Source organism: Sphingomonas sp. ACRSK (assembly GCF_022346685.1).
GTDB classification, from domain to species: Bacteria; Pseudomonadota; Alphaproteobacteria; order Sphingomonadales; family Sphingomonadaceae; genus Sphingomonas; species Sphingomonas molluscorum.
Window position 1 is genome coordinate 112,802 of record NZ_JAKRNR010000003.1, and the last position, 57,671, is coordinate 170,472.

Sequence of the window (57,671 nt, forward strand, 5' to 3'; positions counted from 1 at the left end):
AAGCGATCGACATCAAGCGCAACACGATCGGCTTTTCGGACTCGATCGTCGCGACCGACATCGCCGATTTCCCGGAGCAGAACCTGTCCGAAGCGCTGCAGCGCGTTCCTGGTGTCACGATCGAACGCGAACGAGGCCTGGGCACTCGCGTGAACGTCCGCGGCCTGCCGACCGAGTTCACCTTCGTGTCGATCAACAAGCTGGCGACCGCGTCGGGCTCCGGCGGGCGCGACGTCGAATTCGACATTTTCGCCTCCGAACTGATCCAGTCGGTGACGGTGCAGAAGTCGCCGACCGCGGCCGATGAGGAAGGCGGCATCGCCGGATCCGTCTACATCCGCACCGCGCGGCCGTTCGACAATCCCGGCCTTCGCCTCGTCGGCAGCGCCGAGGGCGCATACAACTCGATCTCCGAGAAGATCGATCCGAACTTCTCGTTCCTGGCGAGCAACACCTTTGGTGACTTCGGCGTGCTGGTGTCGGTCGCCAAGCAGCAGCGCAGCAACCGCACCGACTCGAACTCAGGCATCAACTTCCGCCCGATCTCGCGCTGGACCGACAAGGCCGGCGCCAATCGCGATCAGGCGATCGCCGTGCTCGCGCGCGACGCCGGCGTGACCTTCACCGACGACATGAAGAACCGGATCGTGTTCCTCGATAAGGTCGGGGACCGCGTCTATCAGAACGATCAGGACCGGCTGGGGCTATCGGGTTCGATCCAGTATCAGCCCAGCGACCAGTTCAACCTCGTCTTCGACGCCTTTGCGGGCTCGTACGACACCGTCGAAGACGAATATGACGCTGCCGGCTATTCGGCATCCAGCAACTCGACGCTGGACACGATCCACAAGTTCGACGCGACCACGCTGGCCGACGATGGCATCATCGTGCTGCGCGACGTGTCCTACACCAACACCCAGCATGAGTTCCTGAGCAAGGAATACCGAAACAGCACCGACTATCGCCAGTTCGGCGGCGAGATGAACTGGCAGACCGGCGACTGGAAGATCAATGCGCTGGGCGGCTATTCGGGCGCCAAGAAGACGCTCGATTATGCCAACCTCAAGCATGTCGCCTATGCGCCGTCGCGCACCCGCTATACCGAGACCGGCGGCGAGACGATCCCGAGCGCCGATCCCGACACGATCGACATGTACAACGCACCGGAGAGCTATCTGTTCGAGGCGTATGAGACGACGCGCGAGCGGATCAAGGACGACAAATATGCGGCCCAGCTCGACATCAGCCGCGAGTTCCAGACCCCGTTCCTGAAGCGCTTCAACGTCGGTGCCCGCTACACCAACAAGACCAACGAGCGCGACTATGGCGAGGAGAAGATCCAGGGCCCGACGCGCGGCAGCACGGCCTATGTGAACAAGCGCACGCTGGCCGACAGCCCGCTGGAGTCGGTGACGGAGATCGTCGGGGGCAAGGGATATCAGGCGCGCGACCTGGACTGGGCGCAGGTCTCCAACGAATATGCCCGCGCGTTCTTCCGGCCGGACGGCTTCGTCACGCCGTTCGACGACGGCCAGTATTACAAGGTCCGCGAAGAGACGATCGCCGGCTATGCGATGGCCGATTTCGAGTTCGAGCTGGCGGTGCCGGTGTTCGTCAACTTGGGCGGCCGCTACCTGAAGACCACGGTGAAGTCGGAAGGCTTCCACCAGGTGCAGAACGCGGACGGTTCGACCGGCTACACCGACGCGCCCGTGTCGAGCGAGGGCAGCTACGAGAAGTTCCTGCCCGCGATCAACGCGCATGCCGAGCTGACCGACAGCCTGATCCTGCGCGCGGCCGCGTCGCAGACGCTGATCCGCCCCGCGCTGACCGATCTCGCGTACAAGCGGACCGCAAGCTGGAACAGCTTCCGTTTCACCGACGGCAACCCGGATCTGCAGCCGACCTATGCCGACCAGTGGGAAGTCGGCATCGAGAAATATCTCGGCAGCGGCGGCATCCTGGCGGCGTCCTATTTCTGGAAGAAGATCAAGGGCGTCGTCCAGAGCGAGCTGACCGGCGTGGTCGAGGGCGTCACCAAGTACAACGCCAACGGCACGATCGACGGCGTGTACGACTTCGACGTCTATCAGCCGGTCAACGCCGAGGGTTCGTACAAGGTGAGCGGCGTCGAGCTGAACGCGGTGATTCCGTTCGGCATGTTCGTCGGTTGGGCAGAGGGGTTCGGCGTCAACGCCAACGTCACCTTCCTGGACAGCTCGCTGACCGGCCAGTCGGATCTCGACATCGCGACCTCGCCGATCGGACTTGCCGACAACACGTACAATGCCACCGTGTTCTACGAGCGCGGGCCGGTGTCGCTGCGCGTCTCGTACAATCACAAGGGCGCCTATGTGGAGCGCATCGAGCGCAACATGTATCCGGTGTACCGTGACGCCTATGGCCAGTTCGATGCTTCGGCCAGCTACCAGCTGACCCCGAACTTCCGCCTGGAGTTGCAGGGCATCAACATCGGCAACGCCAAGACCACCGGCTACACCATGGATCCGTCCTTCCCGACCACCTACGAGTTCTCGGGAAGCCGCATCAGCCTGGGCGTGCGCGCGCAGTTCTGATCGCTACGCTCCCTCGTCGCGGTGGCGGCGGGGGAGCGGCCATGCCTGCTCAGTTTCTTCCCCGGAGTACCCCCATCATGAAAACGCGCATCGTCGCCGCAGGGCTCGCTGCCCTCGCCAGCCAATCCGCCGTCGCACAGGACGCAGCACCCGATCTGTCGCGCGCGGCGCGCGGGGACGTGCGTGAGCCCGGGGGTGCGCGGCGGCTGCAGGGCGACATGCGCGAGACCTATGCGAAGCTCGGCGCCGACGGCGTGGTGCGCAACGTCATCCTGCTGATCGGCGACGGCATGGGCGATTCCGAGATCACGGTCGCGCGCAACTATGCCGAGGGTGCAGGCGGCTATTTCAAGGGCATCGATGCGCTGCCCTTCACCGGCCAATACACGCATTATTCGCTCGACCGGCAGACGGGAAAACCGAACTACGTCACCGATAGCGCCGCGTCCGCCACCGCCTGGGCATCGGGGGTAAAGAGCTACAATGGCGCGATCGGGGTCGACATCCACGGCAAGCCCCACCAGACGCTGATCGAGCGCGCCAAGGCGGCAGGCTATGCCACCGGCGACGTTTCCACCGCAGCGATCCAGGATGCCACGCCGGGCGCACAGATCGCGCACGTCCTCCAGCGCAACTGCTTCGCCCCGGCGGAAACCAGCAAGAGCTGCCCGCAGAACGCACTGGAGAAGGGCGGCGCGGGCTCGATTACCGAGCAGCTGCTCGACACGCGCGCCGACCTGGTGCTGGGCGGCGGCGCCGAAAGCTTCGAGGAGGCGGCAAAAGCCGGCAAGTGGAAGGGCAAGACGCTCTTCCAGCAGGCGCAGGCCCGCGGATTCCGCGTGGTGCGCACCGCGGCCGAGCTGGACGCGGTCACCCGCGCCGACGACAAGCAGCCGCTGATCGGCCTGTTCGCGCCGGGCAACATGCCGGTGCGCTGGACCGGACCCAAGGCCAGCTTCCACGGCAACCTCGACAAGCCGGCGGTCACCTGCCAGCCGAATGCCGCGCGCACCGCAACCACCCCGACGCTGGCGGCGATGACGCAAAAGGCGATCGCGCTGCTCAAGGACAAGCCGAAGGGCTTCTTCCTGCAGGTCGAGGGTGCCTCGATCGACAAGGAAGACCATGCCGCCAACCCCTGCGGTCAGATCGGCGAGACCGTCGACTTGGACGAGGCGGTGCAGGTCGCGCTGGAGTTCGCCAAGGCCGACGGCCACACGCTGGTGATCGTTACCGCCGACCATGCCCACACCAGCCAGATCGTCGGCAACGGCACGCGTGCACCCGGCCTCACCGCCGCGCTCAACACGCGTGAAGGCGGCGTGATGACGGTCAATTACGGCACTGCCGAGCAAGGCTCCCAAGGGCATACCGGCACCCAGCTGCGCATCGCCGCCTATGGTCCGCGCGCGGTGAACGTGAGCGGCCTGCTGGACCAGACCGACCTCCACTACATCATCCGCGACGCGCTAGGCTTGCGGTAAGTCTTCTCTGCCGGCCGGCGTGTCGCCGGTCGGCAGCGGACGACGCTGCCCTCCGGGCGGCGACACGCGGGTTCACCCAGACCGAACGGTCCTTTGCCCCCCTGCCCTCCTGTGCTGGGCACATTTCCGCACGCGCGTCGTTGTCGCTTCGGCAGCAGACCGGGCCGCAGTCGCACGCGCCTGGCTACGTCGCAGGACCGACTTCAACGAAAAGGGCAGTTCCGGGTGCGTGAAGTTGAATTGAAGCTCGACCTGACCGGGGCCGCCGCAGATGCTTTGGAAGCAGCCGGTATCCTGCCCCAGACCCCCAAGATCCGCCAGATGCGCGCCGTCTACCACGACACGCCCGAGCAGGACCTTGCGCAAGCCGGAGTCTCCTTGCGGATCCGCGCGGCAGGGGGCGAGCGCATCCAGACCATCAAAGCGGACGGTGCGGGAAACACGGGTCTGTTCGCACGATCCGAATGGGAGACGCCGGTCGGCGGGGACGCGCCAATCCTGGACGACACCTCGCCGGTGAAGGCGTTGCTCGGAGACCGCATCCAGGCGATCACGCCGCAGTTCGAGGTCCATGTCGAACGCCGCGCCTGGGTCGTCACCCAAGACGACGCCGAGATCGAGGTCGTGCTCGATCGCGGCGAGGTTCTCGGGGAGGATCGCCGGGATACGATCTGCGAACTGGAACTGGAGCTGAAGGAGGGCGCGCCCGCCGCGCTGTTCGCCCTCGCCAGGAAGATCGACGACATCGTTCCCGTAAGGCTGGGCGTCCTCACCAAGGCGGAGCGCGGCTACCGTCTGGCGGAGCCCGCGCGCTCGGTCTTCAAGGCCGAGCCGGTCGCGCTGGATACCGATATGACAGCCGCGCAGGCTTTTCAGCACATCGCCCAGGCATGCCTGCGGCAGTTCCGGCTGAACGAGGCCGTCCTCCTTGCCGATCCCACTCCGGAAGCGCTGCACCAGGCGCGTGTCGCGCTACGCCGCCTTCGGTCTGCCTTCTCGATCTTCAAGCCGCTGTTTTCCGCCGACCCAGGCGCCGACCCATTCCGTGAGGACCTGCGTTGGCTGGCGGGTGAACTGGGACATGCACGGGACCTGGACGTGCTCCTCGGCCGCGCCCCTGCGGGAGCGTTGCACGAGCGGATTCGAACGGCGCGCGAAGACGCCTATGCGCATGTGGATGCTGCGCTCTGCTCAGGGCGCGTGCGCCGGCTCATGCTGGATCTGACGCAATGGCTCACCGATGGACCCTGGCTGCTTGCCGCCAGCACGCAGGACCGTCGCAACGAACCGGTACGGGATTTCGCGGCCACGGCGCTGGAGCGCTTCCGGAAAGCGGTGAAGAAGCAGGGCCGTCATCTCGCGAAGATGGACGATGAAACCCGGCATGAACTCCGCAAGAGTGCCAAGAAGCTGCGGTATGCGAGCGAGTTCTTCTCGGCCCTGTTCGAAGCGAGGCGCCGCCGCTATCAGAACTTCGTGGGGGCGCTGGAGGAGCTGCAGGACCAGCTCGGGGCCCTGAACGACCTCGCTACCGCCCCGGAGGTGATCTCAAGGCTGGGGATCGGGGACGATCCCGAAGCCGACGCCCTCCTGGGAAAGGGGAAGAGAAAGGCGCTGATCGGGGCCGCCGCAGAGGCATATGAGGCGCTCGTGGATGCGAAACGCTTCTGGCTATAGGCAGGGAAAGCCGAGCGTTGCTTGCGTGACCTGAAAAGGTCCTCGGCATTGCACGGCCGCCGGCACATCGCAGCCGGAGGCCTTTTTCGGGCGTCACAGCGACTTTGCGCGTTCAGGTGCCTCTTCAACGCCTCCAGAACGTAACTTTGGCGTAACAACCAAGCCTTCTTCGCGCAACAATTCGCTCCCACATGCACCTCGCCGACGCTGCCGCGCAGGATGGGTACTTCAGTAGAAATGGCTCGCTCACCGGTGCAGTTCTACAAGGCGATGGACGATCATCACCGCCTAGAACATCAACGTCGAGAATCCGAGACGCGGCACGGCGCTGCTGAGCATCCATGTTAACGGCGGCGATATTTATGTTTACGGACTGGAAGACTAGGGTTCGTTTTCGGCCCGTCTCTTTATAGGGGCAGGGCAGGATTTCGAGTATCAATGACGATGAACTTCGTTATGGTGAGATCAACTATTGGGGTCGCACCATCTTGTTCGGCGTGCGGACGGAGTTCTGAGGGTGAAGGCACTCCTTCTTACAGCCGCGGCACTGGTTGTCGGCGGCAGCGCGGGACCCCGCGCGATGAATGACGTTCAGACCGTGGGGTCGCACAACAGCTTCAAGGCGCGCATCCCTGCCGCAGTGATGGCGAAGATCCGGGCAATCGAGCCAAAGCTGGCGGACGGGCTCGATTATTATCACCTGCCGCTCGCGCAGCAGCTCGACGCAGGGATCCGCCAGCTCGAGCTCGACATCTTCGCTGACCCTCAGGGCGGGCGGTACGCGGACCCGAAGGGGGAAGCCTGGGCGCGTGCGGCGGGTGAGCGCACCGGCTTCGACCGCGGGACAATGCTGAAGCCGGGCTTCAAGGTCTTCCATATCCCGGACGTGGATTATCTGAGCACCTGCCCGACACTGGTGCGCTGCCTGGGTGAGGTCGATCGCTGGTCGCGCACCCATCCCGATCACCTGCCGATCATGATCACGATCAACGCTGCGGACACACCTTCGGACAGGCCGGGGATCACCCCCCCCCTGCCCCTCGACAGTGCGGAGCTGCTCGACGCGCTCGACGCCGAGATCCGGTCGGTGCTGCCGGGCAGGCGGCTGATCACACCGGACGAGGTGCGCGGGGGTAGCGCGACCCTGCGCCAGGCAGTGCGCAGCCGCGGCTGGCCAGCGCTGTCGGCGGCGCGGGGCAGGATCTACGTGCTGCTCGATGTCCGTGCCGCCGTGTCCGAGCTGTACCGCTCCGGTCACCCCTCGCTCGCCGGCCGGGCGATGTTCGGCTGGTATCCGGATGACCAGCCCGAGTCCGCGATCCAGATCGTCCAGGACCCGCTGGTCGACGGCGACCGGATCCGGAACTGGGTCGCCGAGGGCGTCGTCGTCCGTACCCGCACCGATGCCAACACCGTCGAAGCGCGCAGGCGGGACTACAGCAAGGCCGACGCGGCCATGGCAAGCGGCGCGCAAGCCGTGAGCACCGATTATTATCCTGGAGCGCCGAACCCGCTGCGCACGAACTTCACGGTTACCTTGCCGCAAGGTGCGATGGCGCGGTGCAGCCCGGTGCGCGTGCCGGGGGGATGCCCACTAGCGCCGTAGCGGCAAGCAGGAAGGCGCAACCTTCATACCTGCCAGAAGTGTGCACCGTGGCGCGGCTGAGCCGCTCCGGTCACAGAGGTGGCGCCAGGGCAGCGAGGGACGAGTCCCGGCCCTGGCAGCCAATCCTGCGCGCGGGGCCGTCTAGGAACCGGCGCCTACCTCCCCGCTGCCGATCAGAGCGGCAGCAGGTCCTCGATCGCCTTCAGCAGCTCTGCCCTGCTTGCCGCAGGCTTGGCGGGAATCTTGATCGTCACTCCCCCGCCCCGGCCCTTGGCGTAGCGCAGGATCGCCTTTCCGCTCGGCCCGCAAACCTCCTTCTCGCCTGCCGCCTTCGGCGTCGGCTTCACAGTCGCACGAACGAGCCGTTTTGCCACTTCCGGGCCGCTGAGCCGCAAGCCGCGGGCACGTTCTTCCGCAACCCGTCTCGCCTCCTCGCGCATCAGCGTGAGGGCCCTCGGATCGTTCGACAGCGGCTTGATGTCGCGCGCGATCCTGACCGTGATGTCGTGGGTGTCGGCGAAGGCGGCGACGATCTCGTCCGGAAGGCGCGCCACGTCTAGAAGGCGGCTAAGCCACGACCGCGAGAGCTTCAGATGCTCCGCCATTTGCGCCTGGGAGCCATCGTAGAACTCGGCGAGCGCGAGCGTATATTCCTTCGCCCGCTCCCAGTCCGAGATGTCCTTGCGCGAACGGTTCTCGACGTCCGAGATCCGGAACGCCTCTTCATCGCTGACGCTCTGGATCGTGACGAGATAGTCGAATTCGGGGTGGTGATGCGCCCGGAGCCATTGCACCGTCCACCAGCGCCGAACGCCCGCGATGATCTCGAAGTCGTGATCCGGATCATCCTTCAAGCGGCGGACGATTGCAGGAATGCGCTGTTTCTTGGCGGCAAGGAACGAGTCGATCAGATCGCGACACGTCTCTTCGCTCAGATGATCCAGATCGCGGTTGTGCAGCCTCCAGGGCCGGCACCGCGCCGGGTCGACCCACTCCGTGCGATCGGCGACGGTCTTCCCCGTCGCGATGCGCGCGAGCGTCTGGCTGCGGCTGGCGATGATGCCTTCCGACGGGCTCGACTTGTCCAGCTGGCTTTCGTCGTCGAGGTTCTCGGTGAACATCGAGCCGAAGCCTCTATTTCCCTTAGCCATTCGGCTCGTTCCTTCCACCTTCCGCGGCCGGCACGCCGCGTGCTCCAGACCTCGGTTGCCACGTGGCAACATCCTCACCATGAGCCTTTCGACGACCGAACGCCGCACGCGCAGTCGAGCGACTGACAACCCGTAAGTTATTGTTTGTTGGCATAATTCGCTGCTGGTTGCCACGTGGCAATCGCTCTTCCGGCTGTTGCGAAAGTCCGAGATGCGCGACCGCTATTGGCCACCGTTGCCACGTGGCAACGCGCCTCAAAGCTGATCCCCCGCCCTGCTCGCCCATGTCCGCAAAACATCCTGCTCGATGTCCCGGCACACCTCGTTCAGGTGCTTCATGCAGCGGTTATACACCTCATGCGAGGTGACCGGCTTCTCCAATTCGAACACGGTCTTCATCCGGGAGCTGGCATTATCGATCTCGGCACTCGTCACCATGACTGACGATGACATCGATCCGCCGAACACCTGACGCATCATCGACAGCACCTCCCGATGCATCGACTTGCTGTCGTCCACGCGGCTGCCGACGAGACGGATGAAGTTATAGGCCGGCCGCCCCCTGCCCGCGAGCTCTTCGAGCTGCTTCATGGTGGTTTTGGCCATGTCGATGAACGACACGGTCGATGCGAAGTCGACCAGGCTCGGCGGCACGGGAATGACCATGGCGTTCGCAGCCTGGAGCACTGCCATCGAGACCATGCCCAGGGCAGGCGGCGGGTCCATGATGACCACGTCATAGTCGTCCACGACCGTGTCGATCGCCTCGGCGATCAGATCGATGATCGCCAGGTTCTGATTTCGCGCCAGATACCCCGCAATCTCATACTCGAGGTTGTAGAGGCGCAGGTTGGCAGGGATGAGATCAAGGCCGTGGAAGTGGGTCTTGCGGATGATTTTTCGGATCCCCAGCAACTCCGGATTGTGGAAATGGCCATAGAGCGTGTCGTCCTCACCCAGATCCACGTCCGGGCGGTATCCGAACATCATGGTGGAGGACGCCTGGCTGTCGCAGTCGATGAAGAGAACCCGGTAGCCCCCGATCGCGAAATGCTGGGCGAGATGCAGCGCGATCGTCGACTTGCCTACGCCGCCCTTGAAGTTGCAGACCGAGATGATCGCCGGCACGTCGCCAGGATCCCGCCAGGGGCGGGTGCCGAACACCTCGCGCATATGGTCCAGCTCTTCGAGCGTATACTGCACGCGGTGCCCGGAGGCGGTCCGGCCACGCTCCGGAAGACGCCCGTCCCGTTCGGCTTCGCGGATCGCGGATGCGGTTCTTCCCACCAGCTTGGCGGCCTTGGAGATGGGGAAGGTCGGGCCACGCTTCTGCCCGGTTTCGGGGTCTATGGCGCTGTCGCGGATCCGCTTCAGGATCGTGAGCGCCTTACGATGGAGGACCTCCAGTCCGCCCTCGATCAAGTCCTCGTCCCGGACGTGTGCAGGTTCAGTGGCCATTTCAATCCGCTTTTGAAGAGTGCGACCCCGTCCGTAGCTTTCCTGGCAGTTTCGAGCAACGATCGGCCACCAAAGTTACAATTTGACCGATGATCTTCGAGCACATTCAACAGGGGCGGTCGCAATACCGGGCGGGAGGCGGGCTCCACGGGGGCTAACAACCTCGGCAAGATGGCCGCTGCCGGAGGCGGGCCAAGCCAAACTGCGGGCGGAGACCACTAGCTCAGGATCGTACCGATGATCTCGGTGCGGGGCGATGATCTCGGTGCGACGGGGCGATGATCTCGGTGCGTTTCCACCGATGATCTCGGAGCGCTAACCTATAATAAGAAACCCTGTATCAAAACCGATACGCGAATCGGCTTTGATGATTTTCCGGAGTAAGGCGCAGGGGAGGGCGGTCCACCCGTTTAGCACCGAGATCATCGGTGGAATTGCAGGTTTTGCCGCGAGATCGGCTCGCAAACTGCCAACCATCTTGATTTCGGCGTCCAAAGCTGTTGAACACGACTCATCCGAGGCCCGCGAGATTCGGGGAAGGGCAGAGACGATGAGCGGGGAAGAGCACAGGCCGATCGGGCATCAGTACGCCCTAGCGATGCTCGACGGGGGAGCGGCGCGCGTTCGGGAGGTGGCTACTGCATCCGGGACGCAGGGTACGTTGGACGCGTTCCTTCGGGTCCATGACGAAGAGCCAGTGCCCGCCTTCCTGCACTCGGCGCTGTGCGCGATGTCGCTGCCGACCAAAAGGCCGAAGGACGATACCCAGCCGATCGTTCGGGAAGACGGCAAGTACGCGCTTGCGATCAACCCACGGCCCGTGCTGCAGAACGTCGACGGCAAGTCCGTGCTGCGAAGCCTGGGTGTGCCATATGGCGCCTATCCGCGGGTCGCGTTGATCTACCTGCTTTCCCAGGCCGTGATGAAGCGGTCGCGCGATGTCTATCTGGGGCGCAACTTCACCGAATGGATGCGTCGCCTTGGATACCAGACCGTCTCCTATGGGCCACGGGGTACGGCGAACCTCATGCGGGAGCAGGTTGATCGGCTGCTCGCCTGCGAGTGGCAGATCCGCTGGGACGGCACGGGCGCGGAAGACAATGCGTTCGCGGTTCGCGATGTGAAGATTTCCAATGAATATGCAGGTTCGCTGGACAAGAACGGTGCTTTCGCACGCGAAATCCGGATGTCGGAGGTATTTTACAGCCACCTCATCGAGCACGCGGTTCCTCTCAACGAAGTGGCGATCCGGGAGCTGAAGGGGACACCCACCGCACTCGATCTCTATACCTATCTTGCCTATCGCCTGCCTCGAATCAGCTCCGACAAGGGGCAGGTGATCTCATGGGATCAGCTGGCGAAGCACCTCGGCAACGACGCCGATAGCAAGCGCTTCCGGCAAACCGTGCGGGAGACCATGCAGCTCGTCTCGGCGGTCTATCCGAACGCGAACGTGGACCTCTCCGGTCGCAAGGTCATCCTCCATCCGTCTCCCGCTCCGATGGAGCGCAAGCTGGTCGGCCCCCATCTTCGCCTCGTGAGCCCAGCGGCTCCGGAAAAGGCTCCGAGATCATCGGTTCGGGCAAGGGCAGGGGAAGGCGATGCACGCGGCAAGGACGGTGAGCCACGCGTCGCCTTTCCCGAAGGGACTCTCTCCTATGGTGACCGTGAAAAGGCGTTCCGCGCCATCGGGCTCAGCAAGGGGCATCCTTGGTCGGTCGATGACATGGCGGCGGCCTTCCGGAAGGGGTTTCCCGACATCAAGAAGCTGAGGACGGAAGCCGAATGGCTTCGCGTCTGGGAAGCGTTCGTGATCCGGTACGCCGAACGTCGAGCGCTGCGACCCGACGAGTGACCGATGATGTACGAGCCGTTTCCCCCGAACGGCTCGTAGTTTTTGCGCGCCATGAACCTGTCTCGCCCGCCTTCGGTGCCTCGCCAGGGGGGCATCGAAGGCGGAGCGACGGGAAGTCACGATCCTTCATCTTCCCCGCAGCCCCTGATGAACGCCTACGCTCATCGAGCTTCAGCGCTCACCATACGGCGATCGTTTACCCGGGTGAGAGAGCAGGGAAGGGGCCGCGACTGGAGCAATCAGTTCTTCAGCCGCCAGCCGCTCTTGAAGATCCAGGCGACGATGGCGAGGCAGGTCACGAGGAACCCCAGCGTCACGGCCAGACTGACCGCAATGTCCACGTCGCCCTTGCCGAAGAAGCTCCAGCGGAAGCCGCTCACCAGGTACACGACCGGGTTGAACAGGCTGATCGTCCGCCACGGCTGCGGCAGCATGTCAATCGAATAAAAGCTGCCGCCCAGGAAGGTGAGCGGGGTGATCAGCAGCATGGGCACGAAGTTCAGCTGCTCGAAGCTCTTGGCCCAGATGCCCAGGATGAAGCCGAACAGGCTGAACGCGACAGAAGTGAGCAACAGGAAGGCGATCATCGCCGCGGGATGCATCACGGTAAGCGGCACGAAGAAGGCCGAGGTGGCAAGGATGATGGCGCCGATCACGATCGACTTGGTCGCGGCCGCGCCGACATAGCCCAGCACCATCTCCATGGCCGAAATGGGGGCGGACAACAGTTCGAAGATCGTGCCGGTGAACTTCGGGAAGTAGATGCCGATCGACGCATTCCCCACGCTCTGCGTCAGCAGCGAGAGCATGATGAGGCCCGGCACGATGAAGCTGCCATAGCCGACGCCCTCCACGCTCTGCATCCGGCTGCCGATCGCGCCGCCGAAGACGATGAAGTAGAGGCTGGTGGTCAGCACCGGGCCGACGAGGCTCTGCCAAAGGGTGCGGAGCGACCGGGCCATTTCGAAGCGATAGATCGCCCAGATACCATGCAGGTTCATGCCCGTTCCCCCACCAGATCGACGAAGATGTCCTCAAGGCTCGACTTGGAGGTCTCCAGGTCCTTGAACGCGATGTGCCGGTCCGCGAGCGCGCGCAGTAGCGAGGGGATGCCGGTATCCTCCCGGGTCGAATCGAATACGTAGCGCAACGTGGTGCCGTCGTTCACCAGGCTAAGCTGCCACGCTTCCAGGCCGGCGGGCACCGCGTCGAGCGGCTCGACCAGCGTCAGGTCGAACTCGCGCTTGCCGAGTTTCTGCATCAGCGCGGTCTTGTCGTCGACCAGCAGCAGCCGGCCCTTGTTGATGACGCCCACGCGGTCGGCCATCTCTTCGGCTTCCTCAATGTAATGGGTCGTCAGGATGATGGTCGTGCCGCGCTCGCGCAGGCGGTGGACGAGCTTCCACATGTCACGGCGAAGGGCCACGTCGACGCCCGCGGTGGGTTCGTCGAGGAACAGCACCTCCGGCTCATGGGCAAGCGCCTTGGCGATCAGGACGCGGCGCTTCATGCCGCCCGACAGCTCCATGATCCGGGCGTTGCGCTTGTCCCACAAGGACAGGTCGCGCAGCACCTGCTCGATGTAGGCGCTGTGGCCCGAACGCCCGAACAGCCGCCGCGAGAAGGTGACGGTGGCGAGCACGGTCTCGAACATGTCGACCGAAAGCTCCTGGGGAACGAGGCCGATCAGGCGCCGGGCGGCCTTGTAGTCGCTAATCGCGTCGTGACCGGCAACCCGGATCGCCCCGGTCGACGGCGTCACGATGCCGCAGATGATGCTGATCAACGTGGTCTTGCCGGCGCCGTTCGGGCCCAGCAGCGCAAAAATCTCGCCCTTGTTGATGGCGAGGTCGACGTCGTGGAGCGCGGTGAAGCCGCCCTTGTAGGTCTTGGACACGCCGCTCACGGCGAGGATCGGTTCTGGCATGAGGCCCCCTTTGCCGCGCGTAGATAGGAGCGGGCGGGGGGGCATTAAAGCCGTGCCTGCTCCTGGGGGCGCTGTCCCTCTCGCCGGTCGGGGGGGAGCGCGTCCTGTCCAGCCTCACTGGCCGAACAGGACGCACCCGATCAGAGGCCGACGACGCCGCCGTCGTCCCGCGTGATCACGATCGTGGACGAGCGCGGACGCTGGCCGGGCGCCGCGGCCGCCTGGTTCGCCGGCCAGTTGCTGGTGATGTTGGCAGGATTTCCGTTCTCGCCAGGATGCTGGATGTTGACGAACAGCGAGCGGCCATCCGGCGTGGAGTGGATGCCGGTGATCTCGCACTCCTTAGGGCCCACCAGGAACCGGCGCAGGGTCGCGCCGGGCGCCCGACCCGCCCGCGTCGTGACGGTGGCCGTCTGGCCGTCCAGCGTGCTGGTCACCGTCTGCGCCTTGCCGTCGCCGACGATGCCGGGGATCGCCGCCAGCATCATGCAGTTGGTTTGGTCCGTGAATGCGCCGTCGTCGGTCTGCATCCACATCAGCGGCGTGACCTGTCCCGACGGATTGCTCGGCAGGCCGAACCAAAGGCCGTCGGGCGACGAGAAGTCGTTGGTCGCGTCGAGCCCCGACAGGTTGATGCCGGCCGGGTCGAGATCCGACCCTGCACCAAAGGCATAGATGTCCCAGGTGAAGCTGGTTGCCTCCGACGTGTCACCCGCTTCGCGCAACCGAACGACATGCCCGTTCGCATTGCCGCGGGTGGGCGAGCGGCCGTCGCTGCGGGGGTCCAGATACGCGCGCGGATTGGGTGCATCGACCCGGCGCTGGCTCCCGCTCGCCGGCGCGACGGCGCGGTTGCTGTTGTTGGTGAGCGTGCAGTACATCTCGCCCGTGACCGGGTTCACCGCCGTCCACTCCGGCCGGTCCATCGGCGTCGCACCCAGCGCATCGGCCGCGAGGCGGGTTTGGATGAGCACATCGGCCTGACTGGTGAAGCCATTGGCGGGGGTGAGGGGGCCCTGGCCGAAGACGAGCGGCAGCCACTGGCCTTCACCGCTAGCGTCGAAGCGGGCGACGTACAGGGTGCCGGTGTCGAGATACTTGTCGCCTACCGCGAGGCGGTCGGGGCGGTTTGCGTCTGCGGCTGCCCAGGGCTGCTGCGACACGAACTTGTAGATATACTCGTTCTGAGCATCGTCGCCCATGTAGAAGGCCGGACGGACGCCAGCGACCGTGCGGCCGATCTGGCAGCCCTCGTGGTTCATGCGACCGAGCGCCGTGCGCTTGCGCGGCGTGGAGGCGGGGTCGAAGGGATCGATCTCGACGACCCAACCGAACTGGAACGGCTCGTTGCGGAAGTCGCCGGTACCGTCCGCCGGCAGGCCTGCGGATGCGGTCGCATTCCAGCGCCGGAAGATCGTGCTGTCCGCCGCAGCGGGCGTGACCGTGGTCCAACCGTAATTGCCCGTGCGGCCCTCGGCGATACCGTAGCGGGCGAGCGATGCATTTTGCGCCGCTCGACCGGCTGCCGCCCGGGTCGCTGCATCGCCCGCGTTGCGCCGGAAATAGCCGGCCCAGTTCTCTTCATTGGTGAGATAGCTGTGCCAGGGCGTGGAGCCGTTGGCGCAGTTGTTGATCGTGCCGCGTCCGGCGGTGCCGTCCGCCGAATAGGCGGTGCGCAGGCTGGCGTCGCCGCGTGCGGGGCCGTGGAACGCCATCGGCGTATTGGGGGTGATGCGGCGGTTGAAGGCCGACCCCTGTGCATAGCTCCACCCGCCGTTGCTGCCGCGGGTCACCTCGATCACCGAAACGCCATGCGCCTCGATCTCCTTCAGCGCCTCGGCTTCGGGGCGCACACCGGCGACCGAAGTGGGCCCGTTGGCGTGGAGATACGCCTGGGTGATGTTTTCGTGGTTCAGCACCAGCAACCCGCGAGTGCTGTTCGCAGCATCGGGGGCGCTGCCGCTCGCCTGAAGCCCGAAGTAGCTCATGCCGTCATGGTGGTCGCCGGCGCGCCGGGCGAAGTCACCGTCGGTGCCGTTGTTGCCATAGGGCGCAAGCGAGGATGCGATCGGATCGCCCAGGCGGTACAGCACCGACACGGTGTAGCCGGCAGGTACCGCCACGACGTCGGCGAGGCTCTTGGGTACTGCCGCGAAGCCCAGTTCGGGCGCCCCTACCAGAACGGTCACCGTCGCCGATGCGGTCGCGAGATTAGCGCCCGCGCCGGTGAAGCGGAAGGTGAGGTTGGTCGGTGTCGCCACCGCAGGCGCGATGAAGGTCGCAACGTTGGAGGTGGCATTGACCAGCGTGACCGACGTGCCACTCGTCTGCGCCCAGGCGACGCTGCTGGCACTGCCGCCCGAGACCGTGCCGGTCAGCGTCACCACGCGGCCGGCCTTGGCCTCACCCGACGACGTAGCGGACACGGTGAAGCCGGGCGTGGAGCCGGTGTCGTCATCGTCGTCGTTGCATCCGGCCAGCACCGCGCTGCCGAACACGGCCGTCGCCATGGCCGAAATCCCGCCCATCAGGGTCTGCCGCCGCGAATAGCGCTCGGAGACCAGATCGTTCAGATGCCGCGAAGCGGTACGATTGGTGTCGATATCGCCATCGTCATAGCCGATGTCCGTCGTGTTCGAAGTCATGCAGAGCCCCCGAAGTTCTATCACCCTGGGGTGCCTGTGCCCGCGCCGTGCGTCAGGGCGGTGTAAGCTCGGCGAAATCCGCGTTGCATCCCGAAGTCAGGCTGATGACAGCCCTCCCGTGCCGGGTGCTGCCGGCCTGCGCTCCCGTCTCACTCCTCGCTCCTAGAGCGGCCGGCGTGCTTCCCGGTGAATGTTTTCAGGCGACGGTACGTGCCGCCTGCGCAATGCCGCGCTCCAGGCCGCGCAACTCGGCCAGCCCGCGCATCCGCCCCAGCAGCGAATATCCCGGATTGGTGTGCTTGTTGAGGTCGTCCAGCATCTGGTGCCCATGATCCGGACGCATCGGGATCGATCGGCTCTCGCGCTGCTGAAGCGCGTAGACCGCGGCGACGACGGCGGGCATGTTGGCATCGCCTTCCAGGTGCTCCGCCTCGTGGAAGGCGCCATTCGGCTCGCGCTCGACGGACCGCAGATGCAGGAAGCCGATGCGACTGCCCAGCCGTTCGACCATGCCCGGAAGGTCGTTGTCGGCGCGCACCCCGAACGAGCCGGTGCAGAAGCAGAGCCCGTTGGACGGGTTGGGGACCCGGGCGAACAGGTCTGAAACGTCCGCCTCGGTGCTCACCACGCGCGGCAGGCCGAAGATGGGGAAGGGGGGGTCGTCCGGGTGAACGACGAGCCTGATCCCGAGTGCGTCCGCTTCCGGACAGACCGCCTCCAGAAAGGCGATGTGGTTGGCGCGCAGCCGGCCGGCGTGCACATCGGCGTAGGTGTCGATGCACCGGAGGAATTCGGCAGAGGTGAAATGCTCTTCGCTTCCCGGCAGGCCGGCGATGATGGTCCGCTCCAGGCGGAGCCGTGCCGCCTCCTCCATGGCGTGATGGGCGCGGTCGGCGGCATCGCGTATCGCGGGATCATAGTCCGCGGCGGCATCGGGGCGGCGCAGGATATGCAGGTCATAGGCCGCGACCATGACCGGATCGAAGCGCAGCGCGCGGGCGCCGGTCGGTAGCGGCCACGCAAGGTCCGTCCGCGTCCAATCGAGCAGGGGCATGAAGTTATAGGTGACGACGGTGATGCCGCACGCGGCGAGGTTGCGCAGGCTCTGGAGATACGCGTCGATCAACTGGTCCCAGTTGGCCGAGCGGGTCTTGATCCCCTCATGCACCGGCAGGCTCTCGACCACCGTCCAGCCAAGTCCCGCCTCCTCGATCTCCGCCTTGCGAGCGGCGATCGCCTCTCGCGACCAGACGGCGCCGTTCGGCACCTCATGCAATGCGGTGACGACTTCGCTGGCCCCGGCCTGGCGGATATCGGCCAGCGCGACCGGATCCGCGGGGCCGAACCACCGCATGGTCTGCGTCATCATCATGGGCGTCGAACCTCTGGAGAAACGGCACCGCCGGAACGGCGGATGGGGAGGATTCGACGCTAGTACGCAGCCCGCGGTCAGACAAGTAGATGGGCACGATGGCACGCCTTGCAGACGAGGTCCGCTAAAGTTATCTGAGTAATGTCTCCAACAGGCGAACCTCCCGATGCACCTGATCCGTTCCGCGCTCCAGGTCGATCCCCGCGACGATGTGGCCACTGCCCTACGCGATCTGCCGGCAGGGGAGACGGTGACGGTTGGCGATACGACCGTGACGCTCTGCGACCCGGTGGCGAAGGGCCACAAGCTGTCGGTGCGTCCGATTGCGACCGGCGATGAAGTCGTGAAGTTCGGTTGGCCGATCGGACGCGCGACGATCGACATCCCGGCCGGGGCGCATGTCCATACCCATAATGTGCGCACGCTGCTGGAGGAGGCGCAGGAGTATGCCTATGCCGCGGCTCCGCCGGTGTCGGCCGTGCCCGCCGAACCGCGCACTTTCGATGGCTACCGCCGTGCGAACGGGGCGGTCGGTACGCGCAACGAGATCTGGATCCTGTGCACGGTCGGCTGCGTGGGCGCGACGGCGCGGCGGCTGGCCGAGCTCGCCGAGCGGCGCTTTGCGGGTCGCGTGGACGGCATTCACGCGTTTCCGCACCCCTACGGCTGTTCGCAGCTGGGCGACGACCTCGATCATACCCGGACGATGCTGGCGAGTCTGGCGCAGCATCCCAATGCCGGCGGCGTGCTGCTGATCGGCCTTGGGTGCGAGAACAACCAGATGGACGCGCTGCTCGCCTCCGCGCCCGGCATCGACCGCAATCGCCTGCGCTCCTTCACCACCCAGATGGTTAGCGACGAATATGAGACCGGCCTCGCGATGATCGAGGAACTGGTCGCGTTGGCCGAGCAGGACCGCCGCGAGCCGGTGCCGCTGTCGGAACTGGTGCTGGGGCTGAAGTGCGGCGGCTCCGACGGGTTCTCGGGTGTTTCGGCCAACCCGCTGGTCGGGCGCGTCGCAGACGCGGTGGCGAACGCAGGAGGAACCCCGGTGCTGACCGAGATCCCCGAGATCTTCGGGGCCGAGCGCATCCTGATGGCGCGCGCCAAGGACGAGGCGGTGTTCGGCGAGATCTGTACGCTGGTCGAGGACTTCAAGGGCTATTTCGTTGCCCACGGCCAGCCCGTCTATGAGAACCCGTCGCCGGGGAACAAGGCGGGCGGCATCACGACGCTGGACGAGAAGTCCCTAGGTGCGGTGCAGAAGGCGGGTCGAGCGCCCGTGGTCGACGTGCTGCGCTATGGCGAACGTGTGCGGCAAAAGGGGTTGGTGCTGCTGGAAGCGCCGGGCAACGACGCGGTATCCTCAACGGCGCTGACGGCCGCGGGCGCCACCGTGATCCTGTTCACTACCGGGCGGGGGACGCCGATGGGGTTCCCGGCACCCACGCTCAAGATAGCGTCGAACACCGGGCTTGCCGAGCGTAAGCCGGGATGGATCGACTTCGACGCGGGGCCGCTGCTGGAAGGGGAGGCGCCGGAGGCGGTGACCGAACGGCTGCTCGACCTGGTGATCGCCACGGCTTCGGGTGCAGAGACACGCGCCGAGCGCAACGGCGAGCGCGAAATCGCGCTGTGGAAGCAGGGTGTGACCGTCTAAGTCGATGGATGACAGGGCCAGTCGTGCCGCCTAGGCTGACGGGGTGCAGGAACCCAGCATGACCCGACCCGCCGGACGCAAGCTCTACCAGGCGATCATCGACGCCCTTCAGGCCGACATCGTCAGCGGGCGCTTCGCACCGGGCGACCGGCTCCCCACCGAACGCGAACTCGTCGATCGTTTCTGCGTCAGCCGCCTGACGGTGCGGGAGGCGGTGATCGGCATGGAGATCCTCGGACTGGTCGAGGCACGGCGTGGATCGGGCGTCTATGTGACCGCCCACGCGCCGGGGCTGCTGCAGCCGTCCGATCTGGACATCGGGGCGTTCGAATTGATCGAGGCGCGCCGGCTGGTGGAGGGGGAGTGCGCTGCGCTGGCTGCGCTCACCCGAAGCGAGGCGGACGTGGCAGCGTTGCGCGACATTCTGGAGCGGATGATCGCCGAGAACGCGATCGAAAGCCCGGACGAGTATGCCGATCGCGAGTTCCATCGTCAGATCGCCCGGGCGACCGCCAATGACGCGATGGTGCTGACGATCGAGACGCTGTGGGACGTGCGGCATCGCTCGCCCCTCTGCATGGCCGTGCTCGACCGCGCGCGAAGGGCAGGGGAGAAACCGCGCATCGAGGACCATCGGGCCATCCTCGATGCGATCGCCGCGGGCGATCCGGATGAGGCGCGCCACGCCATGCGCCGCCACCTTGGCCGCGTGATCGAGCACTTGCTCGAGGCGACGCAGAACGATGCCCTCGAACGAGCCCGCGCCGAGGCGGCCCAGTTGCGGGATCGCGCAAACCGTTTTTCCGCGATCCGCTGATCCTACAGCCGGGCGAGGGTCGCGCGGGCGCCCTCCGTCTCCAGGCGGTGCAGCCAAGCCGCGAGAAGCTGTGCTAGCGCGGCGTCCTCGGCCAGAGCAGGGGGGAAGATCGCATCGAGCGCGAGCAGCGCCGTCACCTTCTCCTCGGCCGTGACGGTGCCCTCCAGCGCTGCGGCGGTGCGCGCAGCGAGTGGATCGTCGACGGTAAAGGCTCTGCCCTGATCGTCGATGCCCTCTTGCCAGCGCATCCACGCGGCAACGGCGAGCTTCAGGGCGGGGCAGCGGGTATCCGCCGCGCGACACGCAGCGATGCTTGCGAGCAGCCGCTGCGGCAGCTTTTGCGACCCGTCCGTCGCGATCTGCCGGGTACGGTGCTGGAGCGCGGCGTTGGCGAAGCGCGCCATCAGCTGTGCCCGATAGGCTGCGACGTCGAGGCCGGGCGGCGGCGACAGCGTCGACTCCGCCTCCTCCCACAACCGCTCGACGAAGCGACGGCCTTCGGGCAGCGCCACTACCTCGTGCACGAAGTCGATGCCCGCGAGACCGCCGAGATAGGCGATGCCCGAATGTGCCCCGTTGAGCAGCCGGAGCTTGGCCTCTTCCCAGGGCGCGACATCGTCGGTGAGTTGGACGCCAAGCGCCGCGAAGTCCGGTCGCGGACCCGCGAAGCGATCTTCGATCACCCACTGGGAGAAGGGCTCGGTCTTGACCATCGCTTGGTCCTCCACGCCCAAGGTCCGCGCGAGTTCGGCGACATCGGCATCGGTGGTCGCGGGAACGATCCTGTCGACCATGGTCTGCGGGAAGGCGCCCTCCGCCTCGATCCAGGCGGCGAGCTCCGCGTCGTGCGCGGCGGCCATGCGCAGCACCGCCTGGCGCAGCCGCGCACCATTGTGCGGCAGGTTGTCGCAGCTGATCGCGGTGAAGGGGGGAAGGCCCGCAGCGCGGCGGCGGGCCAAGGCCGCGACCAGGAACCCCGGGGCGGTGCGAGGCGCCTTGAGGCTGGCGAGGTCGGCAGCGACATCCGCATCCGCCTCGATCAACGCGCCTGTCGCGGGATCGAGCTTATAGCCTTTTTCGGTGATCGTCAGCGTGACGAGATGCGTGTCGGGGCTGGCGAGTGCGGCGACGACAGCCGCCGGATCTTCGGGCGCCACCAGCACGGTCTGCACCGCCCCAATCAGCTGCAGGCGCCGGACGTCGCCCTCGCGCTCCACCAGCGTGTAGAGTCCGTCCTGCGGTACCAGCTGGTCGCGCACGCCCGGAGAACGCAGCGATACGCCGATGATGCCCCAGCGCAGGTCTCCCGCGGTGAGCGCGGCGTCGAATACCGCGGCCTGATGTGCGCGATGAAAGGCGCCGATGCCCAGGTGGACGACGCCCGCCTTCACGGCGGCGCGGTCATAGGACGGGCGGGCGACTTCGGCGGGCAGCGTTGCCAAGGTCGCGTTCCAAAGGCGTGCGCTCACAGCTTGTAGGCCTGCTTGACGAGGTCATAGGTCAGCGCCTGCGCGACCTCGTGCGCCTCGTCTTCCGGCAGCCGATGCTCGGCGACGAGGCGCGCAAGGAAGGCGCAGTCCATCCGGCGGGCGACGTCATGGCGCGCGGGGATCGACAGGAAGGCGCGGGTGTCGTCGTTGAAGCCGACCGTGTTGTAGAAGCCGGCCGTCTCGGTCACCCGCTCGCGGAAGCGGCGCATGCCTTCGGGGCTGTCGTTGAACCACCAGGGCGGGCCGAGGCGCAGCGAGGGATAGTGGCCGGCGAGCGGCGCGAGCTCCCGCGCATAACTGTCTTCGTCCAGGGTGAAGAGGATGATGTTGAGGCGCGGGTCGGAGCCATAGCGGCTGAGCAGCGGATGGAGCGCGCCGACGAAGTCCGTCGCCATCGGGATATCGGCGCCCTTGTCGCGGCCGAACTGCGCCATGACGGTCGCATTGTGGTTGCGGTGGACGCCGGGGTGGATCTGGAGCGTCATGCCGTCGTCAATGCTCATCCGGGCCATCTCGGTGAGCATCTGGGCGCGGAACAGCTCGGCCTCGGCGGCCGTGCAGCTACCGGAGCGGACGCGGGCGTAGAGGCGCTCGGCTTCCGCTTCCGAGAGATCGGCAGTCGCGGCGCTGGGGTGGCCGTGGTCGGTCGCAGTCGCGCCGCCGACCTCGCGGAAATAGGCGCGACGGTTCTCGTGGGCGCGCAGATAGCCCTTCCAGCTCGACACGTCCTCACGGGCCAGCTCGCCCAAGCGCTCGACGTTCTGCTGGAAGCCCTCGAAATCGGGGTCGAGCGCGGGGTCGGGGCGATAGGTTGTGATGACCTTGCCCTGCCATCCGCTCGCGCGGATCGCGCGATGGTGGTCGAGCGCGTCCAGCGGACCCTCGGTGGTGGCGATCGCCTCGATGTTGAACCGCTCGAACAGCGCGCGCGGGCGAAACGCCTCCTGCTTCAGCGCGGCGTCGATGGTGTCGTAGTAGGTGTCGGCGTTGGCGGCCGACAGCACCTCGTCGAGCCCGAAGATTTCGGCGAACACCCAGTCGAGCCACATGCGCGATGGGGTGCCGCGGAACAGGGGATAGTGGCCGGCAAAGCGGCGCCAGATCGCGCGCGGATCGGCCTCGGTGGGACCCCCGTCGACGCGCGGCACGCCCAATTCCTCCAGCGGCACGCCCTGGCTGTAGAGCATGCGGAAGACATAATGGTCCGGGATGATCAGGAGGCTGGCCGGATTGCCGAACAGCTCGTTGCGGTCGAACCAGGCCGGATCGGTGTGCCCATGGGGCGAGAGGATCGGAAGGTCGGCGATGCGCTCATACAGTCGCCGCGCGATCGTCCGGGTGGTCGGATCGGCCGGCAGCAGCCGATCAGGGTGGAGCGAAAGCTTGGTCATCGAACGGCCTCGGGCAGAAAGGGAGGCGGGCAGCCCGCCGGCAATGGGCGGGAGGATGCAAAAGCGGCTGGAGACTGTCCAGCCAATTTGTCAGATATCTTTAGAGCGGCGGTGCCGCGACCGAGGCGCGCCGGATCAGCGTCGACAGGAACAGCGCATGCTCGCCGTCCTCATCGCCGACACCGTTGCCGATGAGCTTGAGCGCGGCCGCCCGTGCCATGGTCTCGATCGGCCAGCGTACCGTGGTGAGAGGCGGCCAGAGGTGCGACGCGATGGTGGTGTCGTCAAAGCCGATGATCGACAGGTCGGCCGGAATCTCCAGCCCGCGCTGGCGGGCAACATGGATGGCGCCCGCCGCCATCTCGTCGTTGGAGGAAAAGATCGCGGTAGGGCGGGGCGAGAGGTCGAGCAGTCGCTCGGTCGCGCGCATGCCGGAATCGAAGGTATAGTCGCCGGGTGCGATCCAGGTGCGATCGAACGGCAATCCGGCAGCCTTCATCGCTTCCTCGTAGCCAGATTGGCGTTCGAGCGCGGAGCGGAAGCCGCGGGGACCCGCGATGACGCAGATGTGGCGGTGACCTGCTTCGATCAGATGGCCGATCGCGTGGCGGACCGTTTCGCGGTCGTTGGAGGCGACCATGTGCTCCGGCACGTCGAACGGGGCCGATCCCATGCGGACATAGCGGCAGCCGATGGACGCGCAGAGACCGGCGAGCTGGTCGTTCTCGGAAATCGGCGGCAACAGCATCACGCCATAGGGGCGCTGGCGTTCAAGGAAGCGGCGGATCTCGCCCAGCATCTCCGGGTCACCGCGGTCGACCGGATGAACCAGCAGCTCGAATTCGGTGTCGCGCAGCACCTCCAGAAGTCCGTGCTGCACGCCCAGCACCATCTGCGCATTGGGATTGTCGTGGATCAGCGCAATCACGAAGTTCCGACGCAGCGCCAGCGCACGCGCCTGCGGATTGGGCGTATAACCCAGCTCGGCGATCACCTGCTCGACGCGCTTGCGCGTGTCCTCGTTCAGGAGGTCGCTGTTGTTGATAACGCGGCTGACCGTCTTCTTCGAGACGCCAGCGAGACGCGCGACGTCGTTGATGGTGGGCTGGGAGGCCTTGGTCATGGCGCATCCATAGCGACCGAGCGAAGTTGTTTGCCAGCGGCATTTGGACGCACCCCTGCGGCAGGGGCGCGTCCGATGATCCGAACCGGCAGCGACGGGATCCGAGCCACTGGCAGTGTTTTCAGCGCGGCAGCAGCTTCTCGCCAGAGATTGCGAATGAAGCGGCTGCTCCGGCCGCTTGGGTGTGCCCCGGCCTCGACACCGGCTGGCCGCCACCAACCCAGAGGTCGACCTGGCCGGTGGAAATGCGACGGCGGCCCTGCGGGTCCACGTAGCTGAGCTGTCGGTCCTTCAGCGCGAAGCGAACGGTGCGCGTCTCGCCCTTCTTCAGGTGTACCCGTTCGAAGCTCTGCAGCGTGCGAATGGCAGCGCCGTCCTTCCCGGGATGCGCGACGTACAGTTGGACGACCTCGTCGCCGTCCATGCCGCCCACGTTGGTGACATCCACCGACACCGTCACCGAGCCATCCGCCTGGATCGTCTTGTCGCTGACGCGTGCATTCCGATAGGCGAAGTCGGTGTAGGAAAGGCCATGGCCGAAGGGGTAGAGAACCTCCCCGTTGAAATAGCGGTAGGTCCGCCCCTTCATCGCGTAATCGTCGAACGCGGGCAAATCGTCGGCGGACTTGTAGAAGGTGACCGGGAGGCGTCCGGCCGGGCTATAGTCTCCGGCGAGAAGGCCGGCGACGGCATGGCCGCCCTCGCCACCTGGATACCAGGCTTCCACGATCGTCGGGATGTTCTTGTCGGCCCAGTTCACGCTCAGCGCCGATCCGTTCATCAGCACCAGGACGACGGGCTTGCCGGTGGCATGGACCCGTTCGAGCAGCTTCTGCTGCGGTTCTGGCAGTTCGAGGCTGGTGCGATCACCGCCGGCGAAGCCCTTCGCCTGGACCTTCATCTCCTCGCCCTCGATGCGGGCGGAAAGCCCACCTACGAAGATGACGACGTCCGCCTGGCTGGCGGCTGCGACCGCATCGTCGCCATTGGCGCTCGGCAGGCTCCAGAGAAGCTGCTGCTGGCCACGCGCGCCGCGCTGGAAGCCCTCGACGCGGACGGCGTAGCTCTTGCCCCGCTTCAGGCGGATGGATCCCGACAAGATCGAGGGCGCGTCGCCCACGCCCCATTCGTCCACGACCAGCTTGTTGTCGATCCAGACGCGGTAGCCGTTCTCGCTGGAGAAGCGGAAGCGATACTCGCCGGTTTCCGGGGCCACCAGCGTGCCCGTCCAGCGTGCGGAGCTTTCGCGGTCGCCGCTCCACTCCACCCGTGCGTTGGTCGCGGCTTCCGTGGCGCTCGGCGCCCCCTGCAAGTCGCGGTTGGCGTAGTGCTGGACGCGGAGCCCCCGGAAAGCAGTGTCCGGCACCGGCGCTTCTGCCGGCCCGATGAGGCCCACGCCCTGCGCATGGAGGATCCGCGCGTTGGGATAGCGCGCGCGGATACCATCGAGCACCGTCACCGGCCGGGACGGCGTACCGTAGTAATTGCCCACCAGCGTATCGAAGCTGTCGGCGTTGGGTCCGATGACGGCGATCGTGCGCGGTGCGCTCTTGAACGGCAGCAGATTGCCCTGATTCTTCAGCAGCACCATCGACGCCTCTGCCATCTCGCGCGACTTGGCGCGATGCGCGGGCGTGTCGTAGTCCTTCGCCGTGATGGTCGGGAACGGCAGTTGCGGGTCGAAGAGGCCGAGCCGGATGCGCGCCTCGAACAGGCGCTGGAGCGACCGATCCACCGTCGCCTCGCTCATATGCCCCGCCTTGACGGCTGCGACGATGTTCTCCGGATCGGTCGTCATGCCGTTGCGGTAGTCGCCGCAGATCAGGTCCATGCCGTTCTCGAAGCCGGCTGCGACACCTTCCGGAGCGGTGTTGGTGTAGTGCAGCGCGTCCTTGCGATAGATGTTCGCCGCTGCCCCGCAGTCGGAGACTACATAGCCCTGAAAGCCCCAGTCGCGGCGCAGATACTGTTGCTGCAGCACCGCGTTGGCACAGCCCGGCACGCCCCAGACCGCATTGTACACGCACATGATGGAGGCGACCTTGCCCTCCGTCACCGTGGTACGAAACGCCGGCAGGTAGGTGTCCTCCAGGTCGTGGAGGCTCGGGTACACGTCTTCGCGATGGCGGTTGCTTTCCGGGCCGGAATGGACCGCGAAATGCTTCGAGGTCGCGATCGTCTTGAAGTACTTCGGATCGTCGCCCTGCAGGCCTCGGATGAAGGCGGTGCCGATCTGGCCCGTCAGATAGGGGTCCTCGCCATAGGTCTCCTGGCCGCGTCCCCAGCGCGGATCGCGGAAGATGTTGAGATTGGGGGACCACACGGTAAGCCCGCGATAAAAGTCGCTTCCGCCGTCGGGATGGCGCCGCTCGAGATATTTGGCGCGAAACTCGGTAGAGATCACATCGGCGGTATCCCGCATCCGATCGACATCCCATGTCGCCGCCATGCCGATGGCCTGCGGGAATACCGTTGCGATGCCGGCGCGCGCCACGCCATGCAGCCCTTCGTTCCACCAGTTGTACTTGGGGATGTCCAGCCGGGGCAGAGCAGGCGCGTCGTGGCCGAGTTGAAGCGCCTTTTCCTCAAGGCTCATCCTGGAGACGAGATCGCGGGCGCGTTCGGCAGGAGGCAGCTGCGGATTCCGATAGCGGAGCTCCGAGGGCACGGACTGCGCGGTGGCCACGCTGATTGGCGCAACCGACGACAGCAATAGAAGTCCGATCAGCAACGTGCGAGCCACGCGACACCTCCCCAATTTTTCTGTTTGGACCAAACTGTGCACATCGACGGCAGGCGGTCAACGAAAATGGTAACGCTATCTTGGACTGACTCTGCGCTTCCAAACGCAACGCGGCCGGCTGTCTGCTGAGGGGTTCTGAGCCCCCTTGAGCTCGGAAACCATAAACGGCCTTGCTCCTGACACCGGTTTCCAATAGCCATGCCTGCGAAATGCTGAGGATGTTCTGTCGATGAGTGGCGAAGAGGCGATCGCACGGGCCTTTGTGGAGGCTCGGCGTGCGGGTGCGGCGCTTCCCATCTATCCGGGCGGGCGTCCGACCTCGCTGGCCACGGCCTATGGCGTGCAGGACCATGCAATCTCCTTGCGTGGCGGTGCCGTCGCCGGGTGGAAGGTGGGCCGCGTTCCGGCGCCCCACAGCGACACGTTGGGCGTGCCTCGGCTCGCAGGGCCGATCTTCGCCGATCAGATCCAGAACGCCGGCGACGATCCGGCGGTGTTGCCGGTGATCGCGGGCGGCTTTGCCGCGGTGGAGGCCGAATATCTGCTGCGCATCGGCCGTTCGCCACGCCTGGGTACGCAGCGGATCTCACTGGAGGAAGCCGTCGATCTGGTCGACGCGGTGCATGTCGGGTTCGAAATCGCGAGCTCGCCATATGCGGGGATTAATGCGGACGGACCGCTGGTCACGATCAGCGACTTCGGCAATCATAACGCATTGCTGATCGGGGCGCCGGTGGCGGACTGGTCGAGCCGGGCCTTTGAGGACTGGCAGGTTGCGACCTTCGTCGACGACACCTGCGTCGGTGAGGCGAGCGCGCGCACCATGCTAGACGGACCGTTCGGCGCCGTCGCGTTCCTGATCGAAAGCCTGGCTGCGCGCGGCCGGACGCTGGAGCCGGGGCAATGGGTCTCCTCAGGCGCGGTGACCGGCGTCCACCAGGTGGTGGTCGGGGCACGGGTCGAGGCGCGGTTTGGAACACTTCGGGTGAGCGGCACGATAGAGGCCGCCGCCCGGCAGGAGAGTATGTCGGAGACGAAGCATGGAGAACGGACGGGCTGACCCGATTGCAGGCGCGGTAGCGCGGGCGGGTCGCTATCGTTGGGGGATCGTCGCGCTCCTGTTCACGGCGACGGTGATCAACTACGTCGATCGGCAGATGATCGGCGTGCTCAAGCCGACGCTGTCGGCGGACCTCGGCTGGAGCGAGACCGACTTCGCCGACGTGATCTTCTTTTTCCAGTTCGCCTATGCGATCGGCTACCTCGGCTTCGGCCGGATCATGGACGTGATCGGCGCGCGCTTCGGCTATGCCATCGCCTTCGTCATCTGGCAGATTGCACACATCGCCCATGGCGGCGCGTACAGCGTCACCCAGTTCGCGATGGCGCGCTTCGGCCTGGGCCTGGGTGAATCCGGCAATTTCCCCGCGAGCATCAAGGCGGTGACCGAGTGGTTCCCGGCGCGCGAACGGGCACTGGCGATCGGCGTGTTCAACGCCGGCGCCAATGTGGGCGCGATCATCACGCCGCTGGTGGTTCCGATCATCACCGTCACCTATGGCTGGCGCGCGGCGTTCATCATCACCGGCTTGGTCAGCCTGCTGTGGCTGGTCGCCTGGCTGATGATGTATCGACGCCCCAGTGAGCACCCCAGGGTAACCAACGAGGAGCGCGCCTGGATCGAGCAGGATCCCGCCGATCCGGTGACGGCGATCCCGTGGAAGCGGCTGATCCGCGTGCGCGAGACCTGGGCCTATGCGCTGGGCAAGTTCTTCATCGACCCGATCTGGTGGTTCTTCCTGTTCTGGCTGCCGGGCTATCTGGGCGAACGCTATGACCTGGACCTGCTGAGCTTCGGGCCGCCGCTGGTCGCCATTTATCTGCTGTCCGATTTGGGCAGCGTCGCGGGCGGGTGGCTGTCGGGCCGGTTCATCAACGCGGGCAAGAGCGTCAACTACGCGCGCAAGATGACCATGTTCATCTGCGCCTGCGCGGTGGTGCCGGTGTTCTTTGCCCAGTCGATCGACAATCTGTGGCTGGCGGTGCTGGTGATCGGCGTTGCGACCGCAGCGCACCAGGCGTTCTCGGCCAACCTCTACACGCTCCCGTCCGACCTGTTCCCGCGTGCGGCGGTGGGTTCGGTGGTCGGCATCGGCGGCACCGTGGGCGCAATCGGCGGCATGCTGATGGCCAAGTACGCAGGCTATGTCCTCGACAGCATCGGCAGCTATGTGCCGCTGTTCGCGGTGGCGGGCTCGGCCTATTTCCTGGCGCTGCTGTGCGTCCACCTGCTGTCGCCCAAGCTGGCGCGGGCGCAGGAAGTCTGAAGGCAGGCGCGGGCGGCGCACGCACGCCGCCCGCTGCCGCACCCCCAAGCTGGAGAAATGCGATGGGATTGAGCAGGCGCGACGCGCTGGGGACGGCGTTTGCCGGCGGTGCAGCGGCGATGCTGGGTGGAACGCCCGCACGGGCAGCGGGGGCGTCGGCGGCGCCTGAGGCTTGCAGGGCGGGCTCGGCGACGGACTGGAAGCGCGGATTCGACAACCAGCGGATCGCGGACCTGGGCGACGGGCGGTTCCTGAACCCGCTGCTGGCCGGCGACCATCCCGATCCGGCCATCCTGAAGGATGGACCGGACTATTACATGACCTTCTCCAGCTTCGACAGCTATCCCGGGCTGACGATCTGGCACAGCCGCGACCTGGTGAACTGGCAGCCGCGCAAGGCCGCCCTCAACCGCAACATCGGGTCGGTGTGGGCGGTGAGCCTGGAAAAGCACAAGGGGCGATATTTTCTCTACATTCCGGTGAAGGCCACGCCGAACGACATCTATGTCAGCTGGGCCGATCACATCGACGGGCCGTGGTCCGACCCCAAGTCGCTGGGGCTGCACGAGCATATCGACCCGTGCCATGCGGTGGCCGAGGATGGGTCACGCTGGCTGTTCCTGTCGGGCGGCGACCGCATCCGGCTGTCGGACGACGGGCTGTCGACCGTTGGCAAGGTCGAGCATGTCTATGACCCCTGGCGCTATCCGGACGAGTGGGACGTCGAGAGCTTCTCGCCCGAGGGCCCCAAGATCGTGCGGCACGGCGGCTGGTATTACCAGATCACCGCAGTGGGCGGAACGGCGGGGCCGCCCACCGGGCACATGGTGATCGTGGCACGATCGCGCTCGCTCCATGGTCCATGGCAGAATGATCCGGCCAATCCGGTGGTGCGGACCGAGGATGTGTCGGAACGCTGGTGGTCACGCGGCCATGCGAGCCTGGTGGAGGCGCCGGACGGGAGCTGGTGGTCGGTGTACCACGGATTCGAAAACGGGTTCTGGACGCTGGGGCGGCAGGCGCTGCTGGACCCGATCGAATGGACCGCCGATGGCTGGTTCCGGATGAAGGGCGGGGACCTGTCGCAGCCGATCGCCAAGCCGAAGGCCGGGACGGCACTGCCGCACGGGCAGCCACTGTCGGACGACTTCCGCACCCTGCAGCTGGGGGCGAAGTGGAATTTCTTTCAGCCCGGGCCGGACGAGGCCGCGCGGGCGCGGGTGGACAGTGGCGCGCTGGTGCTCAAGGCGACCGGCAAGGCTCCAAGCGACTCCTCGCCGCTGATGCTGATCGCGGGCGACCGGGCGTACCAGTTCGAATGCACGATCGAGATCGCAGCCGGGGGGACTGCGGGGCTGGTGCTGTTCTATGACGACAAGCTCTACTGTGGGCTTGGCTTCGACGAGACGCGGTTCGTGACGCACCAGTACGGCATCGAGCGCGGGCGGCCGGCGAACCCCTATGGCCGGCGCTTGCGGATGCGGGTGGCGAACAAGGAGCACATCGTGGCCATCCACCTGAGCGGCGATGACGGGCGGACGTGGAAGCGTTTCGACCGCGGGATGGAGGTCTCCGGGTACCACCATAATGTGCGGGGCGGGTTCCTGATGCTGCGGCCGGGGCTGTATTCGGCCGGAACGGGCGAGGCTCGGTTCCGGGATTTTCGGTATCGCGCGTTGTAGGGGTACGCGACCGGGTTCCGGCGGTGGCGGAAGCCGGGGTCGAGCAGGACAACGGATGGAGGCCGCGATACCCTGGGCTCCCGCTGCGCGGGAGCACGATGGGTGCCGGCGCGCGCGCTGCTTCTTGTACCCCGGCGGAGGCCGGGGTCCAGTTGCGGTGCAGTGGCGCTCGGTGCGCGTTCTTCCGGGGCCTTCCCGACTGGGCCCCGGCCTTCGCCGGGGTACGGGAGTGGTTCAGGCCAGGCGCTTCCAGTCACCATAGGCTTCGGTGCGCATGCGGCCGTGGCGAAGCATGGCCTGGTGGAACACCACCCGCCGCGCCACCGGTACGCGAGCGGCGGTGTCGGCGAGATCCAGCCAGGCCATCGCCTCGGCGGCGCGGGTGGCAGGTTCCTTGGCGATGCGGGGCAGGTCGATCTCGAACGGGGCGAAATAGCCGGGCTCGCCCTGCCAGGCAATCAGCTGCGCGCGGGTCTGGTCGATGCTCCATCCGTCGAGGTGGATGCCCAGATCCGCGAGGCCGCGGGTGACGCGGAACAGCAGCCAGTGGATGTGGCCGAGCTCGCCGAGCGGGTCGCCCTTGTAGACGCCGTCTGCGGCGGCGAGCTGTTCGGCATACATCCCCCAGGCTTCGGCATAGGAGGGGGCGTAGCGCTGGCGCAGCGGATGCGGGTCGGCAAGCACCTCCATCGGCATCTGCGTCATGTGGCCGGGGAGCAGCTCGTGGTGGACGGCGCCCGTGAGGCTCCAGCTGGGGCGGCGGGCGATGTCCTTGAGGTCGACGACATAGGCGCCGGGCTTTCCCGGGGTCGGCAGCTCGCGATAGCCGCCGCGGCCGGCGGCGAGTTCGGCGGGCGAGAGCCGGCGGGCGCTGACGTCGAGGCAGAAGGGCGGGACCGGCCCCAGCAGTGCGGGGATGCGCGCGCGGGCGGCGGCGAGGACGCGGTTCAAGTCGGCGACGGCCTGGTCGCGGCCGGCATCGCTGTCGGGATAGTGCCACTTCGGGTCGACGAAGAGGGCGCGGTAGCGTTCGCCGACCGCTCCCTGGGTACGGCCGAGGCCGCGGAACAGCCGGTCGGCGCGGGCGGTGAGGCGGTCGAGCTCGCGTGTTAGGCGACGGCGGGTGCGGGCGGGGGTGACGTTGGCGCCGCTGCGTTGCTGGAGGAGGAGGGCGTAGCGCTCGGCGCCGGTGGCGGTGGCGAGTTTCGCGTCGATCACGAGCCCCGCGCGGGCGGTGAGCAGGTCGAGGCGCTGGCCGGGCGGGAGCGCCCGGACGTCGAAGCTGGCGAGGTGCGCGAGGTCGCCGTCCTTGTCGGCCGCGTCCAGCGCCGCGCGGAGGTCGTCCCGGGTGCCCAGCGCGAGCGCCGGGGTGGCGAGGACGCCGAGCCCGGCCAGGACCACGCGCCGTGTCGCCTTCATTGCCGATCGAGCCCGGCGAGCGGGACCTGGTTGTTCTGGCGCGTCACCTCTGGGGCATCGCCAGGGAGGGCGATGCGGACCGAAAGGATGGCAGGATCGACGCCGCTGGGGATGGTCAGGCGCACGGTTGCGGTTTTGGGGGTGAGGTCGCTGGGGGCAGCGAGCGCCGGTACCGCCGCGCGGGCGACTTCGCGGCCGGTGGCATCGACCAGCGTCACCGCGCCGCCGGCGGCGGGCTGCGAGCCAAGGCTGTGGACCGTCACCGACACGCGGCGGCCCTGCACGATCACGTCGTCTGTGCCGATGCCGAGGTCGGGGCGCTGCTCGACCGGGCTGCTCGCTTGGCTGAGGGTGAAGTCGAGCACGGTGGTGGTGCCGGGGGCAAAGGTCACTTCCGTCGAGGCGCTGCGCTCCAAAGTGAGCTGGCGCGTCTCGACGGGGGTGAGGGTGCTGCCGCCGTCGCTGCTGGTCGCCGCCTTCACGGTCCAACTGCCGGCGGTCACCGTCCACCCGGTCATGGTCGCGCGCTGGGGCTGGTTGGTGATGTTGTAGGCGATGACGCGGAAGCCGTCGGGCCCTGGGTTGGGGACGAGGATCGCGACCTGGGTGGCGGCCTCGGGCTGGTCGAAGCGCCAGCTGACCGTGTTGCCGGGCCAGGTCTGGTTGCGGCGCAGGGCAATGCCGCCGAGGCGCTCGCGCTGGAGGATCTCATTGGGCTGATCGACGCGGTCGGACCACCAGTGCCCTTCCGTGTACATGTACATGTGCTGCGCCTTGTCGGCGATGGCGTCCGCGTGGAGGCGTTCGAGCCAGCTGCGGTCGCCGGTCGCGGCCCAGGCGCTGTAGAGCGCGAAGGGATCGCCCGAAGCTTCGGCCTTGGTCGGTGCGGTGGAGAGGAGCTGGCCGCCCATCGGCAAGGCGTGGAAGGTGTTCTCGTTGAACTCCGCGAGTGCGGCGAGGCCGGCTTTCGCGAGGCGCGTCTCGATCGGGCGGAGGTATTTGGCATCGCCGGTAAAGCGCCATGATGCCCAGGCGGACTGGAGCGGGACGGTGGCGCCGCCGCCGTCGCCGACGCGCGTCGCATCCGTCCGCCAATTGATCTCGTTGGGATAGCTCCAGTTGCCGTCGGGGCCTTGGGTGCCATGTGCCATTAGCCCATCGACAACGCCGGTGACGAGCCCGCGCGCGGTCGGGCTGGCGTTGTAGAGGCCGAGCAGGATCGGGCCGTGAAGGACGGTGAAGCTGTAGGGCTTCTGCCACTCGAACGCGCCCTCGCGATAGACCTTGCGGGCGCCGTACCAGTTCGAGGAGAAATGGAGGTGCCCGGCCGGGTTGCGGGTGATGATGTCGCCGAGCGCCCTGGTGGTGGCCATGATCCGCTCGACCGTGCGCGGCTCGCCCCAGTTGAGGTAGAGGCGTTCGGCGTCGGCGTTGAGACCTTCCTCATAGGCGTGGAGCTCGTCGGTGGTGAGCACGCCCAGGCCGTTCTCGATCATGCCGTTCTTGTAGACGGCCTCGTCCAGCGCGCGCAGCGACGCGTTGATCTTGTCGGGGTCGACGCCCATCAGCGCCAGGCCGGGCCATTGCTGCGTCAGGTCGGTGTCGTCGGAGATGCCGCCGCCGAAGTCGCCGTACGGCACCTGGCGCTCGTCGATCCACCAGTTCACGAAATGGCGGGCGAGCTTCAAATCCTCGAGCTGGCGGAACGCCCAGAGCGGCACGCCTGCGGGCGGCTGTGGCTGGGTGAAGGCGGGCATGTTTTCCGGGCGGTAGTTGATGTCCGCCCAATAGCGCCGCGCCTCCGCATGATCGGGATCGACGCGCAGCAGGTCGGAGATGTCGGCAAAGACGCGGCGGTAGAGACCGGCGTTCTTGGACGCGGTGTGCTCCTCGACCAGGAAGCCCCAATTGTCCTTCACCTGGTTGAAGCGATCGGCGACATGCTCCTTGGCAGCGTCCGCGCGGTCCTTGAAGACGAGGCGCAGCTTGGCACCGTTGAGCGCATCGGCGTTGAAATCGGGGGCTGCGGACGCGATCGTCAGGAAGAGGCTGTCGTTGGTGAGGATACGGTCGCGCAGGTCCAGCCACAGCGTGCGCGCCTCGCCCGGGCGGACGGAGACCTGCACGTCGATCATCTGGCGATCCGGCCAGATCGGATCGTGGACGACGATGCTGAGCGGGATCAGGCCCTTGGCGTCGGGTTTGAGCTGCATCGCGGGCAGGTCGATGGCGATACCGTCGAGCCCGGCGTGAAGGTTCTGCCAGCCATAGTCCCAGGCGCGCGCCAGCGGCCTGTCCGGAAAGGCGTCGCCGAAATTGGAGGGCACCAGCAGGTGGACGATCGGGCGCGCGTCGGCGCGGCGGACGGCGGCGCCGCTCTCGGCCGAGCTACCGGCGCCGACCGCGGTCTTGATGCCGCCCGCCGGCATGGCGACGGCGGTGGCCTGCTCGTCCGGGGCATAGCGGCCCGCGACATAGGCGTTGAGGGCGGAGAGGGCGGGAAGCTGCGACGATGCCTTGGCATCGACGACATAATCGAGGCCGAACAGGCCCTTGGGAGGTGTTCCTGCCGTCACGTTATAGGCCCAGATCTCTTGGATCGGCTGTTCCTGCATCACATTTGTGAAGCGCAGGCGGCCCCCCGCCCTGGTGGCGAAACTGTCGCTGGTGCGGACGACGCCTTGGGGGCGCTTGGCCAGCGTCGCATAGTCGCCGCCCTCCGGCGCATAGGCGAGCGTGCCGTATGCGGCGCCGCGGACGGCGACGCGGTTGAAGCGCTCGCCGGAGGGGACGGCGAGGTCATAGGTCTTGCCGCCCTCGACATAGACGTTCCAGTCGGGGAGCTGGAAATAGTCGTCACGGCCGGGAAGCTTGGAGCGGTTGTAGACGCCGGGCCAGGTGGTCTCCGGGATGCCGTCGACACCCTTCCACATCCACTGCTTCAGGTCCTTTGCGTCGGCGAACTCGACCTTGCGGATGGAGGTGGCGGCGTCGGCGAGAACGGGCGGGCTCTGCCGGTCCCACCCGTAGCGGTGGAGCCAGGCAGTACGACGGGCAGCGGCATCGTCGGCCGGGAACGCGGGGGGCTCCTGCTTGGCAGCGAGTGCCGTCACGCCGGTGGGTGCGAGCATCCGGTCGTAGACCCGCAGGTCGTCGACGTCGGAACCGCGCATGAAATTATAGCGGCTCTGCACCTGGTGGGGCGAGATCACGCGGCCGGCGAGACCGAACTGGTCGAGGCCGGAATCGAGGTTGGCGACCTGGCGCTTGGCGGCGACTTCGCGGCCGTCGACATACAGGCGGACGCCCACGGTCTCGTCCCAGGCGAAGGCGAGGTGGTGCCAGGCATTGGCGTCGGGGATTTGCGGGATGGTGTAGGAGACGCGGATCCGCGCGAGGTTGGCGTCAGTGACAAAGGCGTCGAAGCCGTGGCCGTTCCAGTCGATACGCAGGAACGCCATGTCCCAGCTGGTGTGATCGGCAAATCCGGTGCGGAAGATCACGAAGGGGACGTCGTTCAAGGGATCGCGCGCACGCCACCAGAAGGCGAGGGTGCCGCGCTCGGCGCGCATGTTGCCGGGTGCCTTCCAGGCGACGTAGCCGGCGTCCGACCAGCGCGCCGCGCCGCCGATTGCGCCATCGGCAATGATGCTCATGCCGCTGCGGAAATTGGGGACGGGATCGCCGGAGGCGTGCTCGGCCGTGAAGCCCGTGTCGAGCGTGGCGTGGAAAATGAGGCTCTGGTCGGCGGCAGGCGCCTGGGTCTGGGCTGCGGCCGGGGCGGCGAGGAGGGCGACCGCGAGGGCCAGCGCGGAAACGGGGGAACGGGTCATTCTCTCTCCTCGGGCCGGCGGAGGTGCGGAGTGGTCCCCGTCTGTTTGGCCGGTGGCGGGCATTGGCTGTGCGGTCGACGGCTAGGGCAGGAGGCGGAAGGCGGCAGCTGGACTTGTACCCCGGCGGAGGCCGGGGTCCAGTTGGGAAGGCGTCCGAGGGGAAGGGCCCAGCCCGACCCGCACCGCAACTGGACCCCGGCCTTCGCCGGGGTACGGCAGCATGGCGTGGTTGGGGATCGTCACCGCGCCACGATGGTGCAGGCGGTGGCGAGGCGATTGTCGAAGCGGACGTCGACGCGGGCGCCGAGCGACACCAGGTGGACGCCGGTGACGGCACCGGACGAGATCCAGTCGCCCGGCTGGAGCGCGATGCCGCGGGCGGCGAGCAGCTCGAACAGGAAACGCGCCGCGCCGAAGGGACCGTCGAGCATGGTGGCGGCGGTGGCGGCGCCGATCGGGGCGCCGTCGATGGTGAGCTCGACCGGCCAGTCCGCGATGCCGGCATCGCGCCAGTTGTCGATCGCCTCGCCGATCACCAGGCCGTTGTTGTTGCCATAGTCGGAGATGGTGACGGTCGCACCGAGCGCGTTGATGCCGGGAAAGGGAGAGCTGGCGATCTCGATGCCCGCGTGAACGGCATCGACCAGGTTGATCGCCTCCTCCATCGTATAGTGGAGCTTGGCGGGATCGGGCGCGGTGCCGACGCGCAGCAGGAACTCGGCCTCGGCCGCGGCAAATCCGCCGCGGAATACCGGCATGGCGACCGGCGTTCCAGCGCCCTTGGCGGTGACGATCTGGTCGGCAAAGATCGGGCCGGCGAGGCGGTTCACGCCCTCGATCGGCGGGTCGATCTTGCCGACCTTCCACCCCGCGACCCGGCGGCCGTCGAGCGCGAGGGCGCGATCCTGCACCGCATAGGCCTCTGCCAGCGCAGCGGGGATGGTGCCGGGATAGTCGACGATCGCCACGCCCTCACGGCGCGCACGCACGAAGGACTCGGCGATGCGTTCGATATTCTGCTGCAGTACGGTCGCCACCTGGAGCTTCTCCAATCCAATATCTGAAACCGGTGTCAACGACACCGGTTCGCGTTCAGCCGAAGCCGTGCGTTCTTGCCCAGCGCGCGAACAATTCGGGCCAGATCGCCGCCGGCTTGCCCGCCGCACCGCGGATGCCGAAGCCGTGGCCGCCCTCGGTAAACAGGTGCGTCTCGACCGGTACGCCAGCGCGCTTGAGCGCGGCACGCAGCGCGAGGCTGTTTTCGACCGGCACCGTTGCGTCATCCTCGGCATGAACCAGGAAGCAGGGCGGGGTGGTGGCGCGGACGTTGTTCTCGGGGCTGTGCGCAGCTTCGAGCGCGGGCGTGGGGTTGGCGCCAAGGAGCTGCGTGCGCGATCCGCCGTGCGCGACGGGAAGGCGCATCGACTGCACGGGGTAGATGGGGGCGGCAATGTCGGGACGGGCGCTCAGCCGGTCCGCGGCATCCACCGGCGCATAGACGCGCGCATCGTAGCGGGTGGCGAGGTCACCGCAGACATGCCCGCCGGCGGAAAAGCCCATCGCGGCGACGCGATCCGGGCGGATGCCATAGCTCTGCGCCCGCGCGCGGATGAGGCGCATCGCTCGCTGGCTGTCCTGGAGCGGGGTATCGGGGCCTGCGGCCCACCCATCGCCTGGCAGGCGGTAGAAGAGCACGAACACGGTCCACCCCCGCTCTGCGAGCCAGCGGCCGATCTCGAAGCCCTCCTTGTCGAGGACGACGCGGACATAGCCACCGCCGGGTGCGACCATCAGCGCCGATCCGTTGGGCTTGCGCGGGCGGAACACGACGAGGCGCGGCCGGTGGGTGCCGGTCACGGCGCGGTCGGAAAGGGCGGGATCCTTGCTGCGTTCCTCGATCCGCTCGACCGGCAGCGTGGCAGGGGCGCCGGGAGCGCCGTTCGGCCACAGCTCGAGAATCTCGGTGGGATCGGGGGACGTGCCCCGGGCCGGCGGGGTGGGTTGCTGGGCCCGCGCGGAGCCTGCGGCGGCCGCAGCCATCACGGAGCCGAGCGCAGCCAGCGTCTGTCGCCGATCGATCATGGAGAATTCCCGCGGAAGAAAAGAAGGGCGCCCCAAGGGAGGGGAGCGGGGCGCCCGGGACGACCTACATCTTGAAGCGGCCGCCGATCAGGAACGTCCGCCCGAAGTGGTTGGACTCGTAGTTGCGCTTTGCGTCGATATCGACCCACCGATCGCGATATTCGTCGGTCAGGTTGGTGCCTTCCAGCGACAGTTCGAAGCTCGGCGTCACCTTGTACCGCAGCGATGCGTCGACGTTGACCGTCTCGTCATAGCCTTCGAACAGGTTGCCGGTCGCCGAGGCGCCGTCGATGTACGGGCTGCGATAGCTGACCGATGCGCGCGCGGAGAATTTCGCATCCTCATAGTAGAGCGTGCCGTTGTAGGCGCGCTTCGACAGGCCGTAGAGCGTCGCGTCCCGGGTGGTGTTGGGAAGCGCGCCGAGCGTGCCGCCGGGGATCGGTGCGCCGGTCGGGCTGACGCCGGGCTGGATCACCTCGGTCGCCGGACCACCTTGCGAGTAGCTGGCGCTGGAGTCGACGAAGGTGGCGTTGGCGAGGAAACCGAAGTTCTTGAGGAAGCCCGGCAGGAAGGTGAAGCTCGCCTGGAGCGAGATTTCCATGCCCTTCAACGACGCACCCTCGCCGTTCACCGGGCCGCTGATCTGCCACAGCTGTCCTTCCGGGGCCTGGGCGGCCGGCGAACTTGCCGGGATCACGCTGAGCGGCAGGCCCGTCGAGGCGAAGGTGCCGCTGCGGGTGCCGGAGACCGGGAAGCTGGCGATGTTCTTCTTGAACAGCGCGACCGAGAACAGCGACTGGGGCGCGAAGTAATATTCGGCCGACAGATCGAAGGAGGTGGCGCGGAACGGATCGAGCTGCGGATTGCCGAAGTTGACGCGGTAGTTGAACCCGTCGACCGAGCCTCCCGGCGTCAGGCTGCCCAGCGAAGGCCGGGTGATGACCTTCGAAATGGCGCCGCGTAGGACGATGTCCTCATGCGGGAACAGCGCGACGTTGATCGCCGGCAGCCAGTCGTCATAGCTGCGCTCGACGGTCACGGGCGTGTTGGTGGTGACGCCGCCCGCCGTAGCCGAGGTCAGGCCGGTCGACTTCTGTGCGGTGTGCGCATAGCGCATGCCGGCGTTGGCCGCGTAGCGCAGGCCGAACAGGTCGCCTTCCATGTCGAACTGGACATAGCCGCCGGTCACTTCCTCGGAGACGCTGCGGGTGTCCCCGACCAGCACATTGGCGGTGCGATCATAGAGGCCGGTGTAGTTGGCCGCCGCATCGATGTTCGGGATCAGGAACTCGGTGGTGGTGCCGCCGGGCTGACCGGCCTTGCCAAGGTTGAACAGCTCGCCGAGGTTCCCCGCCGGGAAACCGTACACCGCCGTCGGGCCGATGTTGCTGTTGGGCGTGCAGGTGATGGTGCCGAGCACCACGTCGGTGCCGCCGGCGTTCGGGCATACCACCGCATCGCGCGAGAAGCCCTGGGTATCGAACGAGAAGCGGCGGTACATCGCCCCCGACTTGATCTTCAGCCCCTCCGTCACGTCCCACTCGGTCCGCAGCTGGACCGTGCGGAAGTCGTTGACCGTCTTGGACGGGCGGTCGCGGATCTCCGAGAGCTGGAAGTTGGCCGGATCGGTGACGCTGGTGCCGAAGCTGATCACCGGGCGCTTCATGTTGCTATAGTCGTAGCTGAAGCCCTGCGCGTCGCGATCGTCGAACACGAAGGTGGTCTCGACCGGGATGGTGGCGTTAGACTTGGAATAGCCGCCCATCAGCGTAAACCGGAACGTGTCGCTGACATCCTGATCCCAGCTGCCGCCGATCTGGTAGAATTCGGTCTGCGACTCGCGAAGATAATGCTCGGTGCGCACCCAGGCGTCGTCGATCGTCGCGGAAATCAGGTTGTTGTTGTCGTCGATCGTATAGTCGCGGACGTTCATCTGGCGCTCGTTGGAGCGCAGCAGCACTTCGCCCCACTTCTCCTCGCGGGTCTCCTTGAAGCGGGAATAGAGCGCGTCGATCGAGACCTTGGTCGCGTCGGTCGGCGCCCACTGGACGCTCCCGGTCAGGCCCAGGCGCTCGCGATCATGACGGACCGAGCCGTAGCGCGGGATGCGCGGGTGGAAGGCGAGCCCGACCTGGTCGCAGACGCCGCCGGGGGTGCCGACATAGGTGCCGCCGCGGTTGGGCTGCGAGAAGCAGGGGGTGCCGTCGACCGAATCGAACACGCCCTGGGCCCAGCGCACGGTGTTGTTGCCGAGCTCCAGGTTGTTGGTGCTCTGGTACGCACCCGAGATCGCGACGCCGAAGGTGCCCGCGTCGTTCTTGTACGACAGCAGGCCGGCGAGACGCGGACCCCAGTTCTCCGAAAGGTCGTTGTACGACGCCTGACCCGAGGCGACGAAGGTGACGCCGGTCTTGCCGGCCAGCGGGTTGCCCGTGTTGAGGTCGACCACGGCGCCGAGCGACCCTTCGTCGAGCGAGGCCTCCGCGGTCTTGTGGACGACGATGGAGTTGAAGAGCTCCGACGCGAACACGTTGAAGTCGAAGGCGCGGTCACGGTTGGAACTGGCGCCGTCGGTGGAGGTGGCGACCGTCTCGAGCCCGTTGACGCGGACGCGGGTGAACTGGGCGCCGAGACCGCGCACGGTTATCGCGCGGCCTTCGCCGGCATCGCGCTGGATCGAGATGCCGGGAATGCGCTGCAGCGACTCGGCGAGGTTCTGGTCGGGGAACTTGGCGATGTCTTCCGCCACGATCGCATCGACCGAGGAGACGGTGTTGCGTTTCAGCGCGATCGCGGCGCCGAGCGACTGGCGAAAGCCGGTGACGACGATGTCGCCTCCCGTGTCCGCTTCGGGCGGTGCGACCTGGGCAGCGGGGTCGGGCGTCGCCTGATCGGCCGGTACGATCGCGGTCTGGGCCGGCGACGGATTCTGCTGCGCCGGGGTGCCGGGTGCGACCGTCTCCGGGACCTCGGCGGCTTGGGCGAGGGCCGCCTGCGGAAGCAGCAGTGCGGCGGACATCGCGCCGAGCGAAACGCCGGCCAGGCGCAACGATCCGCGGCACGTACGACGGGACATGGTCATGCGTAATCTCTCCCCTCACGGCCGACGTCTGGCATCGGCAACGATTCCTGACACGCTGTATCGCGCACGGTTCGGGAGGGCGGGCGACGGGCCCGCGTCCGACATCCTCTCGATCCGACGCTTGTCTGGCGCGTCGTTCAACCGGCCTGTTTTGCTCTAGTAACCGGTGTCATAGACATGCGGCCGATCGGAACCGGTGTCAACCGTCTGCCACATGGTGGATTTCAGGTGCCCGGCTGGATGTAGGGCACGCGGGCGAACAGCTCGCGCTGCCAGCGGCGGGGGTCGTCTTCCACCCGCGAGCGGGTGTCGAAAACCATCGTACTGCGCGTCGCCAGATCGTAGCTCGGCCAGTGCGGTAACCCGGCATGGTTCGGGTTGCCCGTCTTTGTGAAGGCGACGAAGCTCTCCTGGATGGCTGCCGAGGCCGTGCGCGCATCCGCGGCGGTGCCGGTCTGCGCCCCTTCGGCATCGAGCGTGCCGAACACGAGCGGGATATCCATGGTGTGGAAGGCTCCGCGCCGGGGGTCGGTGCGCGATCCGAAATCGAGCTGATAGACCCAGCCCGGAGCGCCGGCGCGCGCGCGCTCCTCCGCCTCGATCACCTGGCCGCGCCAGCTGCGCCCGCAGGTGGTGGCGTCGTAGAAGACCTGGGTGGGCGTCCAGCTCGGGAAGTGCTCGCGATATTGCGCGACGACCCATTCGGGCAGGATGTCGATGCGCAGCTCGGGTGCGATGCGATCGGCGACATTGTCCCAGGTGAGCCCCTGCACCTTTGGACTGTCCGGGCTGAGGAAGGCGCGGGTCTCGTCATGCGTGTTGCCGAGCAGCATCGGGATGGCGAGGCCCTGCGGATGGGCGTCGGGCCAGAAGGGGTGGCGGGTCATCCACCTCATGTCGAGCACCGGGCCGAAATAGACGCCGCCGCCCAGAATTGGGTCGGTCGCGTCGAGGGCGTCCACGAGCCGTTCGGTGGGCATCGCCAGCAGCGGGTCGAGGTTGGTTTCCGTCACACCGAGCCGCTGCAGATAGGCACGGGTGCGGGCGGTGGCGTTGAGCGGCCCAGAAGCGGTGACCTGCTGTCCGCTCATGGTCGCAGCGCGGTGGAACAGGCCCTTGGCTGTCGGCATCGCCATCATCGTCGCGATCTTGGCGCCACCGCCGGACTGGCCGAATACCATCACGCAGTCCGGATCGCCCCCGAAGGCGGCGATGTTGTCGCGCACCCATTGCAGGGCGAGGATCAGGTCGAGCTGGCCGAGGTTGCCGCTGTCGGCGAAGCGCGGATCGAGGCGCGCCAGGTAGAGGTAGCCGAAGGCGTTGAGGCGGTGGTTGACGGTTACCACCACCACGTCGCCGCGCGCGGCGAGATGATGGCCGTGCGTTTGCGGATCGGTGACGCTGCCGTTCGAATAGGCGCCGCCGTGGATGTAGAGCATTACCGGCTTCTTGGCGGCGCCGCGCGGCTCTGCGGTCCAGATGTTGAGGAACAGGCAATCCTCGGACCGGGGCTCGTCGCTTTCGGCTTTTTGCGGGCAGATCGGCCCGAAGCGCTGGGCGAGGACGCGGGTGCCGGGCTGGGAGACTGGCACGGCGGCACGGAATCGTTCGGCCCGGCCGTAGCGGATGCCGCGAAAGGCGTGGACGTCGTCCTCGCGGGTGCCGACGAAGTCGCCGGCAGGCGCTCGCACGGTGCCGGCCGGGGCGGCCTTCGCCGCGCTCGCCGCCCACAGGGCCGCGCCGCTTGCCGCCACGCCGGTGAGGGCGCCGCGGCGGGTCCAGCCGTCAGCGGCGGACATCAAGCCCGCCTTGGAGATACGCGTCGAGATCGGCCTGACGGAAGATGCTCGCGTCGCCCGGCAGCGAATGCTTCAGGGCGGTGAGAGCGAGGCCGGTGTGCGCGGCGGTGTCGAGATCGTCGCCGCGGCGCAGCGCGTGGAGCACGCCTGCCGCAAAGGCGTCGCCGCCGCCGATGCGGTCGACTATGCCGGCGAGTTCCATCTCCTCGGTTTGGGCGGCCCGATCGCGCGCGTCGATGCGCGCGGAGAGCCGGTGGAGGTCGACATGCTCGACGTGACGGGCTGTGGAGGCGATCATCTGGAGCTTGGGGAAGGCGGCGAAGGCGGCTTCGGCGGCCTCGCGCCGGCGCCCCTCGGCATTGCTCGAGAATGTGCGGTCGAGCAGTAGCGCGATGTCGAGGTGGTTGCCGAACATCAGATCGGCATGGGAAACCAGCTCGGTCAGGATGGTGCGCGGATCGGAATCCCAGCGCTCCCAGAGCTTGGCGCGGTAATTGCCGTCGAACGAGATGGCGATGCCACGCGCGGCCGCTGCGCGGACGGCGGCAAGCGCGCTCTCGGCGGGCACGGGCCCCAGCGCCGGGGTGATGCCCGACAGGTGGAGGCGGTCGACGCCGTCGAGCAGCGTGTCCCAATCCCAGGCCTCGGCCGGTGCCTCGGCGAAGGCGGAATGAGCGCGGTCGTAGATGACTTCGGTCGCGCGCATGCCCGCGCCTGAGGTGACGAAATACAGCCCCATGCGGTCGCCGCCGAGCTGGATGCCGCGCGTGTCCACGCCATGCCCGCGCAGGGTGCTGATCGCGGCGCGGCCGAGATCGTTGTCGGGCAGGCGGCTCGCAAAGGCCACGTCGTGGCCGAGGCGGGCGAGCGCTGTCGCGACATTGGCCTCGGCGCCTGCGACCCACAGGTCGAGCTTGGGCGTCTGGAGCAGCAGTTCCCGTCCCGGCGGGGACATGCGGTACATGATTTCGCCAAAGGCGAGCAGGCGCTGCGTGGTCATCAGCGAGCCAGCCATCCGCCGTCGACGGCGAGGATATGGCCCTGGACGTAGTCGGCGGCCCGGCTGGCGAGGAACACGGCGGCCCCGCCGAGATCGGACGGATCGCCCCAACGTCCCGCAGGGATGCGATCGAGGATCGACTTGTTGCGGACTTCGTCCGCCTGGAGTGCGGCGGTGTTGTTGGTCGCGATGTAGCCCGGTGCGATCGCGTTCACGTTGATGCCCTTGGCCGCCCATTCGTTGGCGAGCAGCTTGGTGAGGCCACCGATGCCCGACTTGGATGCGGTATAGCTCGGCACGCGGATGCCGCCCTGGAAGGTCAGCATGGAGGCGATGTTGATGATCTTGCCGCCGCCGTTGGCGATCATGTGGCGGCCGGCCGCCTGGCAGAGGAAGAACACCGACTTGAGGTTGGTGTCGATCACCGCGTCCCAATCCTCCTCGGTGAAGTCGACCGCGTCGGCGCGGCGGATGATGCCGGCGTTGTTGACGAGGATATGGAGCCCGCCGAGCTTTGCCGCCGTCTCCTCAATCACGCGCCCGACCGGCTCGATCGTGGAAAGGTCCGCGGAGACGATCTCTGCCCTGCGGCCGAGCGCGCGCGCCTTGGCGACGGTGTCCTCGGCCGGGGTGCGGCCGACCGCGGCGATGTCGGCGCCGGCTTCTGCAAGCGCGAGGGCGATGGCCTGGCCGATGCCGGTGTTGGCGCCGGTGACGACCGCCACCTTGCCGGAAAGATCGAAGGGATTGGTCATTTGCAACTCCTCCCCTCCCTGGAAGGGAGGGGTAGGGGGTGGGTGCGCGTCGCGAAGCGGCGCGCTCTTGGCTGGCGGAGAGAGCCGAGCCTGGCGGCTCGGAACCCACCCCCAGCCCCTCCCTTCCAGGGAGGGGAGCATAGGGAGTTACGCCAGCTGGCAGATGTCCAGCACGTTCATGTCGGTATAGTCTTGGTTCTCACCGGCCATCGCCCAGATGAAGGCATAGGCCTTGGTGCCGGCACCCATGTGGATCGACCACGGCGGGGAGATCACGGCTTCCTCGTTGGCGGCGACGATGTGGCGCATCGCTTCGCCTTCGCCCATGAAGTGCATGACGCGGTCACTATCGGGGTTGTCGAGCTCGAAGTAGCAATAGATCTCGCTGCGGCGCTCATGGATATGCGGGGGGATGGTGTTCCACACGCTGCCGGGCTTGAGCACCGTCAGGCCCATCACCAGCTGCGCGCTGTCGCACACGCCGGGGATGACGAGCTGGTAGATGGTGCGCTCGTTGGATTCCTCCAGGCTGCCGCGCTCCAGCGCCTTCGCGTCGGCGATGCCGAGCTTGCGGGTCTGGAATTCCTTGTGGGCGGGGCAGGACGCCAGATAATAGCGTGCCCCCTGGCCGGCGAACACGACCTCCTTTGCCCCCATGGTGACGTAGAGGCAGTCCTTGTTGCCCAGCGTGAACGTCTCGCCATCGACGGTGACGGTGCCTTCGGTCTTGCCGATGTTGACGATTGCGAGCTCGCGGCGCTCCAGGAAGGGATGGCCGGCGGCAGACGCGGGCTCCGTCTGGGCGGGCAGCTTCACGGGCTCGGCGCCCGGGGCGACCCCGCCGATCACGAAGCGGTCGGCATGGGTGTAGTTGAGTACGCACTCACCCTCGCGGAACAGCCCTTGGATGAGATAGCGGTCGCGCAGTTCCTCGTTGGAGACGCACTCCATCATGTCGGGGTGGGTGGCGTAATAGGTGCGTTCGAACATGGTGGCTCCTCTTGGAACGTCAGGCGGCGCGGTGCGCAGCGGAAAGGCGGGCGAACGAGGGGGCGCCGAGCGCGTGGAGACAGCGGTACGCTTCGGACGGGCGTGCTGCAACGGGCACGCGCGTGCTGACCACCCCGGCGGACCGGATCCGACGATCACAAGCTTGGGCGGTTGATTGCGGCACCGGCCTCTCCCCTGCCTCTTGATGGGCGTGCGCTTTGGTAAGCGGTGTCAGAAGGGGATGCAAGGTGCGTGAACGATCGCACGCCGACTGCCGTTCGTGGCACTTCACCCGGGTAAAGTGCCATTCGTGGTCAAAACATGGTGGGTGCGCAACGGGGATTCACATCGGAGCTGCTGTGTGCTTGGAATGTTCCCATGTTCCAGCCCGATCTCTTCGCGGTTCCCGTGGCTCAAGAGCCGGCAGCGCCGGTGCCCGCGCGGTCCATGGACCTGCCTGCCGTCCTCGAACGCCTGTCCACCTTGTGCGAGCGTCCCCGCTACAGCTTCATGGTGCTGAACCTGATCGCCCAGGCGAGCGCCCAGACCGGTTCGGCCGGTCCTTTCGTGCGGGAAGGCAATCGTCGCGTGCCGGTGCGCGATTGGCTGTGCGACGCGTTGATGCCGGTGGCCCAGCGGGATCCGCGGCGGCGCGCGATCGCCGGCAGGGTACGTGCGGAACTGCAGGCCAAGCGCGCCTTGCCCGCCGACCCGGCAGAGGCGGAGGCCGTGATCGAGAGCCAGGTGCGCAAGCGCGTGCGTCAGTCGGGCCGTACCAACGTCAGTCGGGCGGTGTCGGAGCTCGTGCGCGCTGGGCTCGTCCGGCGACATTACGAGGGCTATCGCGTCGACCACCACAACCGCGGTGCACAGCGGCAGGCAGTGTATACGGTGACGGAGGAGGCCCGGAGTGCGCTCCGGCAGGGCTGAGGAGGCGCAGGAGTTCGCCGGTCGACGACGGCCTCGCCGCGGGCGTGTCACCACGTCACCCGCTCTGCTTCGTGCCTCCGCCCGGCAGTTTGAAGGCTTATGGTGACCCACAGGCCGACGAGCGCGCAAAGGGCCGCTGCGGCGAAGGGAAGGGCGTAGTTCGAGCATGCGGCGATCGCGCCCGCGAGCGGACCTGCTGCGCACAGCGCGCCATCGACGAACAGTGCAAAGGTGCCGATCGCCGTTCCGCGACTTTGCGGCGGCACCTGTTCGATCACGATGACGCCCAGCGCGGGGAAGATCATCGCAAAGCCGAAGCCCGTGATCGCGGCACCGGCAACGGCAATCCCGGGGCTGGCGGACAGGTACAGAAGCGCCAGGCCCGCCGCCTCGACCGCAAGGAAGCGGGCTGCGCTCCGCAGTCCACTGCGGGCTTCGAGGCGTGCGGCAAAGAGCATCCGCGAGGCGACAAAACCGCCGCCAAAGGCGGAAAGGGCCATCCAGCCATCCGGCCATCCGGCCGCCGCAAAGAAGAGGGTGACGAATGCGGTCACCACTCCGAACCCGATTGTCGCCAGGGCGAGCACCGCCCCGAGCGGAAACACGCGCGCGAAAACGCTCCGTATCGGCATGCGAACCGCCTCTGGAGCGCGCATGGCCGGCTGGACCAGCGCGAGTGCGCAGCCGGCGATGCCGATCGACGTCAGGGCCGTACCGATCAGCACCAGGCCGCCGAGATCGCTGAGGACTACGCCCAGCGGGGCACCTGCCGCGATCGCTGCATAGGTGGCGATGCCGTTCCAAGAGATCATCCGCGCGGCCTGTGGAGCACCGATGCGGGCGATCCCCCATAGCATCGCGCTGGTGCTGACCAGGCTTTCGCCTGCTCCCAGCAGAAGCCGGCCGGCCAGCATCACGGCCAGTGCCGCGGCGGGTGAGGGGAACTGCAGGGCGGCGACGGTGGCGATGCCCGCGCCTGCGCAGCACAGGCACCCCAGCACGACACCTCGGCGGGGACCTGAGCGATCGATCATCGGCCCCACCAGCAGGCGGCTGGCTACCGTTGCCAGGTACTGGGCCGAGACAAGGAGCCCCCCGACCATCGGACCGAACCCGAGATCCAGCGCCCAGCCCGGCAGCACTGCGAGGGGAAGCCCGACCGCCAGATAGGCAAGGGCGGTGTAGCCGGCACACAGAAGCATTCCCGGTCCACGACACCCGCCGGTCACATCGCCGCCCCGGCTCACACCACAGCCGGACCGGGCCCGGTTTCCGCGCCGGCTTCGGCTTCGCCGATCCGCGGCAGGAGCAGATGGAGGATCAGGAGCGCGATCAGGTAGGCGCTGCTCGCCCAGACGAACACCGGCCAATAGGATCCAAAGGACTCCAGCGCGTGGCCGACATATTGCGCCATGATCATGCCGCCGATCGCCCCCGCAGCACCGCCGATCCCCATGACGGATGCGACAGAGCCGCGCGGCACCGTGTCCGACACCACGGCGTAGAGGTTGGAGGACCATCCCTGATGCGCCGCCGCGGCAAGACCCAGGATCGCGACGGCACTCCAAAGATTGGAAGCGCCCGTGGCGAAGAGGATCGGGATCACGCACAGCGCACAGCCCAGCAGCGCGAGCTTACGCGCGGCGTTGACCCCGAACCCCCGCTTCATCAGTGCGGACGACAGCCAGCCGCCGCCGACGCTGCCCGCGTCGGCCAGCAGATAGATCGCGATCAGTGGGGGGCCGAACGTCTTCAGATCGAGCTGATATTGCTTCGATAGGAAGTCCGGCAGCCAGAACAGGAAGAGATACCAGACCGGATCGGTCAGGAACTTGGCTATGGCGAACGCCCAGGTCGGACGCTGCCCGAAGAGGCGGCCCCAAGGCACGCGGGCCTGCGGCTCTGTGGCGGCGTCGGCTTCGATGTAGGCGAGCTCGGATGCGCTCACCCGAGGGTGCGCGGCAGGCTGCCGATAGTAGCGGAGCCACGCGACGAGCCACAGGAAGCCGATGAGCCCGGTCACCACAAAGGCTGCCTCCCAGCCGAAGTGGATGGTCAGCAGCGGCACTATGATCGGCGTGGCGATCGCGCCGACATTGGCTCCGGCATTGAGGATGCCTGCCGCAAGCGCGCGCTCGTGGCGCGGAAACCACTCGGCGACCGTCTTGATCGCCGCAGGGAAGTTCGCGGCCTCGCCCAGGCCAAGGAGGAACCGCGCGCCGGAAAAGCCGAGCGGCGTGCGCACCAGGGCGTGCAGCATCGCTGCCAAGCTCCAGAGCCCGATCGCGCCCGCATAGCCCAGCCGCGTGCCGATACGGTCGATCACCGGCCCGCACGCAAGCAGCCCGAGTCCGTAGGCAGCCTGGAACCAGAACACGATGTTGCCGTAGTCGACCTCGCTCCAGCCGAGCTCAACCTCTAGAGTGGGCTTCAGGATGCCGATGATCTGGCGATCCACATAGTTGATGGTCGTGGCCAGGAACAGCAGCGCGCAGATGATCCAGCGGACGTTGGTGGCAGGACGGGCAAGCGCGGGAGCGGGAGCTTTTTGCAACACCATCTTCTGCCTTCTTCCTGTAGTGCCGGCGAAACCGCGGGATCGGGTGCTCAGGCGCTGGTGGCGCGGGTCGCCTTTGCCTGTGCGGTCAGCACCAGTTCGGCTGCCAGAAGCGCCCCTTCCTGGTCCTGCGCGACGGACGTGCGCTCGACGATGTCGGTGATGAACTGCGGGCCAAACGGAAGCGGCACCTTGGAACAGTCGAGATAGCGCGTGCCCTTGCGGTCGGCCAGGAACAGGTGGTTGCCGCCGGGCCGTCCCTCGATGTCCACGTATTTTCGCAGCTCGATATAGCCTTCGGTGCCCAGGATGAAGAGACGCCCGTCGCCCCAGGTCGGCAGGCCGTCGGGCGTGAACCAGTCGACGCGGACATAGCCGGTGCCGCCGTCGCCATGCAGCACCATGTCGCCGAAGTCCTGGAACTGCGGATATTCGGGATGGGCGAAGTTGCCGACCTGGGACGCGACGACCTCGGCGCGTTTGGTACCGGTCAGATAGACGAACTGGTCTGCCTGGTGGCTGCCGATGTCGGTCAGGATGCCGCCGTTCCGCTCGGTGTCCCAGAACCATTTCGGCCGGTTCGGCGCCCCCAGCCGGTGCGGCGCGAGGTTCACGGTCTGGAGGACGCGACCGATGGCGCCGTCATGCACCAGCTGCCCGGCTTGTACGGCAGCGGGCACCTCCAGCCGTTCGGAATACATGATCCCGAACTTTTTGCCCGTTTCCTTGATCGCGGCGCGTACCTGGGCGAGTTGCTCCAGCGTGACGACCGCGGCCTTGTCGCCGAGGAAGTCCTTGCCGGCGCGCATCGCCTTGATGCCGAGCGGCGCGCGCAGGCCGGGGACCGCGGCGCTGCAGACCAGCTTGATCCGCCGGTCTTCGATGATCTCGTCTTCCGAACGGGCGAGCTTCGCGCCGGGGTAGCGCTTCTGGAAGGTCGCGACCTGCTCCGGCACGGCCGAATAGAAGCTGGTCAGCACCCCGCCGCCGCGGATCATCGCGTCGGTGATGGCGTAGATGTGGCCGTGATCCATGCCGATGACGCCGAATGGCACGCGATACTTGGCCTCCGGCGCCGGGCGCGCGGGCGCCCCCTCCGTCGGAGCGTCCCCGCGCGCCGCGGACTGTGCGAGCGCATCGGCAGCAAGGCCGGAAAGGCCGGCGGCAGCAGCGAGGCCGAGAAGGGTGCGGCGGTCTGTGTGGGTCACGGCGAGTCCTTGGGCAGAGGGGAAGTCTGGCAACAGAGGGTGGGCAGGATCAGACGTCAACCAGGCCGGTCGGCCAAGGCATTGCCTGACCGCGGTCCATCGCCTGTTCGCCGAGCAGCGAGGCGACGCTTGCCTGATATGCCTGTGCGAGCAGGCCCGGCAGCGGCCTGCCGGAACGGACCGCTTCGCCGAAGCCCTCGAACTGGAGCATGGTCTCGTCATATTCGCCCCAGCCCAGGGACTCGCCTGGCGTGGTGACGGGCAGCTCCGGAAACCAGGTGGCCCCTCCGATCGGCACGGTTCGCTTGTGCCCGCGCGCCACGTCCTGGCGCATGCGCTGGAGTGCGAGCACCTTCGGCGGCACCTCGGCATAGATGCGGCCGAGTTCGGGCTCGATCGTACCCTTGCTTCCCTGGATCTGCTCCTCGCAGCCGTAGCGCGCATTGTTCAGCAACGAGGTGTAGATGAACTTCCGCCCGCCGCTGTATTCATAGATCAGCGCGACATGGTCATAGACCTCCCGCCCGTCCTTCCAGAAGCAGATGCTGCCAGACCCGATGACGCGGGTCGGCATGCCGTCCAGGAACCAGTTGCCGACCTGTAGCTGGTGCGTGGCGAGCTCCGTCATCAGCCCCGCGGAGCTGTCGCGATACAGCCGCCAGTTGACGTGGCGGTCGTCGGCTCCGGCGGGGACCGGCCGGCGCCAGCTATTGTTGCGGTGCCAGCTGGCGCGGATCTGGGTGACCGTGCCGATCTCGCCCGCCTTCACACGCTTCAAGGCGTTCAAATAGGTGGGGTGGAACATGCGCTGATGGCCGATCTGCAGCACCTTGCCCGCCGCCTTGGACCTGCTGACCATCGCTCCGCAGTCCGCGATCGTCCGGGCCATCGCCTTCTCGCACCAGACGTGCAGCCCGGCATCGAAGCCATCGATGGTGTGGCGCGCGTGCAGGTCGAGCGGCGTGGCGATCACCAGCGCGTCCAGCCCACCTGCGTCGAGCATGGCACGATGATCGGTGAAAGCTGGCACGCTTGCGCCGGCGATCTCGCGACCCTTGGCCAAGTTGGGAGCATAGACGTCGCACACCGCGGCAACAGTGCAGTTGCGGGTCTTTGCAATGTTGCGCATCAGCGCGCGCCCGCGATCGCCGGTGCCGATCACGCCGAGCCGGACGCGATTGCCCGCGCCGGCTAAAGCTGACCCGCCGGAGGCGGCGTTCGCAGCAGAGACGGCCCAGGGTGCGGCACCTGCGACTCCCGCGGCGGCGGTGGCCGCCAGCACGCGATCCAGGAACGACCGACGCGTGAGATCAAAGCTTTGGTCGGTCATGCAGCGAAGGTCCTTGTGCGCTGTGGTGAATCGATCGGGCCGAGGTCGAAGCGGAAGCACGACCGCCCGTGAAGAAGGCGTTCCGCCGCATCCTCATCGGCGGCGACCAGCGCGGTGCTCATGATCTCGGCGCGGGTGCCGTTGGACTCCACCGCCACCGCACAAAGCGGCGCACCGACGGGGACGCGGGTATGCGGCCGGATGATCGCGGCGCGTTCCGGCGCTCGTGTGCCTGCGCCCACGGTCGCCGAGATCGAAAGCGCTTCGTCGGCAAGCTCCAGCGCCAGCAGCTCGACCCCAGGATCCTCCGGATGCGGGATCGCGAACGGCCAGCCTCCGCCCAGCGGGTGCTCGCCCAGCACCGCAATCGAGCTCTCGCCCAAGGTAAGGAGCGCGGAAGTCACCCCGGCTTCGCGGAGCACCCTCGTCGCGCGGTCGAGCGCGATCCCCTTGCCCAATCCGCCGAAGTCGAGCGCCAGAGGCCGGTCTGCCCTGACCCGGCGCGCATGCCGGTCGAAAGCGACCATGGTCCATGTCGTGCCCGTGCGGACGTCTGCTGCGATGTCGAACAAGCCCGCCGTCTCGGCATGGCCGTCCGCCGCGGCCTCCAGGGCATCGAACAGCAGCGCGTCGTCGACGGGGGCGGAGCGGCCCGACAGCAGCGCTTCGTTCAGGGCCGTGGCGGGCGAGGGGCGGTGGATCGTGAGCGCGTCATCTACCGCCTCGATCGCGCGCCGGGCGGCGGCGAGCGCGTCATCCCCGCCGCCGTCGAAGCGATGAAGCTCGACGCGCGTTCCCATCGCCGCGAAGCGCACGACGCCGGGCTCGATTGTCACCGGCTCAGGCCTTCAGTTCCCATCCCGGCTCATAGTCGACCGCCCACAGCTTCATCGCCTCGGCGTTCGAGGGGCGGCCCGTCGCTCCCTCCACGGTCAGCGCCCGGTTGGTGCGATAGGCCATGTTGCCGAGGTGACAGATGGTGGTGCTGATGTGCGCCTCTTCGATGGGCGAGTTCAGCGACGCTGCCTTGCCGCGGATCACGTCCACGAGATTGCCCGCGTGGTAGACGTCCAGCACGCCTTCGCCCACGGTGCCGGTCGTCTCTGATGTCGCCGCGGCGCTAACGGCGCGGGTCTGCTTGCCTTCGCGATCGTAGATCTCGAACCCGTTCCGGTCGACCACGGCCGATCCCTTGGTACCGAGCAGCAGCACGCCGCGACCGCGGCCGAAGCGCGGCATCGCATTTCCGCTTTGCCCGTCCCAGCGGATCATGCGGTCGCCCTCATAGGCGAGGTCGAGCGCCATTGTATCGTACATTTCCCAGTCGTCGTTGGTGAAGAACTGGCGCGATCCACGCGCGGCCACCTCCTTGGGATAGGCGAGGCCCATCAGCCAGCGCGCGACGTCGATCTCGTGCATGGCGTTGTTGCAGATCTCTCCCGTTCCGTACTGCCACACCCAGTGCCAGTTGTAGGGAACGAGATTGGACCGGTACGCCGCGCGCGGCCGCGGACCTTGCCACAAGTCCCAATCGAGGTTGGCAGGGGGCGGGACCGGCTGGCCACGGCCGATCGGCTTGCGCGCGATGCTGTACCATGCTTGCGCCTCATAGACATGGCCGAGTTCGCCGGCCTTGATCCGCTCTGCGAGCTGCCGCGTCTCGGGACTGGAACGCTGCTGGTTCCCGATTTGCAGCTTGCGTCCGGTGCGCTTCTGGACTGCGATCATCGCCTCGCCCTCTGCGGGAGCGATGCCCACCGGCTTCTCGCAATAGACGTGGTGACCTGCGTCCATGGCGTCGGTGGCGATCTTCACGTGCGAGAAGTCGGGCGTTGCGACGGTGACCACGTCGACGAGCTTGCGGTCGAGCAGGCGTCGGTAATCTCGCTCCGTCTTGACTGGGAACCCGCGCTCGGCAGAGGCCGCGGCGCGTTTCGCCAGGACGGCGCTGTCGCAATCGACGAGGTAGGTGACGGCAACATTCGGCAGTTTGGAAAAGGCGCTCATGTGCGCCTGTCCGCGGCCGTTCACGCCCACGACGGCGACATGGACGCGGTCGTTCGCGCCCTTGATCCGCCCATAGCTGCGCGCCGACATCGCCACTCCCACCGTGGCTCCGGCACCCTTGATCATCGTTCGACGGTCGAGCATCGTTCTTCCCCCCGATCTAGAATTGACGGATCTTGATCGAGCGGAAATCCACCCGGTCGCCGTGGTCCTGCAAAAGGATCGGGCTCTCGGCCCAGGTGCCGAAGCCTTGCTGGCCGGCGAACTTGCTCTGCGCGACCGCTTGGCGGAATTCCGGCGATCCGCGTTCGAACTCGACCATCTTGAAGCCGTTCAGCCAGTGCTCGACATGGTTGCCGCGCACGACGATCACCGCCCGGTTCCACTCGCCCGGCGGGTTGATCCGCTTCCCCGGGTTCGGTGGGTCGAGGAGATTCTTCGGCGCAATCAGGTCGTAGAGGGCGGCGAGGGTGCGATTACCGTCGCGGCCCATCTTGGCATCGGGATGCCGTGCATCGTCCAGAAGCTGATATTCAAGGCCGACCGAACCGGTGCCAGGCGCCACCCGATATTTGATGCCGCTGTTCGCGCCGGGGGTGAGCCGATAGTCGACGGACAATTCGAAGTCGCGGTACGGGGCCGCAGTAGCGAGGTCGCCGCCACCTCCGGTGACCGAAAGGGCTCCGCCGGCGATCGTCCAGCCTTTTGCCGGAAAGCCGCCACCCTTGATGCTGCGCCAGCCCTTGGTGCTGCGGCCGTCCCACAGCAGCGACCAGCCCGCCTTGCGCTCGCCCGGGCTCAGCTGATTGGCGAGCCACCCCTGCTGCTCCAGCGCGTTCTCGGGAAGCGCATAGCGTGCGGGCGCCTGCGTGATCACGCGGATGTTGCGGAAGCGTACTTCCGGCCCTTTCAGCGCCTGCTCCTCGGGGATCGCGTGCACTTGGAAGGCAATGAAGCCCCGTGCGTCCGCGTCGTCGACGATGTCGGCCGCGGGGACGCCATTGACCCAGGTCCGCAGACGGTTACCGATCGCCTCGATCCGGTAGTGGTTCCAGTCGCCGGAGCGGAAGGTCTTGCGGGCGGGATCGTTGCGCCCGAGGCTGTAGAGCCACAGGCGGCGCTGTTCATCGTACAGGCCGCCGCTCCATGCCCGCGCCGACGGATCGATCTCTGCCTGATAGCCGTGCACGACGCCGTTGCGGTAATCGGGCCGGCTCTGGCCGCGCACCATCACCCCCGAGTTGAGCAGCGGATCGGTCTTGGCGTCGAACTCCATGATATAGTCGCCATAGGTGGCGTCGGAGACGAGCCAGCTGTTCGCCTTGCCCGGCGCGGCCCGGCCGATCAGTTCGCCCCCGACCACCGTGTAGCGCGCATTCCCGCCCGTGCTGTGCCAGCCCCTCAAGGCGGCGTCGGGCGTGATGTCGCGCCACGGCTCGACAGTCTCGGCGCGGAGGGAGGCGAGGGGCGGCGCGATGCCGACCAGCATCGCTGCCGTCCAGACGGTTGCTGCCAGCACCGCCTTACCCACGGCGCGACGCGACTTGCTGCTGGACGCGATTGCGCTTCCGCTCATTCCGCCATCATCCTCATCCCCGGACGCGCGTTGGTCGCTGCCACGCGCTTTATGGTCCATGCGTAAAAGGCGGTCCGGCCACATGCAAGAGGCTGTCAGACATTTTAAGGAAGTACTTGTACCGTCAGACCCGCCCAAGGGGTTGACGCAGCGCGACTTCATGCGGGAAGGCCGATGCGGAAGCGGTGTCGGATCGCGAGCAGTTAGAGATCGGGAATGAACATGTCAGGCAACAATGGCGGCAAGCTGTATCGGAAGATCGTGCAGGCCATCATCGCGGACATCGGCGCTGGCGTATTCCCCATCGGATCGCGCCTACCTGCCGAGCGGGACCTCACGGAACGCTTCGGAGTGAGTCGGCCGACCATCCGCGAGGCGATGATCGCGCTGGAGATGCAGGGCTTGGTCGAAGCGCGAAAGGGATCGGGCGTGTTCGTCCTCGCCTCGACGACCGACGAGGCAGGCGAGGAATATGACATTGGCGCATTCGAGATCATCGAGGCTCGCCGCCTTGTAGAGGGGGAAGTCGCGGCGGTGGCGGCTACGGAGATCGACGACGCCCAGCTGGCACAGCTGCGCGCGCTTGTCGCTGAGATGGCGCAGGAGGATGTGGCCGCGGCTGAGGACGCGGACCGCCGCTTTCACATCGGCATCGCCGAGGCGACGGGCAACGCCGTCATCATCTCCGCGGTGACCGATTTCTGGGACCTGCGCTTCCGGTCGCCGCTCGCGCGCGAGGTGCTGCGCAAGGCGGGCAGCCTGGGCACGAAGGAGCGTCTCGAGGAGCACGGTCGCATCCTGCGCGCGCTGGAAGCGCGCAATCCGGCCGAGGCGAGACTCGCCATGCGCGATCATCTGACGCGCGTGATCGACCACCTGCTCCATCTCAACGAAGCCGAGGCGGTCGAGCGCGTCCGTGCCGAGACCGCGCAACGCCGACGCGCCTTTGCACGTCGCGCCGTCTGATCAAGGTCTATGGTTCCGCTAACATTGGTCAGTTGAACCTTACATTCCAGTAAGAGAACTACTGCCGCCAACTGCCCGACCACTTGGCATCTATTGTCATACAGGTTGTGCAGTGTTACCCGACAGCAGGATTGATGCCGGCAATCGGCACATCACTGCCAAGGACGTCCATCAAGGGCGCCGGGTATAACAGGGAGAGGCGGCGTGAGGCTCAACAGCGGCAACAAGAATCGTTTGCTCGTTTCGACCAGTGTTCTCATTCCGCTCCTCACAGCCGCGATCCAGGCGCAGGCACAAACCGCTGCCCCGGGAGTGACGAGCGACATGGGCGTGCCCGAGCCGGGCCAGGCGGACCAAGCGGCGGCTCCCACACAAGCCCCACCGGAGCCAACCGACGGCGCCCCGCAAACCGACATCGTCGTCACGGGATTCCGCGCGTCGCTCAACAGCGCCCTCAACGCGAAGCGCAACGAGACCGCGGCAATCGACAGCATCGTTGCCGAGGACATCGGCAAGTTCCCGGATTCGAACCTGGCCGAGTCCATGCAGCGTATTCCGGGCGTCGCGCTCTCGCGGAGCGACGGCGGCGAGGGGCGCAACATCTCCGTCCGCGGTCTCGGTGCGCAATTCACCCGTGTGCGCATCAACGGCATGGAAGGCGTCTCGCAGGTCAGCGGAAGCGACATTCGCGGCGGCGTCGCGAGCGGGCGCTCATTCGACTTCGTGACTTTCCCGACCGAGATCTTCTCTGCTCTCTCCGTGCGAAAGACGCTGTCTGCCGATGTGGAGGAGGGGTCGCTGGGTGCGACGGTCGATTTGCGTGCGCCGAAGCCGTTCGATCAGCGCGATGACGACCTGGTCCTGACGGGCACCGCCCGCGGCATCTACAACGACATCCGCAAGAAGGTGGATCCGCGCCTCTCCGCGCTGGTTTCAAAGAAGTTCGGCGATACGTTCGGCGTGCTTGGAAGCATCGCCTATTCGAAGCGCCACATCGACGAATACGCCTATTCGGCGGTCGATGTCGTTCCCACGACGGTCTATGGCCTGGCCCAACCGGCCGGCACGGCCAACGCAGGCGTGATCTTCCCGTTCTGCACGCCGGTAGGCTATGTCTATAACGGCGTTCCAACGACCAGCCCGGTGCCCGGCT

Annotated in this window: 39 protein-coding genes (2 of these 39 running past the window's edge); 13 read left to right on the forward strand and 26 right to left on the reverse strand. The window is 67.0% G+C overall.

Going from position 1 to position 57,671, the window contains the following annotated elements; genetic code table 11:
- The 4 genes from MHZ35_RS02890 to MHZ35_RS02905 form a co-directional block, all read left to right on the forward strand.
- Positions 1-2,576, forward strand: the 3' portion of a protein-coding gene (locus tag MHZ35_RS02890) for a TonB-dependent receptor (RefSeq protein WP_239434331.1). 109 nt of this gene lie to the left of the window's left edge; 2,576 of the gene's 2,685 nt are visible here — the last part of the coding sequence; its start codon lies off the left edge, out of view; its stop codon occupies positions 2,574-2,576.
- A 77-nt stretch (positions 2,577-2,653) separates the two neighbouring features.
- The gene (phoA, locus tag MHZ35_RS02895) at positions 2,654-4,060 is read left to right on the forward strand and encodes an alkaline phosphatase (protein WP_239434283.1); all 1,407 of its coding nucleotides are present in this window, start codon (positions 2,654-2,656) and stop codon (positions 4,058-4,060) included.
- A gap of 111 nt (positions 4,061-4,171) precedes the next feature.
- The gene (locus MHZ35_RS02900; protein ID WP_239434284.1) at positions 4,172-5,737 is read left to right on the forward strand and encodes a CYTH and CHAD domain-containing protein; all 1,566 of its coding nucleotides are present in this window, start codon (positions 4,172-4,174) and stop codon (positions 5,735-5,737) included.
- Between the two features lie 580 nt (positions 5,738-6,317).
- Positions 6,318-7,343, forward strand: a complete 1,026-nt coding sequence (locus MHZ35_RS02905; RefSeq protein ID WP_239434285.1) for a Ca2+-dependent phosphoinositide-specific phospholipase C — start codon at positions 6,318-6,320, stop codon at positions 7,341-7,343.
- A gap of 173 nt (positions 7,344-7,516) precedes the next feature.
- On the opposite strand, the gene MHZ35_RS02910 is transcribed toward MHZ35_RS02905, so the two are convergent.
- Positions 7,517-8,494 (reverse strand): ParB/RepB/Spo0J family partition protein, encoded by a 978-nt coding sequence (locus MHZ35_RS02910; protein WP_239434332.1) that lies wholly within the window; start codon positions 8,492-8,494, stop codon positions 7,517-7,519.
- 255 nt (positions 8,495-8,749) lie between these two features.
- Entirely contained in the window at positions 8,750-9,952 is a 1,203-nt protein-coding gene (locus tag MHZ35_RS02915) for an AAA family ATPase (protein WP_239434286.1), read from the reverse strand.
- Between the two features lie 550 nt (positions 9,953-10,502).
- Between MHZ35_RS02915 and MHZ35_RS02920 the strand changes: the two genes are divergently transcribed.
- Entirely contained in the window at positions 10,503-11,807 is a 1,305-nt protein-coding gene (locus MHZ35_RS02920) for a replication protein RepA (protein ID WP_239434333.1), read from the forward strand.
- Positions 11,808-12,046: 239 nt separating this feature from the next.
- Here the strand turns inward: MHZ35_RS02920 and MHZ35_RS02925 are convergent, their stop codons facing one another.
- From MHZ35_RS02925 to uxuA, 4 genes are all read right to left on the reverse strand, one after another.
- A complete protein-coding gene (locus MHZ35_RS02925; RefSeq protein ID WP_239434288.1) occupies positions 12,047-12,808 on the reverse strand; it encodes an ABC transporter permease in 762 nt (253 codons plus the stop codon).
- Positions 12,805-13,734, reverse strand: a complete 930-nt coding sequence (locus tag MHZ35_RS02930) for an ABC transporter ATP-binding protein (RefSeq protein ID WP_239434290.1) — start codon at positions 13,732-13,734, stop codon at positions 12,805-12,807. Before MHZ35_RS02930 ends, MHZ35_RS02925 begins: the two co-directional genes overlap by 4 nt.
- A gap of 140 nt (positions 13,735-13,874) precedes the next feature.
- A complete protein-coding gene (locus tag MHZ35_RS02935) occupies positions 13,875-16,379 on the reverse strand; it encodes a PhoX family protein (RefSeq protein ID WP_239434291.1) in 2,505 nt (834 codons plus the stop codon).
- 196 nt (positions 16,380-16,575) lie between these two features.
- A complete protein-coding gene (gene uxuA, locus MHZ35_RS02940) occupies positions 16,576-17,751 on the reverse strand; it encodes a mannonate dehydratase (protein ID WP_239434292.1) in 1,176 nt (391 codons plus the stop codon).
- A 166-nt stretch (positions 17,752-17,917) separates the two neighbouring features.
- On the opposite strand from uxuA, the gene MHZ35_RS02945 reads away from it, so the two are divergent.
- Positions 17,918-19,411: a UxaA family hydrolase gene (locus MHZ35_RS02945; protein WP_239434293.1), complete on the forward strand. Its 1,494-nt coding sequence runs from the start codon at positions 17,918-17,920 to the stop codon at positions 19,409-19,411.
- A gap of 58 nt (positions 19,412-19,469) precedes the next feature.
- On the forward strand, positions 19,470-20,228 hold the full coding sequence (locus MHZ35_RS02950) for a FadR/GntR family transcriptional regulator (protein ID WP_239434294.1): 759 nt from the start codon (positions 19,470-19,472) through the stop codon (positions 20,226-20,228).
- Between the two features lie 2 nt (positions 20,229-20,230).
- Here the strand turns inward: MHZ35_RS02950 and MHZ35_RS02955 are convergent, their stop codons facing one another.
- The 4 genes from MHZ35_RS02955 to MHZ35_RS02970 all read right to left on the reverse strand — a co-directional run bounded on the left by MHZ35_RS02955 (position 20,231) and on the right by MHZ35_RS02970 (position 26,975).
- The gene (locus tag MHZ35_RS02955; protein WP_239434296.1) at positions 20,231-21,670 is read right to left on the reverse strand and encodes a mannitol dehydrogenase family protein; all 1,440 of its coding nucleotides are present in this window, start codon (positions 21,668-21,670) and stop codon (positions 20,231-20,233) included.
- Positions 21,671-21,693: 23 nt separating this feature from the next.
- Positions 21,694-23,109, reverse strand: coding sequence for a glucuronate isomerase (uxaC, locus tag MHZ35_RS02960; protein WP_239434297.1), 1,416 nt, complete (start codon positions 23,107-23,109; stop codon positions 21,694-21,696).
- Positions 23,110-23,209: 100 nt separating this feature from the next.
- Positions 23,210-24,232, reverse strand: coding sequence for a LacI family DNA-binding transcriptional regulator (locus tag MHZ35_RS02965; RefSeq protein ID WP_239434298.1), 1,023 nt, complete (start codon positions 24,230-24,232; stop codon positions 23,210-23,212).
- A 121-nt stretch (positions 24,233-24,353) separates the two neighbouring features.
- Positions 24,354-26,975 carry a glycoside hydrolase family 3 C-terminal domain-containing protein gene (locus MHZ35_RS02970; RefSeq protein WP_239434299.1) on the reverse strand — a complete coding sequence of 874 codons (2,622 nt, stop codon included), beginning with the start codon at positions 26,973-26,975 and terminating at the stop codon, positions 24,354-24,356.
- Between the two features lie 229 nt (positions 26,976-27,204).
- Between MHZ35_RS02970 and MHZ35_RS02975 the strand changes: the two genes are divergently transcribed.
- The 3 genes from MHZ35_RS02975 to MHZ35_RS02985 all read left to right on the forward strand — a co-directional run bounded on the left by MHZ35_RS02975 (position 27,205) and on the right by MHZ35_RS02985 (position 30,984).
- The gene (locus MHZ35_RS02975) at positions 27,205-28,035 is read left to right on the forward strand and encodes a 2-keto-4-pentenoate hydratase (protein WP_239434301.1); all 831 of its coding nucleotides are present in this window, start codon (positions 27,205-27,207) and stop codon (positions 28,033-28,035) included.
- Positions 28,016-29,302 (forward strand): MFS transporter, encoded by a 1,287-nt coding sequence (locus MHZ35_RS02980; RefSeq protein WP_239434302.1) that lies wholly within the window; start codon positions 28,016-28,018, stop codon positions 29,300-29,302. Before MHZ35_RS02975 ends, MHZ35_RS02980 begins: the two co-directional genes overlap by 20 nt.
- Positions 29,303-29,364: 62 nt before the next feature.
- Positions 29,365-30,984: a family 43 glycosylhydrolase gene (locus tag MHZ35_RS02985; protein WP_239434303.1), complete on the forward strand. Its 1,620-nt coding sequence runs from the start codon at positions 29,365-29,367 to the stop codon at positions 30,982-30,984.
- A 234-nt stretch (positions 30,985-31,218) separates the two neighbouring features.
- Here MHZ35_RS02985 and MHZ35_RS02990 read toward each other — a convergent pair whose 3' ends face one another.
- The 9 genes from MHZ35_RS02990 to kduI all read right to left on the reverse strand — a co-directional run bounded on the left by MHZ35_RS02990 (position 31,219) and on the right by kduI (position 45,944).
- The gene (locus MHZ35_RS02990; RefSeq protein ID WP_239434304.1) at positions 31,219-32,403 is read right to left on the reverse strand and encodes a DUF885 family protein; all 1,185 of its coding nucleotides are present in this window, start codon (positions 32,401-32,403) and stop codon (positions 31,219-31,221) included.
- On the reverse strand, positions 32,400-36,236 hold the full coding sequence (locus MHZ35_RS02995) for a LamG domain-containing protein (RefSeq protein ID WP_239434305.1): 3,837 nt from the start codon (positions 36,234-36,236) through the stop codon (positions 32,400-32,402). Before MHZ35_RS02995 ends, MHZ35_RS02990 begins: the two co-directional genes overlap by 4 nt.
- 239 nt (positions 36,237-36,475) lie before the next feature.
- Positions 36,476-37,273, reverse strand: a complete 798-nt coding sequence (locus MHZ35_RS03000) for a 2-keto-4-pentenoate hydratase (protein ID WP_239434306.1) — start codon at positions 37,271-37,273, stop codon at positions 36,476-36,478.
- 55 nt (positions 37,274-37,328) lie between these two features.
- Complete coding sequence (locus MHZ35_RS03005; protein WP_239434307.1) at positions 37,329-38,318, reverse strand: alpha/beta hydrolase; 990 nt, start codon at positions 38,316-38,318, stop codon at positions 37,329-37,331.
- A 64-nt stretch (positions 38,319-38,382) separates the two neighbouring features.
- Positions 38,383-41,337: a TonB-dependent receptor gene (locus MHZ35_RS03010; protein ID WP_446741007.1), complete on the reverse strand. Its 2,955-nt coding sequence runs from the start codon at positions 41,335-41,337 to the stop codon at positions 38,383-38,385.
- A gap of 287 nt (positions 41,338-41,624) precedes the next feature.
- Positions 41,625-43,199, reverse strand: coding sequence for a carboxylesterase/lipase family protein (locus MHZ35_RS03015; RefSeq protein WP_239434309.1), 1,575 nt, complete (start codon positions 43,197-43,199; stop codon positions 41,625-41,627).
- Positions 43,186-44,199: a PfkB family carbohydrate kinase gene (locus MHZ35_RS03020; RefSeq protein WP_239434310.1), complete on the reverse strand. Its 1,014-nt coding sequence runs from the start codon at positions 44,197-44,199 to the stop codon at positions 43,186-43,188. The genes MHZ35_RS03015 and MHZ35_RS03020 overlap by 14 nt, the downstream gene beginning before the upstream one ends.
- Entirely contained in the window at positions 44,199-44,954 is a 756-nt protein-coding gene (gene kduD / locus MHZ35_RS03025) for a 2-dehydro-3-deoxy-D-gluconate 5-dehydrogenase KduD (protein WP_239434311.1), read from the reverse strand. Before kduD ends, MHZ35_RS03020 begins: the two co-directional genes overlap by 1 nt.
- Before the next feature lie 147 nt (positions 44,955-45,101).
- On the reverse strand, positions 45,102-45,944 hold the full coding sequence (kduI, locus tag MHZ35_RS03030; RefSeq protein ID WP_239434312.1) for a 5-dehydro-4-deoxy-D-glucuronate isomerase: 843 nt from the start codon (positions 45,942-45,944) through the stop codon (positions 45,102-45,104).
- A 378-nt stretch (positions 45,945-46,322) separates the two neighbouring features.
- Between kduI and MHZ35_RS03035 the strand changes: the two genes are divergently transcribed.
- The gene (locus MHZ35_RS03035; RefSeq protein ID WP_239434313.1) at positions 46,323-46,874 is read left to right on the forward strand and encodes a hypothetical protein; all 552 of its coding nucleotides are present in this window, start codon (positions 46,323-46,325) and stop codon (positions 46,872-46,874) included.
- Positions 46,875-46,921: 47 nt separating this feature from the next.
- On the opposite strand, the gene MHZ35_RS03040 is transcribed toward MHZ35_RS03035, so the two are convergent.
- Genes MHZ35_RS03040 through MHZ35_RS03070 form a run of 7 tightly spaced genes read right to left on the reverse strand, consistent with a single transcriptional unit; the run spans position 46,922 to position 55,552 of the window.
- The gene (locus MHZ35_RS03040) at positions 46,922-48,076 is read right to left on the reverse strand and encodes an MFS transporter (RefSeq protein ID WP_239434314.1); all 1,155 of its coding nucleotides are present in this window, start codon (positions 48,074-48,076) and stop codon (positions 46,922-46,924) included.
- Positions 48,077-48,117: 41 nt separating this feature from the next.
- Entirely contained in the window at positions 48,118-49,434 is a 1,317-nt protein-coding gene (locus MHZ35_RS03045; RefSeq protein WP_239434316.1) for an MFS transporter, read from the reverse strand.
- Between the two features lie 47 nt (positions 49,435-49,481).
- On the reverse strand, positions 49,482-50,639 hold the full coding sequence (locus MHZ35_RS18125) for a Gfo/Idh/MocA family protein (RefSeq protein WP_239434317.1): 1,158 nt from the start codon (positions 50,637-50,639) through the stop codon (positions 49,482-49,484).
- A gap of 49 nt (positions 50,640-50,688) precedes the next feature.
- Positions 50,689-51,969, reverse strand: a complete 1,281-nt coding sequence (locus MHZ35_RS03055; RefSeq protein WP_239434318.1) for a Gfo/Idh/MocA family protein — start codon at positions 51,967-51,969, stop codon at positions 50,689-50,691.
- Positions 51,966-52,805 (reverse strand): FAD:protein FMN transferase, encoded by an 840-nt coding sequence (locus tag MHZ35_RS03060; protein ID WP_239434319.1) that lies wholly within the window; start codon positions 52,803-52,805, stop codon positions 51,966-51,968. The genes MHZ35_RS03055 and MHZ35_RS03060 overlap by 4 nt, the downstream gene beginning before the upstream one ends.
- Before the next feature lie 4 nt (positions 52,806-52,809).
- Complete coding sequence (locus MHZ35_RS03065) at positions 52,810-54,120, reverse strand: Gfo/Idh/MocA family protein (RefSeq protein ID WP_239434320.1); 1,311 nt, start codon at positions 54,118-54,120, stop codon at positions 52,810-52,812.
- A gap of 16 nt (positions 54,121-54,136) precedes the next feature.
- The gene (locus tag MHZ35_RS03070; RefSeq protein WP_239434321.1) at positions 54,137-55,552 is read right to left on the reverse strand and encodes a 3-keto-disaccharide hydrolase; all 1,416 of its coding nucleotides are present in this window, start codon (positions 55,550-55,552) and stop codon (positions 54,137-54,139) included.
- Positions 55,553-55,774: 222 nt separating this feature from the next.
- Between MHZ35_RS03070 and MHZ35_RS03075 the strand changes: the two genes are divergently transcribed.
- Both MHZ35_RS03075 and MHZ35_RS03080 read left to right on the forward strand, forming a co-directional pair.
- Positions 55,775-56,518: a FadR/GntR family transcriptional regulator gene (locus MHZ35_RS03075; RefSeq protein ID WP_132883701.1), complete on the forward strand. Its 744-nt coding sequence runs from the start codon at positions 55,775-55,777 to the stop codon at positions 56,516-56,518.
- Between the two features lie 204 nt (positions 56,519-56,722).
- Positions 56,723-57,671: the beginning of a TonB-dependent receptor gene (locus tag MHZ35_RS03080; protein WP_239434323.1), read on the forward strand. 2,111 nt of this gene lie beyond the right edge of the window; the window shows 949 of its 3,060 coding nt (coding positions 1-949); it begins with the start codon at positions 56,723-56,725; its stop codon lies beyond the right edge, outside the window.

Coding starts and splice junctions, on each gene's coding strand:
- MHZ35_RS02950 (WP_239434294.1), top strand. CDS start 19,470: ATGACCCGACCCGCCGGACGCAAGCTCTACCAGGCGATCATCGACGCC.
- MHZ35_RS02905 (WP_239434285.1), top strand. CDS start 6,318: ATGAATGACGTTCAGACCGTGGGGTCGCACAACAGCTTCAAGGCGCGC.
- MHZ35_RS02930 (WP_239434290.1), bottom strand. CDS start 13,734: ATGCCAGAACCGATCCTCGCCGTGAGCGGCGTGTCCAAGACCTACAAG.
- MHZ35_RS02915 (WP_239434286.1), bottom strand. CDS start 9,952: ATGGCCACTGAACCTGCACACGTCCGGGACGAGGACTTGATCGAGGGC.
- MHZ35_RS02965 (WP_239434298.1), bottom strand. CDS start 24,232: ATGACCAAGGCCTCCCAGCCCACCATCAACGACGTCGCGCGTCTCGCT.
- MHZ35_RS03015 (WP_239434309.1), bottom strand. CDS start 43,199: ATGTCCGCCGCTGACGGCTGGACCCGCCGCGGCGCCCTCACCGGCGTG.
- MHZ35_RS03075 (WP_132883701.1), top strand. CDS start 55,775: ATGTCAGGCAACAATGGCGGCAAGCTGTATCGGAAGATCGTGCAGGCC.
- MHZ35_RS02995 (WP_239434305.1), bottom strand. CDS start 36,236: ATGACCCGTTCCCCCGTTTCCGCGCTGGCCCTCGCGGTCGCCCTCCTC.
- MHZ35_RS03005 (WP_239434307.1), bottom strand. CDS start 38,318: ATGATCGATCGGCGACAGACGCTGGCTGCGCTCGGCTCCGTGATGGCT.
- MHZ35_RS03035 (WP_239434313.1), top strand. CDS start 46,323: ATGTTCCAGCCCGATCTCTTCGCGGTTCCCGTGGCTCAAGAGCCGGCA.
- MHZ35_RS02910 (WP_239434332.1), bottom strand. CDS start 8,494: ATGGCTAAGGGAAATAGAGGCTTCGGCTCGATGTTCACCGAGAACCTC.
- MHZ35_RS02990 (WP_239434304.1), bottom strand. CDS start 32,403: ATGAAGGCGACACGGCGCGTGGTCCTGGCCGGGCTCGGCGTCCTCGCC.
- kduD (WP_239434311.1), bottom strand. CDS start 44,954: ATGACCAATCCCTTCGATCTTTCCGGCAAGGTGGCGGTCGTCACCGGC.
- MHZ35_RS03070 (WP_239434321.1), bottom strand. CDS start 55,552: ATGAGCGGAAGCGCAATCGCGTCCAGCAGCAAGTCGCGTCGCGCCGTG.
- MHZ35_RS02920 (WP_239434333.1), top strand. CDS start 10,503: ATGAGCGGGGAAGAGCACAGGCCGATCGGGCATCAGTACGCCCTAGCG.
- MHZ35_RS02935 (WP_239434291.1), bottom strand. CDS start 16,379: ATGACTTCGAACACGACGGACATCGGCTATGACGATGGCGATATCGAC.
- MHZ35_RS02945 (WP_239434293.1), top strand. CDS start 17,918: ATGCACCTGATCCGTTCCGCGCTCCAGGTCGATCCCCGCGACGATGTG.
- MHZ35_RS03055 (WP_239434318.1), bottom strand. CDS start 51,969: ATGACCGACCAAAGCTTTGATCTCACGCGTCGGTCGTTCCTGGATCGC.
- MHZ35_RS02985 (WP_239434303.1), top strand. CDS start 29,365: ATGGGATTGAGCAGGCGCGACGCGCTGGGGACGGCGTTTGCCGGCGGT.
- MHZ35_RS03010 (WP_446741007.1), bottom strand. CDS start 41,337: ATGTCCGCCGCACTGCTGCTTCCGCAGGCGGCCCTCGCCCAAGCCGCC.
- MHZ35_RS03065 (WP_239434320.1), bottom strand. CDS start 54,120: ATGCTCGACCGTCGAACGATGATCAAGGGTGCCGGAGCCACGGTGGGA.
- MHZ35_RS02925 (WP_239434288.1), bottom strand. CDS start 12,808: ATGAACCTGCATGGTATCTGGGCGATCTATCGCTTCGAAATGGCCCGG.
- MHZ35_RS02980 (WP_239434302.1), top strand. CDS start 28,016: ATGGAGAACGGACGGGCTGACCCGATTGCAGGCGCGGTAGCGCGGGCG.
- uxaC (WP_239434297.1), bottom strand. CDS start 23,109: ATGACCAAGCTTTCGCTCCACCCTGATCGGCTGCTGCCGGCCGATCCG.
- MHZ35_RS03020 (WP_239434310.1), bottom strand. CDS start 44,199: ATGACCACGCAGCGCCTGCTCGCCTTTGGCGAAATCATGTACCGCATG.
- phoA (WP_239434283.1), top strand. CDS start 2,654: ATGAAAACGCGCATCGTCGCCGCAGGGCTCGCTGCCCTCGCCAGCCAA.
- MHZ35_RS03040 (WP_239434314.1), bottom strand. CDS start 48,076: ATGCTTCTGTGTGCCGGCTACACCGCCCTTGCCTATCTGGCGGTCGGG.
- MHZ35_RS03045 (WP_239434316.1), bottom strand. CDS start 49,434: ATGGTGTTGCAAAAAGCTCCCGCTCCCGCGCTTGCCCGTCCTGCCACC.
- uxuA (WP_239434292.1), bottom strand. CDS start 17,751: ATGATGATGACGCAGACCATGCGGTGGTTCGGCCCCGCGGATCCGGTC.
- MHZ35_RS02975 (WP_239434301.1), top strand. CDS start 27,205: ATGAGTGGCGAAGAGGCGATCGCACGGGCCTTTGTGGAGGCTCGGCGT.
- kduI (WP_239434312.1), bottom strand. CDS start 45,944: ATGTTCGAACGCACCTATTACGCCACCCACCCCGACATGATGGAGTGC.